Origin of the sequence: Ralstonia sp. A12, from assembly GCF_000801955.1 — a bacterium.
Classification (GTDB): domain Bacteria; phylum Pseudomonadota; class Gammaproteobacteria; order Burkholderiales; family Burkholderiaceae; genus Ralstonia.
Genome location: NZ_JSZO01000019.1, coordinates 56218 through 111786, shown reverse-complemented (window position 1 = coordinate 111786; position 55569 = coordinate 56218). Strand labels below are relative to the sequence as shown.

The window sequence follows — 55569 nt, the reverse complement described above, 5'->3', positions numbered from 1 at the left end:
GCCGAACAGACGGCGCAGGTGCGCGGTACGTTGCGCGTGGCCGCGCCGACGCTGTTTGGGCCGGCGTATGTGGTGCCGCTGCTGTCCGAGTTCCTCGTGCGCCATGCGCAGGTGCAGGCCGACCTGCTGCTCTCCGACGGGCACGCCGATCTGGCCGAAGGTCGCATCGATGTGGCGGTGCGCCTCGGCGCTCTGCCGGACTCAGGTTTGCGCACGCGGCCGCTTGGCGCGCTGCGGCGGGTGGTGGTCGGCGCGCCGCGCTACTTCACCACGCACGGCAAGCCGGTACAGCCGGACGACCTGACCGCGCATGCCTGCCTGGTGCGGGCCGAGACCGGCAGCGAGACCTGGGCCTTCGGCGCCGAAGCCAAACCGGTGACGGTGCACGGCCGTTTCCGCTCCCCAAGCGCCGACGCATGCAACCGGGCTGCGATCAACGGTTTGGGTATCGTGCGCGCGCTGCTGTGGCAGGTGCGCGCGGAGGTCGAATCGGGTGTGTTGGAGATCGTCCTGGCCGACCACGAACCGCCACCCGTACCGCTGCAACTCGTCTGGCCGGCCGGGCGCCAGCCGCAGCGCGTGCGCGCCTTCATCGACCATGTGGCCGCGCACATCGACCTGACGGGCATCTAGGCGTGCCGACGCCACGCGCGCCAGAACAGCACCAGCGCAAGCACCGTCGCCCCCACGTTGTAGAGCGTCGCCAGGGCGAAGGCGTGACCATAGCGAGCAAGGTGCCCGGCCGTGCCTGCCGCATCCACAGCGTCTGCTATGCCGCCGCCCTCCACGTGGCCTAGCAGCGAGAACAGCAGCACCCCCACCACCGTCACGCCCACCGCATTGCCCACGGCCTGCATGGTTGCTACCGCACCGGCGCCCATGCCGGCCTGCGAGGCCTGCACGCCGCTGAGGATCGTGTTGAGCGACAGCGGCAGCACCATGCCCTGCCCAAAACCGTTGAGTACCAGCGCCGCGATCAGCAGTGGCATCGGGCCACCCACCTGCGCCACCGTGGCCGACAGCGTAAGCCCCACCGCAAAAACCGCCACGCCCAGCAGCAGCGCGCGTTGTCCGATGCGCTCGGCCAGCCGCGGCCCGGATAGCGAGCCTGTGAAGAACGCAATGGCCGCCGGTGTGAACACGGTCCCTGCCGCCAAAGCGCTCATGCTGTGCCCGAACTGCAGCAGCATCGTCAGCGCCAGGAAGTACGAGCTGATGGCTGTGTAGATGAGGAAGATCGCCAGCACGCCCATCACGAAGCTGCGGTTGGCAAACAGCGCGATCTCGATGATGGGCACGCGGCCCGCCGCCGACAGCGCCTGCTCATACCGTACGAAATGCCGGAACACCAGCAACGAGGCCAGCGGCACCGCCCATGACCACCACGGCCAGCCAAACTCGCGGCCCTGCATGATGGGCACCAGCAGCATGCCCAGCGCCACCGCCCCGGCCATCGCCCCGTGCACATCCAGCCGCGCCGCCACCGGGGCACGGGACTCCGCAACGAACACCCGCGCCGCCAGCAGCGCCGCAATGCCGATCGGCACATTCACCAGAAACACCATGCGCCAGCCGCCGATATCCGCTGCCAGCGGATGCGCGATCAGCCAGCCGCCCGCCAGCTGCGACAACGACGCGGCCGCGCCCTGTACCGCGCCCATCACCCCGAATGCGCGGCGGCGCTCGTCGCCGTCAAACAGCACGCGCGCGGTGGCCATCACCTGCGGCATCAGAATGGCGGCGCCCAGGCCCTGCGCCACGCGCATGGCAATCAGCATCCACGCGCTTGTCGCCAGCCCGCACAGGGCAGACGCAAGCGTGAACAGCGCCATGCCCGCCAGGAACATGCGCTTGCGCCCGAACAGGTCGCCCAGGCGCGCGCCGTTGAGCAGAAACACCGCATACGCGGCGCTGTACCCCACCATCACGAGCTGAATTTCGGCAAAGCTGGCGTGCAGCCCGGCGCGGATGTCCGGAATCGCCACGTTGACGATGAACAGGTCGAGAATGGTGACAAAGTTGCCGGTTAGCAGCGCCGCCAGCGCGGGCCAGCGTCGCGCCGGCGGGGTTGACGTGGCAGCAAGGCCGCCCGCAAGGGATTCCGTTGACATGGGGTGATCTCGGTTATTAATATACGGTCGTACGTATACTAGAGAGCGATTCACTCGCGTCAAGGTCCAATTGCGTTGACCTTACTCACAGATAGGGCTTGGCGAACACAGAGGGCATCACCATGAACGAGACCGACGGCCGGCGTGCGCGCGGCGAACGCGCACGCGCCCAGGTGCTGGAGCACGCCACCGCCATTGCCTCCACCGATGGGCTGGAGGGTTTGACCATTGGCCGCGTTGCCACTGATGCGGGCGTGGGCAAGGGCAACATCCAGGTGTTGTTTGGCGACAAGGAAACGCTGCAGCTCGCCACGTTGGATGCGGGCGTCGTGCACTACCGGAACAGGGTGGTGGAGCCGGCGTTGGCACTGGAGAGCCCGCTGGCCCGCCTGCGCGCGTTGACCGAGGGCTGGTTTGACTACGTCGCGGGCGGGCAGTCGCCGGGCGGGTGCTTTGTCTGCGCAGTCAGCTACGAATACCGTGCCCGCCCCGGCACCATCCAGGATCGCGTGCGCGGCCATCGCGAGGCGGTGCGCACGCGTTTTCGCGAGGCGATCGTCGCTGGTCAGGCCGCGGGTGAATTGCGTGCGGATCTGGACGTCGAGCAACTGGTCTTCGAGATCGAGTCTTTCCGCTCCAATGCCAACGTCGCCTTCCTGATGGGCGACATGACGGTGTTCGAGCGCGCGCGGCACAGCACGCGGGCGCGCATTGACGCGGCGCTCGCGTAAGCGCGACTTCTGGTGTCCATCGCGGTTATCACTGACAATAAGACATTAAATTTGTGATCGTTTGTGTCGTCCTTAGGCATTAAGGACGCCGATGGTGTCAATCGAAGACCGACCAACGGCGCCTCTCATTTTGTGTCGCAACGTCAAATCTTGCGGCGCAGTAAAGTCAGCCCCCGCGTACCCGTCCCAAAACAAGTCGAATAGGAATTTGCCAACATGAACTGGACCGCGACCCGACCGATCCGCGTGGTCGTGCTGGATGACCATGCGGTCGTCCGCCACGGCCTGGCCGCGCGCCTGAAGCAAGAGGCCGACATCGAGGTCAGCGGCATGTTCGCGTCGGGCCGGGAGGTGGTGCAGGCGCTCAAGGACAACACCGTCGAGGTGGACGTCCTGTTGATGGACTACTCGCTCGGCCCCGCCGAGATCGATGGGTTGAACCTGATCCGCCTGATTCGCGTGCGCTACCCGGACCTGAAGATCCTGGTGGCGTCTGCGCACCACAACAAGGCGACGGTCGGGCTGGTCATGCATGCCGGTGCACGCGGGTTTGTGGGCAAGGAAGAAGAACTGTCGGAACTGGTGCGCGCCATCCGCACCGTGGCTGCGGGTGGCAAACGGCTGAACGCCACGCTGGCTGCCGAGATGGAGCGCGATGCCCTGGCCACCGATGCGCCGGCGCCGACGTCCGTGGCCGATGGCAACCAGCTTGCCGCGCTGGTCGAACGCCCCGAGTTGAGCCCGCGTGAGCGCGAAGTGCTGCGCTGCTGCCTGGACGGCATGTCCGTCTCCGACATTGCCGAGAAGTTCGCACGCAGCATCAAGACCATCAGCTCACAGAAGCAATCCGCCTATCGCAAGCTAGGCATCCGCACCGATACCGAACTCTTCAAGATCAAGCACGAGTTGGAGGGGCAGTGAACCTGCGGCAGCGTCTTGCACGCTGCCTCGTCATTGGCGTGCTGGCTGCTTCGGGTTTGCCGCTTTGGGCGGCCGTGCAGCAGGCGCCACAGTTCACCCCGGAAGAGCGCGCCTGGATCGCGCAGCATCCGGTCGTGCGCGTTGCGTACCGACAGAACTGGAAGCCCTTCGAGTACGCCGAGCAAGGCAAGCCGCGCGGGCTGGCGTCTGGCTATCTGGATGCGATCAGCCGTGTGAGCGGCCTGCGCTTCAAGCCGGTATTCATCGACAACTGGGGTGAAAGCCGCCAAGCCTTTTCCAAGGGCGAGGTCGACCTGCTGCCGAGTCTGTCCACGCTCGCCCCATCGGATGATTTGACGCAGCAGTTGCTGCCGACAGCCCCCTATTTCATGGGCGCCACGTTGGCCGTGGTCCGTGGCACGCAGCACCCGATCTTCCGCCTGAGCGAACTGGATGGCATGACGGTCGCGCTCATCGGTGGTGGCGCGACCGAGATCCTCATGCGCGAGAAGCTGCCTCACAGCCACCTGTTGCCGTTCGAGTCGACGGATGCGGCCCTGCAGGCGGTGGCCGATGGCTCGGCCGAAGTTGCAGCCGCCACCAACTACGCTGCCGAGCCGCTGCTGCGTCGCCGTTTTGTCGATGCGCTGCATATCTCGGGTGTCATCAGCGACCTGCCGGTGCCGCTCTACATGGGGGTGCATGCGGATCAGCCGCTGCTGCGCTCGATCCTGGACAAGTCATTGCATGCGCTCACGGCGGCGGAAACCGATGCCATCGAACGACATTGGCTTGAGGTGGTGGACTATGGCGCGCCTTCGTACGGATCGATCCTGCGCTACCGGGCGCGTGAGCTGGCGCTGATGGCCGCAGCGATCGTCGGCATCCTCTTCCTGGCATGGCGCGCGCGCGTGCAGCGCCAATGCGCCGAGCGCAGCGAGCGCGAGAAGGCCCGCTTCCTGGCTGTGATGAGCCACGAGATCCGCACGCCGATGAACGCCATCCTGTCGTCGGTTGAGCTGCTGCAGCGCACGCCGCTCGACGACAAACAGAAGCGCCTGACCGACATGGCGACCACCGCTGCGCAGACGCTGCTGGTGCTGCTGGACGATGTGCGCGACATCTCCGAGCTGGAGGCCAAGCGCGTCGAGCTTGAGCTGTTGCCGACACCGATCCTGCCGTGGATCAACGAAACGCTGGACGTGGTGCGCGGGCGTGCCGAGCGCAAGGGGCTGGCACTCACGTTCATGAGCGGCGTCGCTCCGTCGTTGTGCCTGCGCATTGATCCGACACGCACGCGGCAGGTCTTGCTGAACTTGTTGTCCAACGCCGTGAAGTTCACCGAACAGGGCGGGGTGACGGTACGCATGTCGTACGTGCCAGCGGTCCGGCAGGGTGCGGCCGGCACACTCACCATCGACGTGGCCGATACGGGTGTCGGCATTGCGCAGCAAGATCAGCACACCATTTTCAAGGCGTTCCAGCAGGCCGATTCCAGCACCACGCGGCGCTTTGGCGGTACGGGGCTGGGCTTGTCCATCGCACGTGAACTTGCGCGGTTGATGGGCGGCAGCATTGAGGTGCAGAGCACGCCGGGAGCGGGCACGGTCTTCACCGTCACCCTTCCGGCGGCGGTGGCGACGGTGGAGGAAGCGCAAGCCGTGGCGGTACGCCCCGTTGCTGAGCGCGCCATCACGATTGCGCCAGAGCCCGTCGGGTTGCCCGATGCCGTGCCGCAAATCGAGTCGCATCAGGTTGCATCTGCCCAAACCGGCAAGCCGCGCCTGCGCGTGCTCGTGGTGGATGATCAACCGACCAACCTGATGGTGATTGAAGACCAGTTGCATACGCTTGGCTGCGATGTCGATCTCGCCGCTGACGGGACGCAGGCTCTGGAGAAGGTTGCCGCCCACGCGTTCGATCTCATCCTGATGGATTGCTACCTGCCCGACATCGACGGCTATACGGTTACCGCACGCATTCGCGCATGCGAGGCAGACACGGGCACGCATACGCCCATCCTCGCCATCTCCGCCGCTGTTGACGAGGCGCACCAGCAGCGCGTGATGGAGACCGGCATGGACGGCATGCTGACCAAGCCGATCCGCCTGGATGCGCTGCGCGAGATGATCGAACTGTGGTGCGATGTCGGCGGCCATGACAACAGCGAGAGCACGCCGCGCGCAATCGCATCCGCCCTGGCCGGTGAAGGCCGCGACCTCTGGTCGATCTATCTGGATTCGCTTGATGACGACCTGGAAAGCTTGGCCCACGCGCTGGACGCGCGCGACCCGGCAGCGGCGCGCTATGTGGCGCACCGGATCAAAGGCGCAGCGCTGACGGTGGAGCAGGCGGCGATTGCCGAGCAGGCCCGCGCGCTCGAAGCCACGCTGGCGCAGGCCGGCGCGATTCCGGTGGATGCCCCTGCCGCGCTGACCGCACTGCGCCGCCAGCGCGACCAGCTGCGCGCCGACAGCACCGTCGGCTGACGGTCCTGCTGCTTGCCCTGCGCAGCGCCCTCAGGCGTTGTGCAGCACGCGCAGCAGCAGGTTTTCCAGTTGTTTGACCTCGGTTTGCGAGAACCCGCGCAGCAAGTGGTTCAGCACATCGATGATCAGCGGCCGGATCTCCGGATACAACGCGCGGCCTTGCTCCGTGAGCGTAACCACCACCGAGCGGCGGTCGGCGTCGCTCGGGGCACGCTTCACGATGTTCTTCTTCTCCAGCCGGTCGATCAGCCGCGTCATTGCACCCGGATCGTAGTGCAGCAGGCGCGAGAGTTCGGCCGGCGTGGTGGCCAGGTCTTCTGCCAGGTAGATGACCACCATCCACTGCGCGGCAGTCAGATCAATCGACGCCAGCGCGCTGTCGATGTGCGTTACCAGCGCATGCCGGACTCGATGCACGAGTCGGCCGACGTTGGTGTCGCGATCCATGGTGTCAACCTGGTAGGCGCCTTCGCCCATGCCACTGCCCACGGCGGTGGCCTCTGGTGGAGTTTGTACGTCGGTGTTCATGGTGATGCTCCCCGTTCTACCGGTGATCCGGCTTGTAAGGCTCGCCACGCGTTCCCGTAACGCCGAGCGTGCTTCATTGCACACTAATCGTCGCTTGCCCAGGCCGTCAAGCCGGGATCGATACCAAGGCCGATCGTCAAATCACATTGGATACCGCTGCAAAACGATTGCGGCTGCCAAGGGGTGGGGTGGTTCGTATCATGGTTGAAACGTCGGGGCCGCAGCGGGTGCAACCCAAGTGGCGCGGCGTGCCCGTCCTCCTCCATATTCCATTTTTTACCGCCATGAACCTCCACCTTCAGAACAAGCTTGCGCTCGTGACCGGCTCCACCAAGGGCATCGGTCATGCCATTGCTGTAGCACTGGCTGCGGAAGGCGCCCGCGTCATCGTCAACGGCCGTACCGAAGCCTCGGTGGCCGACGCCATCAACCGCCTGCGCGCCGAGGTGCCCGATGCCCAAGTCGAGGCGTTTGCCGGAGATTTGTCTGCGCCCGAACAGGTCGCGGCGCTGCTCGCGCGCTTTCCCAAGGTCGACGTGCTCGTCAACAACCTCGGCATCTTCGACCCGAAGCCGTTTGAAGAGATCGACGATGCCGAATGGCTGCGCTTCTTCAACGTGAACGTGATGAGCGGCGTGCGGCTCTCGCGTGCCTACTTGGGTGCGATGAAGACGCAGAACTGGGGCCGCATCATCTTCATCAGCAGCGAGAGTGGCGTGCAGATTCCGGCCGAGATGATCCACTACGGCGTGACCAAGACAGCGCTGCTGGGCCTCTCGCGCGGGCTGGCCGAAGTGACCGCGGGCACCGCCGTCACCGTGAACGCCGTGCTGCCCGGACCGACGCGCTCCGAAGGCGTGGACGAGTTCGTGGGCAAGCTCTCGGGCGGCCAGAGCTTTGAAGCGTTCGAGAAGACCTTCTTCGAGACCGCGCGCCCGACCTCACTCATCAAGCGCTTTGCCACCACGCAGGAAGTTGCGAACCTGGTTGCATACGTTGCCAGCCCGCTGTCGGCCGCCACCACGGGGGCGGCGCTGCGCGTGGATGGTGGGGTGGTGAAGTCGGCGTTCTAGGCTGTCAGCCCTGACGAACGCTCCATTCCGGCGCACCGGCCCGGCTTTTACGCTGGCCTACGACCAAGACACGACCACCGCGAAATACACCTCGAACGTGGCCACCGAGGATCAGCCGGAGGCGGCCTTCAAGAGGCAGTTTTCCGGCTACACCGTCGTCGGCTACGACTGAGGCGATGCATCGTCCCGCCGTGTGTTGCTAACGCACCGCGGCGGGTTACTGTTCCCGCAAGAAACATTGCAATCGGACGCCAGCCCGACACAATGGAAGTCGGATCGACTTTCGAGGATTGGGATGCAGGGCAGGCAGGCGGTGGGCAGCAATCGGCAATGGCGTTGGTCAGCGTGGCTGGGTGTCGTCACGTTGGCGTTCGGGGCCGTTGCGGCCCATGCACAGCCCGCTAGTCCCCCTGATCCGCAGATCGCCTTCTACTACGGCCGCGATGTGCCGGCTCCCGAACTGCAGGCCTTCGACTGGGTGGTGCTCGATCCGGCAACGGCCGGCACGTTCGACCCGAAGCAGCCATCACCTACGTTGTGGCTGGCGCGCGTCGACCTGACGCAGCAGACGGAGGCGATACGCGATAGCGCCTGGCCGGCCAACGTGATCGATCAGGTGTTTGCGCCATTGCTCACGCAGGGCTATCAGGGCTTCCTGCTTGATGGGCTCGATACGTTGGCCACCAGAACGCCGGACGCCGGCAACGCGGTGGCCGCACTGGTGCAGGCGCTGCACGCGCGTGCACCGCAGGCCAAGCTGCTTGCGGGCGGTACCGCGTGGCTCGATACGCTGGCGCCACAGTTGTCCGGCGTAGTCACGCCCGGCCTCGTGCGTGAGCGCACGGGCGGTGGCGAAGGCCTGCAAGACGTGAACGATGCCGACCGCACCGCGCGCATCGCCGCGCTGCGCAGCATCGGCACGCAATACCACTTGCCCGCCGTCGCGCTGGACTACTGCGCCAGCTACAGCCGCACCTGCCTACGCGAGACCATCAACGTGGCGCGCGCCGCCGGCGTCACCAGCTACGCCACCACGCCCGGCGCGGATTTCATCGGCATCGGCCGCCTGGAGGTCATGCCGCGCCGCGTGCTGCTGGTCGAGCCGCAGGAGCCCGGCACCAGCACCAACACGGCGCCGTCAGTGCTGTACCTGGCCATGCCGATCAACTACCTCGGGTATCGCGTTGAATTTGCCGACGCCTACAAGCCACTCCCCACTGTCACGCCCGATCGCTATGCGGGGGTCGTCACCTGGTTCGACGCCAACGCACCGCGCCCAGGTGCCTGGGCATCGTGGCTCCGGCGCACCGTGGGGGCGGGCGTACGTGTGGCGATGTTCAACCAGTTCGGCATGAGCATGGATGCATCGATGGCGCAGACGCTTGGCCTGAAGACCGTGCCGGGCACGCCATCGGGGCCGCTCTCCATCGTCTCGCGCGATCCGATGATCGGCTTCGAGCTGCAGCCACACCCTGATCGGCGTACTGCCGTGGGCGTGCAGGTCGACCCCAGCGTGGCCGGCACGCAATCGCTGCTGCGGCTCTCAGCAGGCAGCTACACCTATGATGCGGCCGCCATCACGCCATGGGGCGGCTATGTGCTGCAGCCGTTCGGTGTGTTCCGCATGCCCGACGTGGATCAGGCGCGCTGGGTGATCCAGCCGCTGGACTTCCTGCGCCGTGCGCTGGCATTGCCGGCCATGCCCGTGCCCGACACCACCACCGAGAACGGCCGCCGCCTGATGACCGTGCATATCGATGGCGATGGCTTCGCCTCGCGCACGGAGTTCCCACCGGGCGAGTTCTCGGGGCAAGCGTTGCTGCGCGACATCCTCGGGCGCTACAAGGTGCCGACCACCGTGTCGATCATCGAAGGCGAGGTCGCATCCGACGGCATGTACCCCAAGCTCACACCGCAGCTTGAACCGATCGCGCGCACCATCTTCGCGCAGCCGTACGTGGAGCTGGCAAGCCACACGTTCTCGCACCCGTTTAATTGGCTGCGCACCACCAAGCCGCCCGAGCCGCCCTATGACGCAGCCGAGGAAGGCGCCGATGCCTTCGCACTGAACATCCCCAACTACCGCTTCAACTTTGACCGCGAGATCGCCGGCTCCATCGACTACATCAACACGAAGCTGGCGCCTGCGGGCAAGCGTGTGAAGGTGCTGCTGTGGAGCGGCAACGGCCAGGTGCCGCCGATCGCCGTGCAGAAGACCAACGAGGCCGGCGTGCTCAACATGAACGGTGGCGACACCTACATCACGCGCTCCAACCCGAGCTGGACGGCCGTGGCGCCGCTGGGTGTGGACAAGGGCAATGGCCTGTTCCAGGTGTTTGCGCCCGACCAGAACGAGAACATCTACACCAACCTGTGGCACGGGCCGTACTACGGTTTCTCGCGCGCCATTGAAACGTTCGAGCTGACCGACAAGCCCTATCGCTTCAAGCCGATCGGCATCTACTACCACATGTATTCGGGCACCAAGCTCGCCTCGCTTACCGCGTTGCGGCAGGTGTATGACTGGGCGCTGGCGCAGCCGGTCATGCCGATCTACGCATCGGACTACATCCACAAGGTACTCGACTTCCGCGCCTACGCTGTGGCCCGTGATGGTAATGCCTGGGTCGTGCGTGGCAATGGGGATCTGCGCACCGTGCGCTGGACTGGACTCGGTGTGCCGCGGCTGGATCAGTCGCGCGATGTGGCGGGCTTCGCGCCGGGCAACGGTGGCATCTATATCCACCTGGCAAGCGGGTCAGCCCGCATCGTGCTGTCGGATCGGCCGGGGGCGGACCCATTCCCCTACGTGCGCGAGGCCAACGGCCGCATTTCCAACTGGCAGCGCAGCGCAGATGGCCGCTCGCTGTCCGTCGATGTGGCGGGCTATACGCGCCCGTTCATCCGCTTTGCCAACGCCGCACGTTGCCGCGCCACCGTGGACGGCCGCGAGGTGGCCGGCACGCACGGCGCCGACTGGCGCATTGATCTGGGCGCGGGCAACCCCGCCAAGCTGGTCCCGCAGCGCGTGGAGTTGAGCTGCGGCGGTTGATGCCAACCGCCCCTACGGCAGCGGCACGCCCCAGGCCTGCGTGACATTGCCGCCCAGTCGCCACTCGTGGAAGGCGCGCCGCGTGGCGATCAGCGGCGGCAGGCGCGTGTCGTGCTGGCTGGCGTAGTAGGGCTCCATCCACGACAGCTCGTCCAGAAACGTCCACGGAAACAGGTCTTGCTTGATGGGGCTCACGGCGCGGAAGCTGTTTGGGTCCTGCACCGCGCGTGTGACAAGGTCGGCCAGCCGGCCGATCGCGCGCTGGTTCTCGGCGTACAGGTCGATGTTGCGCGGCCTGACCAGCTCGGCCGTGAACACCAGCGGCAGCAGCGCGAACGTGTGGTAGTGCAAGGCGCGGTCCCCGCGCTTGAGTTCGCGCTGCAGCTCGCCATGCGGGCCAATGTCGCGGATGCCCTCCCGCACGCGGGCGACGCCGTCCTCCACCAGATCCCCCCGACGCGCCACCGTGCCGATGGCCACAAGGTTGAGCCCGGCCCAGTAGGTCAGGTTGTTGTGCAGGCTGTTGATCTCTTGCGCATCGCGGGTGGCCACGGCGATGCGTGTGAGCCAGTTGTCGATGGTGGCGGCGCGCGGCGCATCGAGGCGCCCAAGCTTTTGCGCACGCATGAACACCAGCGCGAAATCCGTCCCCGCCCACGAGCGCTCGTAGTAGCCCTGGTAGCCCTTGATTGGCCCCATCAATGCGTCGCCTTGTGCCCAACCTTCAAGCAGATCGATTGTGCAGGCCCAGTCGCCGGCCTCGGCGGCCTTGTTGAGCCGGTCGATGTAGGCCCGCATCGGTTTGACGGCCTGCTGGTAACCGGCCGGGTCGTCGTAGAAGCCGGGTGGGTCGATGGTGTGCTCGGCCGGCGGCACCACGCAGGCGGCCAGGGCAGTCGGCACCGCGCATAGCAAGGCTGCGGCAGTGAACGTGAGGGTAATGCTGTGGCGTAGCAGCCGGAGTGCGCGCATGTTGTGTCCTGGCTCGTGTTGGTCGGAGGCGTGGGCAGCCAGAGCATTCTAGGCAGGCGCCCGCCCGCTGTCCGGTGTGCCGGACATTGTCCGGTTTGTCGGACAATGGCGGCTGTTAAACGTTTGCGCTCAAGCTTTTCCCCGGTGATCCGTTGTTAACCCGACTGTCGATCACCAGGATAAAAAGCAATGCGAACGCCCCCTCGCCACTCCGCCCCTGAACGCACCACCAGCCTCGGCACGCGGCTGGCCGTCATCGGGTTGATTGCCTTGGTGCTGGTGTTCGGTGCTTTTGCACTGGCGAACTCGCACTCGAGCCTGCGTACGCTGGAGGCCAACGCGCAATCGGCCATGCGCGACCAGGAGGCCGCCATGCGCGACATGATTGCGCTCTTCGACGGCGCCATGCGCACCGAGGCCGACCGCTTCCTTACCGCCTTTGCCGATGCCGCCCCCGGCCCCTACAGCGTCGACCCGGCGCAGACCGTGGAAGTGGCCGGCAAGCCCACGCCCACCTTCAGGAGCGGCGACACCGTGCTGAACCTGAACTACACCGTGCCGGACAAGTTCTTCGCGCGCACTGGGGGCACCATCGCCACCGTGTTTGCCCGCACCGGTGACGACTTCGTGCGCGTGACGACCTCGCTCAAGAAGGAAAACGGTGAACGCGCCATCGGCACGTTGCTCGACCGCGCCCACCCGAGCTACAAGGCACTGATGGCCGGTGAGCCGTTCCGCGGCTTGGCGTGGCTGTTCGGCGTGCCCTACATGAGCAAGTACGAGCCGGTGCGTGATGCTTCCGGCAAGGTCGTCGGCGCGCTGTATGTGGGCGTGGATGTGCGCACCGAACTGGCGCTGCTCAAGGACAAGATCCGCGCGCACACCATCGGCAAGACCGGTGGCTACTTTGTCATTGACGGTAAGTCTGGCGCCGACCAAGGGAAGGTACTGATCGACCGCAACACGGCGCGCGAAGGCAAGAACCTGCTCGATGCCAAGGACACCGCCGGCCAGGCCTGGGTGCGCGAGATGATCGAGCAGAAGGACGGCATCCTGCGCCACACGCTGGCCGACACCGAAGGTGGTGCCACGCGCGAGCGCTTCACTGTCTTCTCGCAGTATCCGGACTGGAAGCTGGTGATTGCCGGTACGGCCTACGTGGATGAACTGGAAGCCGACCTGGTCGCTGCCCGCAACCGGTTCCTGCTGCTGGGTCTGGCGCTGGGCGCGCTGCTGGCCGCGGGCCTCTGGTGGATGCTGCGCCGTGCGGTGAGCGCGCCGCTGGCCGAAGTGGTGACCGTGGCCGAGCGTGTAGCCGCCGGTGATCTGACACACCGCCTGCCCGCCACCCGCCGTGATGAGATCGGCCAGCTGATGCGCGCCCTCAACGGTGTGGGCGACGGCCTCTCAGGCATCGTCGACAAGGTGCGCGCCAGCGCGTCCACCATCGCCTCGAGCACCGGCCAGATCGCCGCGGGCAACGCAGACCTTTCCGCGCGTACCGAGGCCCAGGCCGGTAGCCTGGAGCGCACCGCATCGAGCATCGAAGAACTGGCCGCCACCGTGCGCCAGAACGCCGACAGCGCACAGCACGCGCACGACATGGTGCAGTCCGCCAGCCAGGCGGCCAACGCCGGCGGGCAGACGGTCGAGCGCCTGGTCGGCACGATGTCGGGCATCCACACCACGGCGCAGAAGATTGCCGATATCACCGGCATCATCGACGGCATTGCTTTCCAGACCAATATTCTGGCGCTGAACGCCGCCGTGGAAGCCGCCCGCGCTGGCGAGCAGGGTCGTGGCTTTGCCGTGGTGGCCGGCGAGGTGCGCAGCCTCGCGCAACGCAGCGCTGCTGCGGCCAAGGAGATCAAGGTGCTCATCAACCGCTCGGTGGACGAAGTGCAGGCCGGCAACGAAGCCGCACGCGGTGCGGGTGACGCCATGCAGGACATCGTCACCCGCGTCGAGCGCATCGCCGGCTTCATGGGCGAGATCAGCCACGCCTCGCGCGAGCAGTCGCAGGGCATTGAAGAGGTCAACCAGGCCGTGACGTCGATGGACGAGGTGACGCAGCAGAACGCCGCGCTGGTGGAGGAGGCCGCCGCCGCGGCCGAGAGCCTGCGCCAACAGGCCCAGGAACTGCGCGGCGCGGTGGATGTGTTCCGGCTGGCGTGATCTCCGCACGGTAGCGGAAGGTTGAGGTGACGTTGCAGTCGGTAACCGACTGCGCGACAAATCTGGCAAACCTGTACGGCGCGGAACTTGGGCCGTGCCCGCAGACTCGCACCATGGAATCTGCCAGCCAATTTGCAACGCACGGTGACGGGATGCTCCCGGAGCTTGTGCGCCCCAGTCCATGTCCGCCGTAGGTCAAGCCTTTCATTCCGTGGTCGCAGTTGACGACCACCCCCTCGTTCTCGAGTCCATTCAAGCGCTGCTTGCCGGATCGCCGTATCTGCAGCTTGTCGCCACCGCGGCCGACGGGGCGGAGGGGCTGCAGCTGATCCGCTCGGCGCGCCCCAAGCTGGCAATCATCGACATCAACTTGCCCAGCCTGGATGGGCTTGAGCTGGTGCGGCGGGTCCGTGCACAACGCCAGGACATCGGCATCGTGACCATCTCGGCGGAAAGTGCAGACGACAATGCGAGGCTGGCTTTCCTGGCCGGCGCGAATGCCTACGTCGAGAAATCCGAAGCGACGTCCGTCCTGTCGGCGGCGCTGTTGCTGGCCGCGCGCGGATATCTCTCGTTTCCGCATGCGGCGATGGGCCCCGCAGAAGGCGCAGGCCTGGCCGCGCTCACCAAGCGGGAGCTGCGCGTGAACCAGCTGCTCACACAAGGCCACGGCAATACCGAGATCGCCAAGCGCCTTGGCATCTCGCCGAAAACGGTCTCAACCTTCAAGCACCGCATCTCCAAGAAGATCGGGCTCGCTGCCTGACCACCGACGTCCTCGCGACGTCGCGCTGGCAGACGCGCTTTCCTGCGGCTGCGCTATCGGCCGATCTCTTCAATACCCACCACGATGCGACGACACCCGTGCAGCCATTGCGCGCGTGGGGTACGGGCGTGGGCGAAAAAAAAAGACCGCTTTCTCAAGCGGTCTTTAAAGTCGATATGAAGCTGTGAAACTGTCACTCAAGCTTCGGAGCGCATCATAATCGAAAATCGATGAGCTTCAATACTTTAATTTTCGTCATTCATCGGATTATTTTATTGAATCTCTGGATGATGCCGCTTGGGATTGTGGATTCGATTTTTGTAAGCCTCGCCTACAGGACGCGAGATTTTTTATAGATCGTTGATTCGTATGGGTAATTTTATGGCTTCGGATTAGGTATCGTATTTACCACAGGGCAATTTCGTGCATTGGTGAGTGAATGTCAATGGAATACATAATCGCTGAATCGCAATTCCCCGCGATGATGTTTTTCAAGGACAACGATATGAAGATCAAGCTGTTTGCGGCGGCAGCCGCAGCCCTGGTTTCCGCAGGTGCCTCCGCGCAATCGAGCGTGACCCTGTACGGCGTGGCCGACGCTGGCATCGAGTGGGCCAACAAGGTCCCCGGTACCAACGGTGGCGGCAACTCGCGCGTGTCCATGCAGTCGGGCAACGGTATGACGGGTTCGCTGTGGGGCCTGCGCGGCGTTGAAGACCTGGGCGGCGGCCTGAAGGGCATCTTCAACCTGGAAAGCGGCTTCGACATCGGTCGCGGTACGAGCGAAGACGGTCGTCTGTTCGGCCGTAAGGCCTACGTTGGTCTGCAAGGCCAGTGGGGTCAACTGACCCTGGGGCGTCAGACGAACTTGCTGTACGACTTCACGACGCAGTACGACCCGATGGCGCTGGCCTCGCGTTACTCGATCCTGTCGCAAGACGCTGCCATGGGTGGCCGTGCTGACAACGCTGTGAAGTACGTGGGTACGTTCAACGGCCTGACGGCGTCGGCGCTGTATTCGTTCCGCAATGATGGCCAAGAAATCGCTGGCAACAGCAAGGTCGGCCGTGAGTGGAGCGCTGGTTTGAACTATGCCGCAGGCCCGTTCTCGGTGGGTGCGGTGTATGACCAAACGAACGGCAACTCCCCGCTGACGGCTGACATCAAGACGCAACGTGCGACTGTGGCCGGTACGTATGCCTTCGGTCCGGCCAAGCTGTTTGCAGGCTACCGTTGGGGCCACGTAACGGGTCTGCCGGTTGATGCCGAGACGCGTTCGAACCTGTACTGGCTGGGTGCTGGCTACCAAGCCACGCCGGCGCTGTCGCTGACGGGGGCTGCCTACTATCAGAACCACAAGTCTGATGTGGGCAACCCGTGGCTGTTCTCGGTGGGCGCCGACTACGCCCTGTCCAAGCGTACCGATGCGTACCTGAACCTGGCCTACGCCAAGAACAGCAGCAATGCACTGCTGCCGATTGGCGTGGCACAGGACACGACGCCTGCTGTGGTTGTGAACCCGGACGGCACGACCAGCAGCTCCAATCAAATGGGCGCGATGGTTGGTATCCGCCACAAGTTCTAATCGGCGCTTAGTCGGCTAGATAAAAAAACCCGGGCTTGCCCGGGTTTTTCTTTGGTCTGCGCGATGCGCGAAGGTCAGTGCAGCACCACGCGCCGCACCAGCGCCACCAGCGGCGGGCGGATCGAGCGCTCGATTACCGGCCGCAAACGCAGCGGCTTGAGCAGCATCTTGGCCGCCATGTCGATCGGCAGGTGCGAGCGCACCAGCGCGCTCACGCGCGAGTTGAGCGCGCGCACGTCGGCCTCGGGCACCTCTTCCTGATCGCGTTCGATGCGCAGCACGTTGCGCAGGGCGATCATCGAATCTTCGTTCTTGATTTCGCGCAGGCGTGAGGCGAGTGCCTTGAGCACACGCGCACGGCCGACGCCTTCGCGGGCATTGCACTCGTTGAAGAAGCGCAGGAAGTGCTTGTAGTGACGGACTTCATCCGCCGAGATGCGGCTGGCGAGGTCGCGCAGCACGGGCTCGTCGGCATCGGCGGCGGCCTGGGCGATGGCGCGGTAGAAGGTGGCGGTGCCCATCTCGACCACGCAGCGCGCCACCATTTCCAGTGCCTGCGTCGGCTCGAACTGGTCGATCGAGCAGGTGACGGAGTACTCGTCGAAAAAGCGGGCGTAGCCGCGCTCCCAGTCGAACTCGGGCCAGACGGTTTCAACGTAGCGGCGCAGGGCGCGGCCATGCTGCAGCTCTTCGCGCTCCCAGTGGGCGATCAGCCAGTGGGCGGTTTCGGGGCGATCGGCGTAGTACTGGGCGAGATTGCCTGCGTAAAGGTCGGAGCCGCTTTCGACAAACGAAGCGCTGACCACGAGATAGAACAGCGTGCGGTTCTCGCGCACGCGTGCAACGTCGATGCTGCCGTAAGCGATTTCGTGGACGGTCCACGGGAGTTGTTCGCTGACGGATCCTGCTTCCAGATGAACCTGTGACACGGTGCGTCCTCCGTTGGCGATGCCGCAAGAAGTCGGCTGCCTTAGCATGAGAATGAAACATCACGTCTCATGTTTCAAGACACTTTTGCGTCAATAAAGGTTCCTATAAGCAATCTTCTGCGTACAAAGTGGCGCTAAGGCTATGGCGATTGCGTCACTCTGGCGATTTACGCATCGGCTGGCGCCGGGCGTGCTGCAGCCCGTAGGTGAAGGCGCCGAGCGCGACCAGTGCCGACGCCACCATCGCCCACTCGACCGCCGCGTAACCGCCAGAGGCCTTCCACAGCAGCGCGCCCAGCCACGGCGCACTGGCCTGGGCCAGCAGCACGGGCGTCATCATCAGGCCGTTGAGCGTGGCGTACTGGCTGCGCGAGACCAGTTCCGGCATGGCGATCGCGCGCAGCATGGTGTTGATGCCGTTGGCCGCGCCGTAGACGAGTGCAAAGACGATCAACAGCGGCCCGCTGGAGAGCGCCAGCACGATCAGTGCCACCGCCATCGCGACATACGTTGCCGGGGCGATGCGTACCGGATGCTCCAGGCGAAAGCGCATCATCGCCAGCCGGCCAAGCACCTGAGCCGGGCCGATGAGCGCGGCGATCAGCAACTGGCGGCTGGTCGGCTCCCCTTTCTCGGACAGCAGCGGAATCAGGTGCGCACCGAGCACCGTGTTGGTCAGGCTGACCGCCACGAAGGCCAGCACCACCGCCCAGAACACCGGCATGCGCAACGCCATGCGCCATACCGAAGGCTGCGGCGGTGCCGCCACACCGGCTGCTTCTGCCGGCGCGTGCATCGGCGGCCGCACGCGCAACCGTGCATGGATGGGCAGGCAGATCAGCAGATGCGCCAGCGCGAAGCACTGCAGCGTGTGGCGCCAGCCGATGTGCTCCACGCCCCATTGGGCCAGCGGAATGCAGATCGTGCTGGCGAACCCGGCAATCAACGTGAGGCCGATGATGGGGCGCTGGTAGGCATCGCCAAACGCTTGGCGCAGCACGACGAACGCCGGGTCGTAGAGCGTGGTGGCCATCGCCACGCCCAGCGGCAGCCAGAGCAGCAGAAAGGCGGTTTCGCTGGAAACCTGTGACCAGGCCAGCAGGCTGCCTGCTGCCAGCACCGTACCCAGGCCCATGACGCGGCGCGCGGGCCAGCGGTCCAGTGCGTGCCCGACCCAGAACGAGCACAGCGCCCACACCAGCAGCCCCAGCGAGAACCCGCCCGCCAGGAACGGTCGCGCCCAGCCGAGCGTGTCGTGCATCGGCGCAAGGAAGACGGTGAAGGTGAAGTAGAGCGTACCCCACGACACCGTTTGCGCGAGGCCGAGCAGCAACACAAGGCGCCGGCCTTCGGGCGAGGCCAGCGAGAGCATGGGTGTCATGGAGACTGAAGCGGTGGGCGGCGGGTCACAGATGCGCCCGCGCGCGGCGTGTGGGCCATTCTAGCGGCGCAGGCCTGAGCGTGCGTGCCCCGGTCGAAGGGGGTGCTCAGCTAATGGTTGCCGGCGAGCGTGCGCAGCGCTGGCGCATCGACGATCTCCACCGCCCGGTAGTGGCAGCGGATCCACCCCGCACGCTGCCATGCCTGCAGGTACTTGGAGATGGTCTGCCGCGAGCGTGCCAGCATGCGGCCCAGTTCTTCGTTGCTGGCGGCCACTGTATGACCGTCGCCCGCTCGGGCAAGCTGCAGCAGGCGCTGCGCGAGGCGCGCATCGGCGGGCATTTCGCTGGCGTGTTCGAATTCGTCGAAGATCAGGCGGATGCGCTGGCAGAGCTGCTGCATCAGCGCCCACATGCCGGCAGGGTAGGCGGCCATCACGCGCGCAAACGCCGCGCTGCCGAGCAGGATGAGCGTGGTCGGCCCCTGGGCATGCGCGCTGTGTGTACGGCCGCCGCCGTCGATGAGGGCGATCTCGCCAAACCACTCGCCCGCGCGCAATACGGCGTAGACGAGTTCGCTGCCGCCATCGGTCGTGCGGCTGATGCGCACACGGCCACGCACGATCAGGAACATGCCTTGCGCCGGGCCGCCGTGGGGGTGGATGCACTCGCCGTCGGGGTAGGTGATGAGGCGCGCGGTGGGCGCGATCTCGGCCAGCAGGTCAGCGGGGGCATCACGCAGCCAGCCTTGTGCGAGTTGCACGGGGGTGGGAGCGGGAATCGTGTGGGAGGCTTCGGCAGGCATGTCGGCAGAATGCGGCGAAGGGGGCGCGGATCATTGTCAAACGCTTGACAGTCTGCGCGCAAGCCCCGGCAGAGAATGGCCCGAGTTATCCACAATGGTTATCCACAGCAGTTGTCCACAGTGGTTATCCACAACAAGCTGCGCACCCATGACGCGGCATCCGTGACCTATTCAGGCGACGAAGGAGACACCTCATGACGCACGACACCGCGCCGCGCGCGACGTTTTCCCACATGGAGCACGGCACCCGCGAGGACTGGGGCGCCATCTCGGCCGAGTTCATGCCTTTCGCCCGCGCGCTGCCCGATCGCGTGCTCGCGCATTTGAAACTGCTGGATGGCGACTGCGGCGGTTTCCCGATCGACCGCCTCGCGCACTCGCTGCAGACCGCCACGCTCGCCCACCGAGACGGCCGCGACGAGGAGTACGTGGTCTGCGCGCTGCTGCACGACATTGGCGACACGCTGGGCAGCTTCAACCACCCGGACATTGCCGCGGCCATCCTCAAGCCGTTCGTCAGCCCCGAGAACCTATGGATGGTCGAGAAGCACGGCATCTTCCAGGGCTACTACTTCTTCCATCACCTGGGTTTGGACCGCAACCTGCGCGAGCAGTACCGCAGCCAGCCCGAGCTGTTCGAGCGCACCGCCGAGTTCTGCGCCAAGTACGACGCCGCCGCCTTCATGCCCGACTACGACAACCTGCCGCTGTCGTTCTTCGAGCCGATGGTGCGCCGTGTGCTGGCCCAGCCGCGCAACTCCATCTACGTGAAGGAAGGCGAACGCGAGCTGTCTCAGCCGAAAGCTGAAGCCGCTTAAGCCTTCACCACGTTGACGGGTGCGCCGGCCGCCCAGGCCGCCACGTTGGCGAGCGTGGTGTCGGCGATGCCCGCCAGCGCCTCGCGCGTGAAGAACGCCTGGTGCGCGGTGACGATGACGTTGGGAAACGTCAGCAGCCGCGCGAACACATCGTCCTGCAGCACATCAGCGGAGCGGTCTTCGAAGAAGAGGTCCGCTTCTTCCTCGTAGACATCCAACCCCAGGTGGCCGAGCTGGCCGGTCTTGAGTGCGTCGATCAGGGCGGGGCTGTCGACCAGGCCGCCGCGGCTGGTGTTGATGAGCATGGCCCCCGTCTTCATGCTGGCCAGCGCCGTTGCGTCGATCAGGTGGTGCGTATCGGCATTGAGCGGGCAGTGCAGGCTGACGATGTCGGCCTGCGCCAGCAACTCCGGCAGCGCCACGTAGCGCACGCCCAGTGCCGCGAGCGCGGCCTGCGGAAACGGATCGAACGCCAGCAACTGGCAACCGAAGCCCGCCATGATGCGCGCGAACACCTGCCCGATCTGCCCGGTGCCGACCACGCCGACCGTCTTGCCCGCCAGATCGAAGCCCAGCAGCCCGTCCAATGAGAAATCCCCTTCGCGCGTGCGATTGCAGGCGCGGTGCAGCCGCCGGTTGAGCGTGAGGATCATGCCGACCGCGTGTTCGGCCACCGCATGCGGCGAGTACGCGGGCACGCGCACCACCGTCAGCCCCAGGCGCTGCGCGGCGGCCAGATCGACGTGGTTGAAACCCGCCGAGCGCAGCGCGATCAGTCGCGTGCCGCCGGCGGCCAGCGCGGCAAGCACGTCAGCGTTCAGGCTGTCATTGACGAACGGGCAGACCACCTCAAAGCCGGCCGCGAGCGGCGCGGTATGCACGTCGAGATGCGCGCGCTGGAAGACGAGGTCGAAGCCGTGGCCGCCGCGCGCCTGCGAGGCGCGGAAGCTGTCTTCGTCATAACGGTGGCTGCTGAAGAAGAGGATGCGCATGGCGGTGGTGCGGGCAGGTGTGATGTGGACAGCTTACCCGCACCGCCGCCGCGTGGCGCTCAAAGCGTCAGCACGATGCGTCCATCGACCTTGCCGGCTTTCAGGTCGGCAAACACTTGGTTGATGTTGTCGAGCTTGTCTTGGTGGATGTGAGCATGCACCAACCCTTCAGCCGCAAACTGCAGTGATTCCTGCAGGTCGCGCCGTGTGCCGACGATCGAACCGCGCACCGTGATGCCGTTGAGCACCGTGGAGAAGATCGGCAACGGAAAATCCCCCGGCGGCAGCCCATTGAGCGAGATGGTGCCGCCGCGCCGCACCATGCCCAGTGCTTGCGCAAACGCACTGCGTGACACAGCCGTGACCAGCACACCATGGACGCCGCCGATCTCTTTCTGGATGACGGCGGCTGGGTCCTGCTGGGCGGCATCGACCACCAGCTTGGCGCCCAACTCGCGCGCCAGCGCCAGCTTGTCGGGTGCCACATCCACGGCCACCACGTGCAGGCCCATGGCGATGGCGTATTGCACCGCCACATGGCCCAGCCCACCGATACCGGAGATGGCAATCCACTGGCCGGGCCGCGTGTCGGTCATGCGGATGCCCTTGTAGACCGTCACGCCGGCGCACAGGATGGGCGCAATCTCTTCAAAGCTGACTTGCGCGGGCAGGTGTCCGACGTAGTTCGGGTCGGCCAGCACGTATTCGGCATAGCCGCCGTTGACGGAGTAGCCGGTGTTCTGTTGCTCGTGGCAGAGGGTTTCCCAGCCGGAGAGGCAATGCTCGCAATGGCCGCAGGCGGTGTAGAGCCAGGGCACGCCCACGCGGTCCCCTTCCTTGACGGCGGTGACGCCTTCGCCCACGGCCGCCACAAAGCCGACGCCCTCGTGCCCGGGGATGAACGGCAGGCGTGGCTTGACGGGCCAGTCGCCGTCGGCGGCGTGCAAATCGGTGTGGCAGACACCCGAGGCTTTGATGTTGACGAGAATCTGTCCGCGCCCGGGTGTGGGAATCGGCACTTCCTCAATGCGCAGGGGTTCGCCAAACGCGTGGACAACGGCGGCTTTCATCGTCTGGGCCATGACTGGTCTCCGAGTTGGGGGAGGATCCAGTCTGGTCGACACGCCGCCCGGGCGGGTTGATGTGAGTCAACCGTGTGGAGGCGTTGGGCGGCAAGGCTGTTAGCATGCCGGCATCTTTTGGCTTTCCTGCGAGCAGCGTCCCTTGCCCGTCACTCCCACCTTCCTCTGGCACGACTACGAAACCTTCGGCGCCGTGCCGCGCCGCGATCGCCCCGCGCAGTTCGCAGGCATCCGCACCGATGCTGAACTCAACGAGATCGGCGAGCCGGTCGAGCTGTTCTGCCAGCCCTCCAACGACTGGTTGCCCGATCCGGTGTCGTGTCTCATCACCCGCATCACGCCGCAGCAGTGCGCCAAGCAGGGCGTGCCGGAATACCAATTCGCAAAGGCCATCGAGCGCGAATTGGGCACGCCCGGCACCATTGGCGTCGGCTACAACACCATCCGCTTTGACGATGAGATCACGCGCCACCTGTTCTGGCGCAACCTGATCGACCCGTACGCGCGCGAGTGGCAGAACGAATGCGGACGGTGGGACCTGCTCGACGTGGTGCGCACCACGTGGGCGCTGCGTCCCGAAGGCATCCAGTGGCCGAAACACGAGGACGGCAAGCCGAGCTTCAAGCTGGAGCATCTGTCCAAGGCCAACGGCCTGGTGCACGAGGCTGCGCACGATGCCGTGTCCGACGTGCGCGCGACGATTGCGCTGGCACGCCTGATCCGCAACGCGCAGCCGCGCCTGTTCGACTTCTGCCTGGCGCTGCGCAAGAAGGATCGTGTGCTGGCCGAGATTGGTGATGCACAGCGCCCGCTGTTGCACATCTCCGGCATGTATGGCGTTGAGCGCGGCTGCATGGCCGTGGTGTGGCCGCTGGGCTGGCACCCGACGAACAAAAACGAGCTGATTGTGTGGGACCTGGCGTTCGACCCGTCGGAGCTATTCCACATGGATGTCGCCACGATCCGCGAGCGCATGTTCACGCGCACCGCCGATCTGGCCGAAGGCACGACGCGCCTGCCCATCAAGTCGATCCACATCAACAAGTCGCCCATCGTCATCAGCAACATGAAGACGCTGCAGCCCGCGCAGGCCGCGCGCTGGGGCATCGATTTCACTGTGATCGAACAGCATGCGCACATCGCCCAGGGCGCGCCGGACATGCGCGAAACGTGGCGCAAGGTCTACGCCCGCGAGCTGGAGCCGATTGAAGATGTGGACCAGAACCTCTACGGCGGCTTCGTCAGCAATGACGACCGCCGCACGCTCAACGAACTGCGCACGCTCACCGGTGAACAGCTTGCGCAACTGCACCCGGATTTCGCCGATGAGCGTCTGCCCGAGCTGCTGTTCCACTACCGTGCGCGCAACTTCCCTGACACGTTGAGCGAAGAGGAATACGAGCAGTGGGAGCAGGTGCGTGCTGAGCGGTTGTTCGAGGGCAGCGGCGGCTATCTGACGTTCGAAGCCTTTGGCGAGCGGCTCCAGCAGTTGGGCGCAGAGGCCGCAGAAACCGGCGACAGCCGTGCGCAGACCATCCTGCAAGACCTGTACGACTACGCCCAGCAGATCGTGCCGGGCTAGTCGCTCAGTTACGCACAAAGAAAAACGGAGGCCAAAGCCTCCGTTTTTCTATGGTGATGCTTAAAGCCGATCAGGCCGCGCGCTGTGCCGCTGCCGGATCACGCCACTGCGTCAGCAGCTTGTTCCAGCGAATGCGTGCGGCTGCCAGGTTGGCGTCCTTCACGTGGCCGAAGCCGCGAATGTCTTCCGGCAGGCGCGCCAGTTCCACGGCCTGTGCCAGCTTCTGCGCATTCAGCCCCTTCACCAGTTCATCCACCAGCGTGCGGTATTCACCGATCAGCGCACGCTCGGTGCGACGCTCTTCGGTCTTGCCGAACACGTCGAACGCCGTGCCGCGCAGGCCCTTGAGCTTGGTGAGCAGCTTGAACAGGCGCATGGTGTTCGGGCCGAAGCGCTTCTTGACCAGGTGACCCTTCTCGTCGTGCTTAGCGGTCATCGGCGGTGCGAGCCAGAAGTTGAGCTGGTAGTCGCGGCCGGGCTCGCCTTCAAACTGCGCGCGCAGCTTGTCGAGGAAGGCCGGATCGGTGTACAGGCGGGCGACTTCGTATTCGTCCTTGTACGCCATCAGCTTCGACAGGTTGCGTGCCACGGCTTCCGTGAGCGCCAGCGTCTGGCCGGCGCCAACGACGGCGGTCTCGGCTGCGCGCACACGCTCGACCACTGCGCGGAACTCGGCAGCGTAGGCAGCGTTCTGGTACGCAGTCAGCAGATCGACGCGGCGGGCGATCAGCGTGTCCAGCGAGGGCAGGGCGATGACATCCGCCTTGGCACGCGGTGCATCGTCAGCCAGCTTCAGCACGGCATCACGATCCTGCGCGAGGTGGCGGCCCCATTCGAACGCGGTCTTGTTCTTCTCGACCGCCACGCCGTTGAGTTCGATCGCGCGGATGAGCGCGTCGTACGTCAGCGGAATCCAGCCCTTCTGCCACGCAAAGCCCAGCACCAGCGGGTTGGTGAAGATCGCGTCGCCCAGCAGGCGCACAGCCAGCGTGTTGGCGTCTTCAAACGCGCAGGCATCGCCGATGGCCGCGCGGATGTCCGCCTCGGCCGAGCTGCCCGGGAAGCGCCAGTTCGGGTTCTTGATGAAGTCGGCCGTGGGGGATGCCGTGCTGTTGATGATCGCGCGCGTCTGGCCGTGCTGCACCTTCGACAGCACTTCGTCCCCCGCCGAGACAATCGCATCGCAGCCGATCACGAGGTCCGCTTCGCCCATGGCGATGCGCGTGGCGTGGATGGAATCCGGACGCTCACCGATCTGCACGTGCGAGAGCACGGCGCCGCCTTTCTGCGCCAGGCCCGCCATGTCGAGCACGGTCACGCCCTTGCCCTCGATGTGCGCTGCCATGCCGAGCAGGCCGCCGATGGTCACCACGCCCGTGCCGCCCACGCCGGTCACCAGCACGCCATACGCGCGCTGGATGGCGGGCAGCTCAGGGTGCGGCAGCAGCGGCAGGCTGTCCATCGCAATGCCACGCGATTCGGGCTTGCGCACCTGTGCGCCTTCCGCCGTCACGAAGCTCGGGCAGAAGCCGTTCACGCACGAGAAATCCTTGTTGCACGACGACTGGTTGATCTTGCGCTTGGTGCCCAGCTCCGTTTCTAGCGGCTCGACCGACAGGCAGTTCGACTTGACCGAGCAATCGCCGCAGCCTTCGCACACCGCGTCATTGATGAACGCGCGGCGTGCGGGGTCGGCCATCGTGCCGCGCTTGCGGCGGCGGCGCTTTTCGGTGGCGCAGGTCTGGTCGTAGATCAGCACGCTGGTGCCTTGCACTTCGCGCAGCTCGCGCTGAATCGCATCGAGGCGATCGCGGTGGTGCACGGTCACGCCTTCGGGCAACTTGATTGCCGCGTTGTACTTCTCGGGTTCGTCCGTGACGATGACGATGCGCGACGTGCCTTCGGCATGCACCTGTGCAGCAATTTGCGGCACAGAGAGCGGGCCGTCCACCGGCTGGCCGCCGGTCATGGCCACGGCGTCGTTGTAGAGGATCTTGTAGGTGATGTTCACCTTGGCCGCGATGGAGGCGCGAACGGCCAGCAGGCCCGAGTGGTAGTACGTGCCGTCGCCCAGGTTGGCGAACACATGCTGGTCGCCCGAGAACGGCATCTGGCCGATCCACGCCACGCCTTCGCCGCCCATCTGGCTGAAGGTGTCGGTGCGGCGGTCCATCCACACGGTCATGTAGTGGCAGCCGATGCCGGCCAGCGCGCGCGAGCCTTCCGGCACGTTGGTCGACGTGTTGTGCGGGCAGCCCGAGCAGAACCACGGCTTGCGCTCGGCAGTGATGCGCGGCTTGGCGAGCGCCTTCTCTTTGGCGTCGATGATGGCCAGACGCGCTTCGATGCGCGAGCGCACATCCGACGGCAGCTCGAACTTCTCCAGGCGCGTGGCGATGGCGCGGGCGATCAGCGCAGGCGACAACTCGTAGTGTGCCGGCAGCAGCCAGTTGGCCATCGGCACCGACCATTCGCCGCCGGCATTGTCGCGCTCGTCAAACTTGCCGTACACGCGCGGGCGGACGTCGTCGCGGTAGTTGTACAGCTCTTCCTTGAGTTGGTATTCGAGGATCTGGCGCTTCTCTTCCACCACCAGAATCTCTTGCAGCCCTTCGGCAAAGGCGCGTGCGCCGTGCGCTTCGAGCGGCCACACGCAGCCGACCTTGTACAGGCGGATGCCGATGCGGCGGCAGGTTTCCTCGTCGAGGCCCAGGTCGACCAGCGCCTGGCGCACGTCCAAGTAGGCCTTGCCGGCGGTCATGATGCCGAAGCGCGCCTGCGGCGAATCGAGCACCACGCGGTCGAGCTTGTTGGCACGCACGTACGACAGGCCGGCGTACCACTTGTAATCGAGCAGGCGGGCTTCCTGCACCAGCGGCGGATCGGGCCAGCGGATGTTGAGGCCGCCCTGCGGCATGATGAAATCTTCGGGCAGGATGATCTCGGCGCGGTGCGGATCGACATCCACCGAGGCGGACGATTCCACCACGTCCGTCACGCACTTCATCGACACCCACAGGCCGGAGTAGCGGCTCATCGCCCAGCCGTGCAGGCCGTAGTCGAGGTATTCCTGCACGTTGGACGGATACAGCACCGGAATGCCGGCCGCCTTGAACACGTGCTCCGACTGGTGCGCCAGCGTGGACGACTTGGCGGCGTGGTCATCGCCCGCCAGCACCAGCACCCCGCCATGCGCGGACGAACCGGCCGAGTTCGCATGCTTGAACACGTCGATCGTGCGGTCCACACCCGGACCCTTGCCGTACCACATGCCGTACACGCCGCTGAACTTGGCGTTCGGATACAGATTGACCTGCTGCGAGCCCCAGACCGCCGTGGCGGCCAAGTCTTCATTGAGCCCCGCCTGGAAGACGATGTTGTGCCCGGCCAGATGCTTCTTGGCCTTCCACAAGGCCTGGTCCAGCGCCCCCAGCGGCGAGCCGCGGTAGCCGGAGATAAAGCCTGCCGTGTTCAGCCCAGCGGCGCGGTCGCGCTCCTGCTGCAGCATCGGCAGACGCACAAGGGCCTGCGTGCCGCTGATGTAGATGCGGCCACGCTCGAGCGTGTACTTGTCGTCCAGGGAAACGGTTTCGAGCGCGCGGCGTAGCGCGTCGTTCAGAGGGGCATTCATGCGTGCTCCGGGTGGGTGTGTCGGGATCACCGACAGCAGGTCTCTTTTGGTGCCGTCTGCGCCGCTTCTTGTGGAAACTGGCAGACAGCCGTGGGTCGGGGCATCGTAGCATCGCGTGACATTCCCAACACCGTGCAACGCAGCAAGAATGGGGGTGGGTTTTCCCGAGGTTGCGGCGTTTTCGGCACAGATGTGGCGCATCGGCCGAGCCGGCGACCCGGATGCTGCGGTGCGTGCAAAGTAGTAGCGGCGGGGTCGCAGAGCGCGATCCGAATCCGCAAACTTCAGTCAAGAAGCAAGGCATGCGTCACCTTGACTCTGGACTTTCCCCGGTGCCGCCGCCATCCTGCGCAGTTACGTCCTGAACACCCCATTCCAGACCATGTCCCGACCCCAACCCATTCGCGCTCAGCGCCGGCAAGCACTGCCGGCTGCCTGCACGCGCGTGCGTTGCGGCGCGGGGCATGACCTCCCGCCCGCGCACGCTGCCCTCCGGCACTTCCTGCTCGCCCGGCTTTCATAAGCCGTGCGGGGCAGCGCCCAAGCTGGCGTACCCGCTCCGCACGGCCTCCTCCGCTTTCGCTCCCTCTTCAACTCCGGTCCGGTGCTGATACGCGCCGGCACCGGCTCGCCTGCCATTGCCTGACACGACCCGGCGCGGCGGGCGAAGGACTTGCCATGGAACTCACCCAGAACTTCGTCAAGGCCAAGCGGCCTTGCGCGGATGGCTACCGCTGGTACATCCGCAACCGCCACAACGGCACCGATTACCAACACCTGCTCGACAGCCTCGTGCAGGAAGGCCGCATCACCGATGCCATCTGGCTGCTCGACAACTTCGGCCCCACCGACGCCGTGCTCGACGCCGACGACATCGAAGCCGATGCGCTGGTCTTCGCGGGCACGATCGTCGTGCGTGGCGGTATCTACGTCGACAGCGTGCTGCGCGCCGGGCAGGCCATCCGTGCGGGTGGCAGCGTGCGCGCGGGCGAGTCGATCACCACGGGCGGCGATCTTGAAGCCAAGGCTGGTCTGTACTGCGATGGCACGGTGCATGTGGGTGGCGACCTACGTGTCGGCTGGAGCCTGACCGCCACCGGCGCCGTGAATGTCGGTGGCGTTGCGCGCGTGCACCGTGACCTGCATTGCGATGCGGATATCGACGTGGTGGACGACCTGTTGATCGGCGAGGCGCTGGCTGCACGCGGCAACGTGCGTTGCGGCAAGGGCTTGCGCGCTGGCGGTGAGGCGATCGGCGAAGCGAGCATCTCTGCGGCAAACGGCATCCTCGCGGGCGCTGACTTGCGCGCGGGCACACACCTGGAGGCCGGCTGGGGCATCAAGGCCTGGGGCGACATCGAAGCCGGCGGCGCCATCCGCGCGGGCGAGGGCGTGGAGGCGGGCGGCACCATCCTTGCTGGGCCGGGCTACGGCATCCACGCCGGCCTGGCCGTACGTATGGACGACTGGCCCGCCAGTGCGCGCATCCTGGCAGCCGAGCCGCCGGCGCGGCTTATCAGTGGGTACTGGGCGGAGGCCGCATGAGCACCGTATTGACCCTGCCCATGCCGTCACCGGCCTTGCCGCCGTTGGCATCGATGGTGCAAGCGCTGCGCAAGTGGCTTGCGCCGCTCGGCCTGCGCACCGATGTCGACTTCAACAACGAAGACATCGAGCGCGAACTCGATGCGCTGTATGAGCGCATGCAAACGCCCGGCACGCCGCTGCATGGCATGACGTTGGACGACAGCACCTTGCCGGGCTTCCGCCTGCACACGCGCGAGGCCGATGGCGAGATCTATGTCTATGTCGAAGACGTGGCGGCGCGGCGCCTGGCCGGCTACACGGTCTTCAACCGCTTGATCGAGCTGGACAAACGTGCGGATCGCTTTCTGCGTTCACCGCACTCGAAGTACGCGTTGGCGTACCAGCGGCGCGGGTTGGCCTCGACCGTCTTCCGGCGCGCGCTCGACGGTGGGATGTGCCTGATGAGCGGCGCGCGTCAGTCCGTCGGGGTGCATGGGGTGTACGAGTCGCTCGCCAGGCACTACCCATCGGGGTATGTGGAGGTGCTCGACAAGCGCCTGCGCTACCTGGGCGAACAGGTGGACGATGTCGTCGTGCTGGAGGCCCTGCACACGCGGCGCGTGCTGCTGGGGGCGGGCTGGAGCTTGGCCGAATTGGCCGCCGCCACGAGGATGGTCGTCTGAAGGGTTGCCTGATGCGCGACAGATCCTATGCGGCGACCTCCGCAATCACGCGCTGCATTTGCAAGACCAACCCGTCCATCGCCTCGGCAGGTACGTTGCCGTAACCGAGGACGAGTCCGTTGTATTGCGCCGTCATCGTGCCGGGCAGGCAGAAGCGCGACAGCGGCCGCAGCACCATGCCCTGGGCACGTGCGGCGTGGCTGACCTCCACGTCCGACACGGGCGCGTCGAGCCGCGTTGACAGGTGCATGCCCCCAGCGCCGCCCGAAACCGTCACCACACCGTGCAGGTGCCGTTCAAGCGCGGCCTGCAAGGCATCGCGGCGCTCGCCATACAGGCGCCGCATGCGCCGCAGGTGCCGCGTGAAGTGTCCCGCTTCAATGAACTCCGCCAGCGCCAGCTGATCGGCCACGCGCCCGCGCAGCATCAGCGCGCCGGCCGCCGGCCGCAGCACGGTGGCCAATGCCGGCGGTACGACCATGTAGCCCAGGCGCAGCGCCGGGAACAGCATCTTGCTGAAGGTGCCCAGATAGACCACCGGCGCATCGGCGGTCAGCCCCTGCACGGCAGACAGCGGCGTACCGGTGTGGCGGAACTCGCTGTCGTAGTCGTCTTCGATAATCCACGCACCCGCCGCACGCGCATGCTGGATGAGGGCGAGGCGGCGTTCCAGACTCATCACCGAGCCCAGCGGGTATTGGTGCGACGGCGTGATGTAGATCAGCTTGGGTGGCGTGTCGTGCCAGTCTTCCGGGCGCGGGGCAAGGCCATCGGCATCCACGCCGATCGGCACCAGCCGCAGGTCGGCCGCCTGCAGTGATGCGCGCGCACCGTAGTAGCCGGGGTTCTCGATCCAGGCGGTGTCGCCCGCATCGGCCAGGGCGCGGGCGCAGAGGTCCAGGCTGTTCTGCGTGCCATCGGTGATGAACACCTGCGCCGCTTCGCAGCGCGCGCCGCGTGAGACGCGCAGGTATTCCGCCACCGCCTGGCGTAGCGCCACGTTGCCCTCCACCGGCCCGTAGCCGAGCTGCGCCGGGCGCACGCGGCGCCATGCCCGCTCGATGCAGCGCCGCCATTGTGCGAACGGAAACTCGTCCAGCGCGGGCGTGCCCGGAAGGAACGGCAGCGGATCGCTCATGCCGCCGCTCGGGCGCTCCAGGCCCGCGACACGGCGCGACAACACCGGCGGCGCTTCCGGGGCTTCCGCCGGCGCCTGCTGCAGACCCACCCGCGCAACCACCGTACCTTGCCGACGGCTGAGCACGAAGCCCTCCGCCGCCAGTTGTTCATAGGCATACAGCACCGAGTTGCGCGCCATGCCCAACTCCTCGGCCAGCGAGCGCGACGAGGCCAGCCGTGTGCCTTCTTCGATCTGGCCGCTCAGGATGGCTGTGCGCAGGCAGGCGTACAGCCGATGCTGCTGCGAGGGCCGTGCGCCGCCCTCCGCCTTGCCGCGTGCGGCGGTCCGTTCGTAGTTCGACAGCAAGACGCCGTAGTCCATCCTGGCTCCAAGGTTTTGCATTTCTGTGGGTCTACGCATGGTGCCACGGTTTTTTTATCGTCGGCAGATCGAAATCCCATCTGGAGCCTTGCCATGTCGACAACCGAAGCCACTCCGCCCACCGATCGCACGCGTGTGAACCGTGTCGCCCGTCGTGGTCACTACGATGCCGCCACGCTGCACGCCATCCTCGACGACGCCTATGTTTGCCACATTGCCTTTGCCGATGAACATGGCGTGCACTGCATCCCCACCGCGTGCTGGCGCGAAGGCGATCACCTGTACATCCACGGCTCCAACGGCAGCCGCATGCTCAAGCTGGCAGCCAGTGGCGCGCAGGTGTGCGTGACGGTCACGCATATCGACGGCCTGGTGCTGGCGCGCTCTGCGTTCAACCACTCGATGAACTATCGGTCGGTCGTCATCTACGGCGCGTTCGAGGTCGTGCCCGACGAGCAGAAGCCGGCCGTGCTCGATGCATTCATGGAGACCCTGGCCGTCGGGCGCTCGCAGGAGGTGCGCCCCGGCAACGCCAAGGAGTTGGCGGCCACTACCGTGCTGCGCATTCCGCTGGATGAGGCCGCGAGCAAGATCCGCACGGGCGGCCCGAAAGACGATGAAGAGGACCTCGCTTTGCCCGTGTGGGCGGGTGTGCTGCCCATGGCACTGTTGCCGCTCACGCCCGTGGTGGACGGCGCACCGACAGGCACGCCTGAGTACGTGCGCGAGTGGAAGGCGAATGCCCGTGTGGCCGATGCCGAGGTGGTGACGTCTTGAACACCGCCGTCGGTACTGCGGCTGTCGCAAGCCCGGCGCGCTCGGCCTGGTTGCTGCTTGGCGTGGTCGCCCTGGCGTGGGGGATCAACTGGCCGGTCGGCAAGGCCATGCTCGCCTACCTGCCGCCCATCTGGGTGGTGGCACTGCGCTCGGCTGTGGGCACGCTTGCACTGCTGGTGATCTGTCTGCTGCGTGGGCGGTTGGTGATTCCGAAGCGCGGCGACATCCCGGTCATCCTGAGTGTTGGCGTGCTGCACATGACGGCGTTCTCGGCGCTGGTGAGCCTTGGGCTGCAGTTCGTGCCGGCTGGGCGCTCGGTGGTGCTGGCGTACACCACGCCGTTGTGGGTGGTGCCGGGGGCGTGGCTGTTGCTGGGTGAGCCGCTGACCGGGCGGCGCCTGTTTGGTGTCGGGCTCGGGCTGCTGGGGTTGCTGCTGATCTTCAACCCGCTGACGTTTGACTGGCATGCGGGGCGTGCCGTGTTCGGCAATGGGCTGGTGATGCTGGCGGCGCTGTGCTGGGCGGTGAGCATCTTGTACGTGCGCTCGCACAAGTGGGTGACGCCGCCGTTTGAACTGGTGTTCTGGCAGGCGTTGCTGGCGACTGTGCTGTTGGTGCCGTTGGCATTGGTGCATGACGGCGTGCCGTCGATTGACTGGCGGCCGTCGTTGATTGGGCTGCTGCTTTACGGTGGCGTGTTCGGGATTGCGCTGGCGTATTGGGCGGTCACCACGGTCAATCGGATGTTGCCGGCTACGACCACGTCGCTGGGGTTGCTGGGGGTGCCAGTGTTTGGGATTGCTTGCTCTGCTTTGGCGCTGGGGGAGACGGTCAGCGCCACGCTGCTGGGGGCGATGGGGTTGATTCTTGGGGGGATATTGGTGGGGACTTTGGGGCGTGGAAAGTAGGGTTGTTTTTGGCCCTGGTGGTCCATCCCTGTTTCGTGCCCGGCAGGGGATGAAACAAGGGATGGACCACCAACAAAAAACAGTCAGTGCACCAGCTGATTGATCTCAATGATCGGCATCAGCACAGCCAGCACGATGAGCAACACAACAACGCCCATCGTCAAAATCAAAGCAGGCTCAAGCAACCCAGTCAGGAACAAAGTCCGTCGCTCCAATTCCTGGGCCTCACCCTGTGCCGCGCGCTCCAGCATCGCAGGCAAATTCCCCGTCGCCTCGCCAGAGCGAATCAAGTGCACCAGCACCGGCGGAAACTGATTCTGCGCCGCCAACGCCCGCGCCAGCGATGTCCCCTCCCGCACACGCGTGGACGCATCCTCCACGTTGGTCTTGAGCGCCACGTTGTTCAGCGTTTCCCCCGCCGCCTGCAGCCCCCGCAGAATCGGTACACCCGCACTGGTCAGAATCGCCAGCGTGCTGGCAAAGCGCGCGGTGTTGTACCCGCGCACGAGCTTGCCGAACAGCGGCGCCGTTAGCAGCCACTTGTGCCACGACAGTTGCAGCGCCGGCTGCTTGAGCAGATTGCGGATCAGCACCCCGATCGCCGCTAGCACGATCGCCGCCAGCCACCCCCAGTTGCGCACGAAGTCTGAGAGCCACAGCATCACGATGGTCAGCGTCGGCAGCTTCTGCTTGGTGTTGGCAAACACGCTCACCACCTGCGGCACCACGTACGACAGCAGGAAGATCACGATCGCAAACGCCACCACCGTGACGATGGCCGGGTACGTGAACGCCAGCTTGATCTTCGAGGTGAGTGCGTTGCGGCTCTCGATGTAGTCGGCCAGGCGCGTGAGCACGAGGCCGAGGTTGCCCGAGTGCTCCCCCGCCGAAACGAGTGCACGGTAGATGTCCGGAAAATCCTTCGGATGCTGCGCCAGCGCCACCGACAGCGAACTGCCGCCCACCACTTCCGCGCGAATGGCGGCAAGCAGTTCGCCCACGTAGGCGCGTTCAGCCTGATCGGCCAGCGCGGCCAGCGCTTCGTCCAGCGGCAAGCCTGCCACCAGCAGGCTGGCGAGCTGGCGCGTGATCAGTGCGTTCTCTTGTGCGGAGAGCCGCTTGCCGAAGCTCGACCCGCTGCGTTTGGTGGCCTGTGCGCCCAGCGCGTCGACCAGCAGTGGTGTGAGGCCGCGGGCGCGCAGCAGAGTGCGCGCCTGGCGCGCGCTGTCGGCTTCGATGACACCCTTGTCGGTTTTGCCGGCGGCGTCGGCGGCTTCGTAGCGGAAGGCTGGCATGGCAAATCGTGTTCGGTCAGGGCTTCTTGTTGGTGGCGCAATCGGCGGCGCGGTCGGGGATGACCATCCAGCGCTCCTGGCCGATGAGCAAGTCGTTCCACAGCGGCTTGGCGGCCGTGGCCGTTGCGGCGTCTGCGTCGGTGGTGTCGTGGCGGCAGCCGCGCAAGGAGATTTCCAGGTAGCCGATTGTCTGCCAACCGGCAGACGTGCGCGCGTAGATCTGCGGACGGTACTGCGGCACGGCGGGCAGGATCTCGGGCTGGCCGTCGCCGTCGAGGTCCAGCACGATCAGGCCGCAGGTGGCGGCGTCGCCCCGCTGGCACGCGAGCGAGATGAAGTTTTCGTGGTGTGCGCGGGCGTAGTCGATGAAGTCGGCGGGCAGGGTGGCGCCCGTCGGGTAGATCTTGGTGCTGGCGAGCACGGCATCGAAGTCAACGCTCTTGGCGCCGTTGCCCCAGCGCTGCGTCTTGGCCAGCGCCAGCGTGGCGCGCCGGTTGATCTCGGTATGGTTGGCAAGCGTGTTGTCGGCGGCGAGCTTGGCTAGCGCGGCCCGGCCCGGGCGGCCCATGTCGAAGCGCAGGGCATCGTAGTCGAACTGCTCGGCGGTGACCTTGCCGGCGGTCAAGCGCGCGAGCTGGCTGTTCAGCGCCAGACGGTGTTGCTCCAGCACGGGACTGACGAGCAGGGCAATCGCCACCAGCAGGCCGATCGCCACCGCCACGTTCACGCGGCCGATGCCGCTGAGCCATGCGCCACCGCGCAAGGCGGCCAGCGCGTAGCCCAGCGCATAGACGCAGCCGGTAAGCGCGACCAGCACGCCCCAGATGCGCTCGATCGTCAGGCCGTGCTGCTGGATGCGCAGCCACAAGGCGGTGAGCGCCAGCCCGGCGAGCACCGGCAGCGCCAGCGTGAACAGGCGCAGCAGGGCGGCCAGCCAGCGCGGGTAGCCTGGCGCCTCGCTGCCGTCACCGTACGCGGCGTTGATGAAGAGCACAGACACCGCCAGCAGCCACAGCAGCAGTGCGGCCGCATAGCGGGTGGCCCAGAGCGCCTTCAGGCCCGTGAAGGGCAGCGCCAGCACAAAGCCCGCGCCAATCAACAGCGTGAGCGGCAGCAGCCACTTGCATGCCGACAGCGCGTGCCGCTGGATCGACTCCACCATCACCGCATGGCGTCGGCAGAGCTGCACGGCATAGGCAAAGCACACCGTGGTGGCCGGCCAGGCAAAGGCAGACTTCCGGATCAGCTCACTGAAGAAGCGCAGCCCGATGACGTCGAACAACTGCGCACCCAGAAACAGCACCGCCCAGAAGATGCCGGTGAAGACTGCGGCGTCGATGACGAGGATGGCGTCGCGCCAGCTGGCGCGGAAGAGGGCGGGGTAGTTGGTCAGCGCATGGCCATCGGCGCGCAGTTGGATGAGCGGCAGCGCCAACACCCACAGCACAAGCGACACCAGCTGCACGCGGCCAAGGCTGGTGAAGCGCTCCGACGTCGTGCCCGTTTGCCCCATCCACTGGCTGTAACCGGCCAATGCGGCGATCAGCACCGCTGCGATGGCCAGCAGCACAACCTGGCGGCGCGGCGCGCTCGTGCGATCACACAGGTAATACGCGGTGGGGCCGAAGGCCAGGAGCGTGAAGGCGGTGGCCAGCACGGCCTGTTGCGTGTCGGCCATGGGCGCGCTGGACAACCGTCCGCACAGGTACAGACCCACGCCCTGCACCAGGGCAATCAGCATCAACCGCAACGACGGCATCTATGAGGGCTCCAGGGGCCAACAGGCCCTAGCAGCGCAGCCGGGCCGGGTCTATGAATGGCGCGCCGGGCCGTGGCGCGCCAGCCGTGCACGAGTCGCGCCTTAATCGCGCGTCACGCGCAGCACTTCTTCCAGCGAGGTCGCGCCTGTGTCGATCCAGCGCTGTGCGTCCATACGCATGGTCTGCATGCCCTGGCCGATGGCGAAGGCCTTGATCTCGGACTCCGCGGCCTGGCGGTGGATCATGGTCTGGATCTCGGGCGTGACGGTCAGCAGTTCGTACACACCGGTCCGGCCCTGGTAGCCAGAGTTGCCGCAGCGCTCGCAGCCGACGTGGTGCCACACCGATTTGTGCGCGGGCGTGGCCGGCGCCACACCATCCGCAACCGGCGTACCGGCCACGGCTTCCACTTCGGCGGGCGTGAGTTCGAGCACTTCTTCACGGCGGCACTGCACGCACAGGCGGCGTACCAGCCGCTGCGCCAGCACGCCCAGCAATGACGACGACAGCAGGAACGGCTCGATCCCCATGTCGATCAGGCGCGTCACAGCGGAGGCGGAATCGTTCGTGTGCAGCGTCGCCAGCACCAAGTGACCGGTCAGCGAAGCCTGCACCGCAATCTGCGCGGTTTCCAGATCGCGGATTTCCCCGATCATCACCACGTCCGGGTCCTGGCGCAGGATGGCGCGCAGGGCCTTGGCGAAGGTCATGTCGATCTTGGGGTTGACCTGGGTCTGGCCGATGCCGTCCAGGTCGTATTCGATCGGGTCTTCCACCGTCATGATGTTGGTGGACGCCGCATCGAGCCGCGACAGCGCAGCGTACAGCGTGGTCGTTTTACCGGAGCCCGTCGGGCCGGTCACGAGCACGATGCCGTGCGGCTGGTTGATCAGGTGGTCGAAGCGCGCCAGCGTGCCGGCGCCCATGCCGAGCTTGCCGAGGTCGAGCCGGCCGGCTTCCTTGTCGAGCAGACGCAGCACCGCGCGCTCGCCGTGGCCGGTGGGCAGGGTGCTCACACGCACATCCACCGGGCGCCCGCCCACACGCAGCGTGATGCGGCCGTCTTGCGGCAGGCGTTTCTCGGCGATGTCGAGCTGCGCCATGATCTTGATGCGCGAGATCAGCGCGCCGTGCAGCGCTTTCTTCGGGCGCACCACGTCGCGCAGCGTGCCGTCCACGCGGAAGCGCACCACCGAGGCGTTCTCGAACGGCTCAATGTGGATGTCCGATGCACCTTCGCGCGCCGCCTGCGTGAGCAGCGCGTTGATCATGCGGATGATGGGCGCGTCGTCTTCGGATTCGAGCAGGTCTTCCACGGCGGGAATGTCCTGCATCAGGCGCGAGAGATCGACCTCGCCTTCCACCTCGCCGACCACCTGGGCGGCGCTGCCGTCCTGGGCGTTGTAGGCCGTTTGCGTGGCGGTGGAGAGCGCGGCGGTATCCAGCGTCACCAGGTGCAGCGCGCCGAACACGCGGGCCAGCTCGGCCAGTGCGGTGCGCGAGGTTTCCGGGCAGACCCAGACTTCCAGCGTGTCGACATCCTGCCGTGCGACGAGCAACTTGGCGTCACGTGCGAACGCGTACGGCACCAGCCGCACTGCCGATTGCGAAGGCGGCTCCAGCGTCTGGACGTCGGTGGTCAGGGCTTGCGTCGTTGCCATGATGTGTTGTCCTCGGCTGCTTTAGCCGCCGTTCCTTGGCGCGTTGCCGTCGTAGCCGCCCGAGGTGGGCGCCGCGAAGTTCTGCAGGCGCGGCTCGCTGCGCGTGGTGCCTTGTGGCATCGGCAGCGGTGCACCTGGCGGCACCTGCGTGCCGACCGGGCCCTTCGGCACGATCGATACGTCGCCGTAGTTGTCGGCCGGGCGCATGGCCTCGGGCGCGGGCAGTACCGGCGTGTCCTTGTCGGAGGTCGTCGGCAGCATGTTCGGCGAGACAAAGCCTTGCTGCGTGCCACGCATGTAGTTATAGCGGTTGTCCGACAGCGCGCCCGTCGCTTCGGCCGTACGCAGGATGATCGGGCGCAGGAACACCAGCAGATTGGTCTTCACGCGCGTCTTGCTCTCCGAGCGGAACAGCGCACCCAGGATGGGGATGTCGCCCAGGCCCGGCACCTTTTGCTCGCCGTCCTGGTAGTTGTCTTCCAGCAGGCCACCCAGCACGACCACCTGGCCATCGTTGGCCAGCACGTTGGTCTCGATGGAGCGCACGTTGGTGGTCGGGCCTTGCAAGGCGTTCTGCGTGCCGTTCACCACCGACGACGACTCCTGGAAGATCTGCATCTTCACCAGCCCACCGTCCGTGATCTGCGGCTTCACGCGCAGCGTGATACCCACGTCCTTGCGATCGAAGGTCTGGAACGGCTGCGATGCCGTGCCTGATTGCTGCGTGTACGAGCCGGTGGTAATCGGCACGTTCTGGCCGATCAGGATCTTGGCTTCTTCGTTGTCCAGCGTGATCAGGTTGGGGGTAGACAGCACGTTGACCGAGCCATCCGAACCCAGTGCGCTGAGGAGCGCGCCCAGGCCGCTGCCCCGGTTGAACACCCCCACGTTGCCACCGTTGAGCTGACCGACGTTCAGGGCACCCAGCGCAGTTTGCGCCGCCGTACTGCCGATGCCGCCCGAGCTGATGGCGGCAATCGTGCCGGCCAGATTGAGCACGTTGCTCGAACCGGTGCCGAAGTTGGTGCCGCCCCCCACAAACGTGCCGGGGCCGCCCCCGCCCGCCAGCCATTGGATGCCCAATTGCGAAGCCTTGGTGGCCGTCACTTCCACGATCATCGATTCGATATAGACCTGAGCGCGGCGTGCGTCCAGGTCGTCAATCACGGCGCGCAGGTTGCGGTAGACCGGCTCGCTGGCGGTGATGATGAGGGCGTTGGTGGCGGCGTCCGCCTGGATGATGCCGCCGGTGGCCGGGATGTTGTTCTGTCCGAACGAGGCACGGAACGACGAATTGCCGCTGCCCGCACCGCTGCCCGAGCCGGAGCCACTGCCGTAGTTGGTGTTTTGCGTGTTCTGCGTGGTCGTGGTGCCGCCGGTCGGTTGCGAGGTCGCACCCTGCGCGGCGCTCTGGCCACCCGGGCCCGTGGATGCCGAGGCCGACAGCGTGGAGTCGGCAGCCACGATGGCGCGCAGTGTCGTCGCCAGTTGCACGGCGTTGGCGTTCTTGAGCGGCACCACCCAGATGTTGCCAGGGCGTGCATTGGGCACATCCAGCTTGGCGATCAGTTGCTTGGCCTGCGCCAGACGCGCGGCGCTGGAGGCACGCACCATCACGCTGTTCGAGCGCGGTTCGGCCACCACCGAGGTACGCAGGCTCGGGTCCGACAGCGATGCACCGGCACCGGCTGCACCGCCGCCGCCGGCAGACGGATCCAGCAGCTTCTGCAGCGTGGCGGCCACGTCGATGGCCACGGCGTTGCGCAGCGGAATCAGTTCGGTCTCACCGGCGGCCGGCGTGTCGATCGACGCGATGATGCGGCCGATGCGGCGCAGGTTGTCTGCGTAATCGGTGATGACCAGCGTGTTGTTGGCCGGGTACGCGGTGATCGTGTTGTTGGGCGCGATCATCGGCCGCAGCACCGGCACCAGGTTGTTGGCCGATTCATGCTGCAGGCGGAACACCTGCGTGACGACCTGCTCGCCGCCGCGCGCACCTGCTGCACCCACGCTGGTAGGCGAGCCCTGCAGCTTGGCATCGGCTTCCGGCACCACCTTGGTAAAGCCGTTGCCCTCGACAATCGCGTAGCCCTGCATGCGCAGGATCGAGCCGAGCGATTCCAACGCCTGCGAGCGTGTCACCGGCTTCTCGGTGACGAGGTTGACCGTACCCTTCACGCGCGGGTCAACGATGAAGTTCTTGCCGGTAGCCTGGCCCACGGCCTTCACCACCGATTCCAGATCGGCGTTGACGAAGTTCAGCGAGACCTCATCACCGGGATTACCGGTGTTGCCATTTTGAGAGGCCGCCGCGCTGGAGGGCGGCGCCGCAAAGACGGGCATCGAGCCGGCCACCATCGTTGCGCAGCACGCCAGGACGATGGCGCGGACGGTGAGTCGGGAAGAGGCGTTGTGCATGGTCTCGTTCATGGTTGTCGGTGCGCTGCGGCACACCGGCTTAAGAATCAAAAGCGTAGTCGATAGTGCGAGCCGTCACGCGGGCCCAGCAGGCTCAACAAGCCGATCAATTGCGGTTCCGACTCCGGCGTGGCACTGGCCACACCGTCAAAATGCGCGCCCTGTCCGAGCGTTCCTTGGCCCTGCAGCGACAGCGGTCCGGCCAGCGTCGACAGGGCCAGTTGCATGGGCCCGCCGCCCGCGCCGCCAAACGACAGCACGGCCTGATAACTGCCCAGCGGCCGTACCCGGCTGAGGCTGGATGATACCTGCTCAACCGTGACGGTTAGGGCGCCCTGGACCGTGTCCGGCTGGCCCTTTCCACGGCCAAATTGCCCCGACAGCGGCGTCCACTGCGCACGCAGCCGGCCATCCAGCTTGAGCGTGTTGAACGGTGCACCGATGCCCTCCAGCAGCGACGCCGGCAGCTTGATCGCACCGGCCTCGGCCTGCCAGTTGCTGGGCGTTACCGTCAGCGCTACCGGCTGCTCCAGCGCGCGGTCGTGCGCCACATGCGCCCGCAGCGTGCCGGTCAGCAGCGGCAGCATGTCGACCGACCAGGACAGCCGCCCGGGCAGCACGGTTGCATCGGCGCCGCCGTTGCCGGCCGTGAGCGCCAGCGTCGCACTGCCATGCCAGATACTGCCTTGTGGATCGGCCAGCAGCACACGCTGCCCCGTGGCCGACGCCACCCGTTCAGCGGCCCATGCCGCCGGGTACTGCGATATGACCGTCACGCCCACTGCCAGCAGTGCAACACCGCACCACAGCAGGCGCCGGCCCAGGCTCGTACGTTCAGACGCATCGCGGCGGCGCAAGCGCAGCGGCGGTAGTGATTCGATCGCCATCGGTACAGCGTCAGCGGCTCGTGGCGGCGGGGCCTTGCAGCGTTGCCGTCACGTTGACCAGGGCGGTGGCGCCCACGTATTTGATGTTCGCGTCGATCACCTTCATGCGCTGCGCCTGCCGCACTTCCTGCAGCCATTCAGCGACCGCGCCGAAGGGCACCTTGTCCAGTTGCACCTGCACGCTCTCGCCCGACAGCGCCATCCGCGTGGCCTTCAGGCCGTGGTTGGTGAGGCTGGTGTTGAGTGCCTGCTGCAGTTCTGCACCACGCGGCACGGGCGCGGCGGCAATGGCCGACAGCCCGCGGGCTTCCTGGCCGAGCGTTTCCATTTCGGCCAGTTGGCTGCGCATTTGCGGCAGGGCTTTTTCGATGCGGCGCTGGCCTTCAAAGGCCGGGTCCCACAGCGCCAGATAGATGATGACCAGCACGAGGATCGCACCACCGCCCGCCAGGATGCGGCGCTCGCGCGGCTCGCGCTGCATCCAGAAGGTCGTGACGGCGTCGCGCACCGAGTCCGGCACGCCAATGCGTGGCAGGCGGCGCGCAGAGGAGGAAGGAGAGGAAGTCGCCATGGAGGAATCGTTATTGGGCGATGGAGACCGTCCAGCGCGAGCCCGGTACGGTGGCCTCGGCGCCGCGCGGGGCCTCGGCGGTATCCATGTTCAGGCCGATGTTGCGGGCAGCGGTGCGCAGCGCGTTGGTGTCGGTGCCGTCCTTGAGCGTGACTGTCAGCGCGCGGCCGTGATAGTCCAGCGCAAGCAGCGCATCGGGCGCGAGGCTCGTGGCTGCCTGGGCAAAGCGATCGGCCAGCGGCAGGAAGTCTTCCGGCGCGGATTTGCCGGCGGCCAGGCGCAGTTGCTCGACCTGACGGCGCATCTGCGCGGGCGGGTCGAGGATCACCGGCGTATTCGGGAAGGCCGTCTGCAGTTGCGTACGCATGGCGGTATCGAGACGCTTCTGTTCGGCGCGCAGCGTGAGCCAGCGTGCGTTCATGCCAACGAGCTGCACCACCACCAGCAGCACGGCCAGCGCGATCGGCAGGCGCCACATGGACCAGTCCACGCCGGCCATGCCGCCGTTGGCGAAATCGAACTGGCAGAGGTCGGCTTCGCCCGAGGCGAGCGCGTTGCGCGCGCCAGCCGCCCATGCCGCCCAATCGAGGGTAGCGGCGGCCGGGTCCGCAGACAGGCCGGGCGCCAGCTCGCGCAGGGCGGGCGACACCATCAGCCTGGCCGGGGTGGGCGCAATGGCCAGCCAGTTGGCGACGTTGGCCGGCAGCAACCGCAGGCCGTAGCCCTCGGCGGCGCCAGTACGTACGGTGATGTCGACGGCAGCGGGCGCGTCCGGATCGGACGGCGGCGCGGCATCGAGCGCGATGGTGGCCGGGGCGATGATCGTCGTGGCAGCTTCCGCAGCCGCTGGTTCAGCCGGCGCGGGCGTTTCGAGCGACGGCTCGGCGCGCTCGGCATCGTTGGCGGCGTCTGCCGACGGCGCAGCAGCCGCAGGTGTTTCAAACGGCAGGCAAAGCTGTGCGGGCAGCAGGTGACACGTGCGGTGCTTGTGCGCGCCGAAGTTGTCGAGGATGAAGCGGACCCACGCGCGGTCCGTAATCATCAGCGTGCGCGACTGCGGCTCACGCGGGGCACGCCAGCCACGCACAGGGGCGGCGCTCAGGCGCGGGCCCAGGGCGATGTGGCATTGCTGCGCGTCTTGCACCAGGCGGTCTTCCACCAGGTTGGGCAGGGCCAGGCGCAGTTTGGGCAGGGCCAGCGGCGGCACGCTGGCAGGCACCAGCAAGACATCGGCGGCCGGCAGCAGCAGGATCAGGCGGTCGGCCGCAGGCAGCTCGTCCGTGCGCGAGGTGCCTTCACGCAGGATGCGCTGCGCACCCTGTGCGCCTTCCTCGCGCACCAGCGCAAACGGCACGGACGCGAGCGCACCCGCTTGCCAGCGTTCGGGCGATTGAATGGGCCGGTGCGGCAGGCGCACGTACAGGGAGGTCGTCAAACCGCTCCTCTATTGAGAGTGTTGATGCGAGCTACCGGAATCGCCGGGAAAACCGCCGGATTGCGCAAGACCCGCGATGCTGAACGATGCGGATGACAATACGGCGAAGGCTAGGGTCTGTCTACTTACGGAATGTCCGCAGTTAGTGGGGTGTTGCAGCGCCGTCATGACGGAATTCCGTCGATGCGGCGAACCCAGACAATACGTGTCGCGTTATTGTTGACCGGATCGCCACGTGAAACAAGCGCCACTTGGCCCAGCTGTGCGCGCTCGTGGCGGGCCATGCCGTAGACCAGGAAATAGTGCGTCTGCACGTCGAGCAGGTTGGCCGCGGCTGAGGTGTCCACGCCGGGCGCGAGGCCGCGCAACTGGTTGGTGACGTCGCCGATGTTGCGGAAGTAGGCGCGGTCGCGCGCCTGCACCAGCGCCCGCGCGCGGTCCAGGCTCAGGCCGGGGATGACGGCGGCCAGCACTTCGGCGCTGGCCGTGTTGGCATTGATCTGCGTGCGCGTGGGCAGCACGATCACGTAGGGGCGCAGCTTGCGCACGGCGTCCGCCGTGTAGCCGGGGATGGACAGCAGGCTATCGACGTCGTCGAGCGGGCGCGGGCCGTTGCCGCCGCTGGTGCCGCTGTCGTCGCCGCCTTGCTGGCCGCCGGTACTGCCCTCGACCGACTGGATGCCGCCCAGCGTCTGCGCCAGGGTCGTCGCCGTGAGATCGGCCAGGCCTGGGTCGAGGCTCAGCGATTGCAACAGCTGGCCGTAAGCTTTGATGCCGTCCTTGTCGCGGCCGGTCACGATGGTGCGCGTGCCCAGCGTCTGCATCTTCAGCAGGTTCATCAGGTTGAAGCGCGCCTGGGCATCGAAGATGCGGCCCGAGAGGTACGACTCTTCACCTGCCGTATCCGTGCGCAGCGAGCTGCCGAGGAAGTCCGACAGCTTGGTCTCCTGAATGGGCACGGCCCAGATCTCGCCCAGGTGGTCGACGGCGCCGGTACGGCGCAGGTCGTCACGCAGGATCAGGCGGGCCCAGTCGATGCCTGCCCGCGCGATCCACGTGGCCTGGGCCTTCAGGCGCTGGTTTTCCACCGCGCGAATCTCCACCTGCTGGCGCCACAGCATGCCCGAGACGATCACCACGGCCAGCGTGACCACCAGCAGCGCGGTGACAATGGCCGCGCCGCGCTGGCGCGCACCACGGTGCAGGGGCTTGGACGAGCATCGCGCCATGTCAGAGCCCCGTCATACAGATGCGCGTGAAGCGCTGCGGCGCGCCCTGCGGTGTCATGCGCACGAGCAGCGCCAGCTCCACCGCACGCACCGAGGCCGCCGGCACCACCACGCCGTTGTTGGCGGACGGTGCCGATGCGCTGGGCGTGGATGCCGACGGCAAGCCCGTCAGCGTGGTTGTATTGCTGCCGCCCGGAAACAGCGCCGCCGATAGTGCGCCGGTACTGTCGAGCCAGCCGCCGGGTTCGATCCAGGCGCGGGCACTGATGCTGTCGATATTGGTGGCGAGCTGGTAGCGCGCTGCGTTGCCACCGCCCTGGCGCAGGTTGTCGAGCGCGCTGCGCAGGTCGCTGCGGTTGGTGATGGGTTGGCTTTGCAGGCGTTCTAGCCGGCTGTCGACGATGCGATAGAGCACCACCTGCCACGCGGGCGGCTGGCCATCGTCGCGGCGGTCGCGCACCAGCAGCACACGGTTGGCGTCCACCTCGATCGGCGAGCGCGACAGCGTGTTCGGATCGGCCAGTTGCGTGCAGTCGGCGTCGAACTGGGCGTAGGCGGTCTTGAGGGCTTCGATGCGCTCATCGCGCTGGGCCAGTGCCTCGTGCGTGCGCGTCATGCTGTCCAGCCCGCGCCAGGCCAGCACGGCCAGGATGGCCAGCAGCGTGATCGCCACCAGCAGCTCGAGCAGGGTGAAGCCGCGTGCGCCGAGGCGCGTCCGACGATCAGAAGACATTGCGCGCATCGTTGGGCAGCAGGGTGACGAGCCAGGCCAGACGCACGGACTTGGCGGCGTCGGCATACACCGACACTTCCACGCGGCGGAACACCGGGTTGGGCGTGGTGGCGACGGTCTCTTCGCACCACAGTTCGGTATCGCCCTGCGGGCAAGAGAAACCGCGCGAGCCCGGGTCGGGGAAGGCGCGTGCCAGACGGAGGTTGGCGAGATCGTTCTCGGCGCTCCAGGTGGCGATCATGCGCGTCTGCAAGGATTCGCTGGCCGACGTCATGCTGCCCATGGCGCGCATGGTGGCGGTGAGCGCCACGGCCACAATGGTCAGCGCCACCAGCACTTCCAGCAGGGTGAAGCCGCGCGTGCGGGCGCGGCCGATGCGGCGCGAGGGTTTCACTGCGGGCGTCATGGTGTTTCGGTCAGTACGCGCGGGCCGCCGTCGGAGACGATATCCACACGTGCGCCCTGGGAGGTTAGTGCTACGCGCCACGGCAGGCCGATCGCCTCGCGGCCGAACACCAGCCGCTGCGGTGCGCCGGCCACCGTGGTGGCACCGGCGACGATCTGTACGCTGTCCATGCCTTGCCGCCAGTGGCCCGGCGCCAGCACATCGCGCGTGAGCAGGCGCCAGCCGTTGGGCGTCGATTCATAGAAGCGCCAGCCTTGCGCATCGCCTTCCCACGCTACGGGGCGCGAGGTCAGTTGCGCCTCTTCCTGGCCAAGTTCGATCAGGCGGGCCATCTTCTGCGCATCGTCGTTCAGTTGCGAGCGCGGGTTGGGCGTAGCGTTCACAGCTACCACGCCCAGCACGATGCCGATGATGACCACCACCACCAGCAGCTCCAGCAGCGTAAAGCCGCGAGCGTGCCGCGGGGCCTGCCGGTAAGGCAGCGGGTGGCCGGTCATGATGATGGGCGCGATGCTTAGGCTGGGGGATCAGTTGTCCCAGTTGCCGATGTCGGCGTCGTTGCCCGTGCCGCCCGGTTGGCCGTCGGCGCCAAAGCTGAAGATATCCACTTCACCGCGCACGCCTGGGTTCAGGTACTGATACGGGTGGCCCCACGGGTCTTTCGGCAGACGCTCCAGATAACCGCCAGACTTCCAGTTGTTGGGGATGGGCTCGGTGGTCGGCTTGGCGACCAGCGCACCAATCCCCTGCTCGGTGGTCGGGTAGCGGCCGTTGTCCAGGCGATAGAGCTTGAGCGCCTGCGAGATGGAAGCGATGTCCTGCTTGGCGGCAATGATGCGCGCCTCGTCCGGGCGGCTCATGATCTTCGGGACCACCAGCGCGGCAAGAATGCCGAGGATCACCACCACCACCATGATTTCGATCAGGGTGAAGCCACGCGCCGCCTGACGGGCAAGTGCGCGTTGGCGGAAAGAGGAGCGGAGTTGGCCTTGCATCATGGCGAGAGAGTTGGCAATAAGAGTGGGAACACAGTATATCCGTGAGATATGACCATAGATTGTGCGGCGGGGTCGTGCCGCGCCTACGTTTAGAACGGGCCCTCCAAGCTGTTCATCGAACCGGCATGAAGGGCGGATAGAATCAGCAAATTCTCACGGTGCATCACCACGGTTCATGAACGCTCAACAGTCGTCCCGCCTGCTCAGTCTTGTACTGTTTGCTGCCCTGTGTGCGCTGTTGACGCACTGGGTTCTGACACTGTCGTCGCTGCGCGCGCTCTCCGTACCGCGCGAGGCCCGCGTGGCGCAGACCGATGCGCTGGAGACCGGCGCCTCGGTCACGCTCTTCGGCGGCGGCCCGCAGACCGGCCCGCGCGACGTGCAGGTGGCCGGCGTGGTGGCCGATCTGGCTGACGGCACTGGCGCGGCCATCGTCTCGGTCGATGGCGGCCCGCCGCAGGCCGTGCGTGCCGGCAAGTCGTTGTCCTCCAACCTGAAACTGGTGGAAATCAAGGCGCGCTCCGTGGTGATCGAGCGCAACGGCGCACGCCAGGAAATTCCGCTGCCGGCCAGCGCCGTGGTGGCCGGGGTCTCTCCGGTCAACCGCAATGCACCGTCGGGGCTGCCGCTGCCGCCGTCGGGCGCCGCAGCACCGCTGGCAACGCCTGCCGCACCGCCGGCACCGGCCGTGCCCAACAACCCGGCCAATACCACCATGCCGGGCGCCATGCTGCCCATCGCCCCAGCACAGATGAACACGGGCGATGAGGCTCCCAACCCGGGCGGCATCACGGGCCCGCGCCATCGCGCCGCCGCTGCAGCACGCAAGGGCGATACCCCCCAACCCGGCGCTGACCAGTAAACCTGCAGCCCCGCCAAAACAGCGCCCGGCGTGACCGGGCGCGCATATTACAGCGCGTGTCATCGGGGTAACAGCGTGTAAAACCCGGCAACGTGATGCCATTGTCGGGTTCTAATCCGCTACACAGTCCATGTGAAAAGGAGCTGACCATGACCAACAAACGTGCTGTCCACGCCTTCCTCGCAACCTCGGCCCTGTTCCTGGCCATGTCGGGCATGAACGCCCGCGCCCAGGACGCCAGCGCTCCGGCCGCTCAAGCGCCCGCAGCCGCCCAGGCGCCAAGCACCACTGCCCGCGCCGCCAAGCCGGGTCATCACGGTGGCTTCAAGGCGCTCGACACCAACGGCGACGGCCAGATCTCACGCGACGAGGCCAAGGGTCACGCCTGGCTGGAAAAGAACTTCGACCAGATCGACACCAACCACGACGGCCAACTCAGCAAGGAAGAACTGGCCGCCTGGCGCAAGGCCCACAAGGGCGAGATGCACGAGAAGATGGCGCAGCGCTTCGACGCCAAGTTCAAGGCCGCTGACAAGAACGGCGACGGCGCCCTGACCCGCGACGAAATGCAGGCCGGCATGCCGCGCCTGGCCAAGAACTTTGACCAGATCGACGCCAACCACGACGGCAAGGTCACCGAAGACGAGATCCGCGCGTACATGAAGGCCCGTCACGAAGCCCACAAGGCGCAGAAGGCCGCATCGGCAACGGCTCCGGCCACCACGCAAACGCAGTAAGACGCCGCTTGCCCGCATTCAGGGCAACGCACGCAGCCAATGGCGCCTTCGGGCGCCGTTTTTGTTGCCCACGCCACCTCTACAACCGATCCACATCATCAGCTCGGCGGGATACCGGAATGCGTCGGTTTGGCTACAGTGGAATGTCACTGAACCATGCAACGTAGGAACCGACCATGAAAACCAGCGCACGCAATCACTTCTCGGGCGACATCACCGCCATCCACTCGGGTGCGGTCAATGATGAAGTGACCCTCAAGGTCGGCAACGCGTCGGTCGTGGCCGTGATTACGCAGGAGAGCAGCAAGTCGCTCGGCCTGGTTGTGGGCGGCAAGGCTTCGGCGCTCATCAAGGCGTCTTCGGTGATCGTGATGGTGGATGCTGACCCGGCCAAGGTGTCGGCGCGCAACGTGTTCGTGGGCACGGTGTCGAGCGTCAAGGCCGGCGCCGTCAATTCGGACGTGACCATCTCGGCCGGTGGGCTGGAGATTGCCGCCATCATCACCAACGACAGCGTGGCACGCCTGGGTCTGGCGGCCGGCAAGCCGGCAGCAGCTGTCATCAAGGCATCGAGCGTGATTCTGGCGGTGGACTGATCTGATCGATGCCCATGCCGCAACTCGCTGCGTTGAACCGACTGCTTGCCGGGGCGCGTGATCCGCACGCGCCGGATACGGGGCTCTTCGCCCGCCTGATTGCGGCGCGGCTTGAGGCGGGTGACCTGACGGCGCTCGGCCTCGGCCACGCAGATTTTGCGGCGCTGATGGTGCGGCATTTTCCGAGCGCCACCGTCGACCATGCGCTGCCAGAGCAACCACTGGCCGACGCTCCGCCGTTTGCGGATGCGCTGATTGCGCTGCTGCTGCAGTTTGACCACCCCGTGACACCGGCGGATGCCGCCGACGCACAGTGTCTCGCCATCATCCTGGCCGCCGCATGCCTGCGGCCGGACCATCTGTGGCGCGACCTCGGCCTCTCCAGCCGCGACGATGTGGCCGACCTGCTCACGCGCCACTACCCCGCACTCGTCGCACACAACACAGCCAATCTGCGCTGGAAGGCGTTCCTCGCTCAAGAGGTGGCGCTGGCACAGGGCCGTCTGCCGGGGCCTGCACCCGGTTGCCCCGGCTGCGAAGATTTCGGCCACTGCTTCCCCGCGCTCGCCGCACAGCGCGCATGAAAAAACACCCCGGTGGCGAACCAGCGGGGTGTGGAGGAAGCAAACCTGAAGTGAGGGTCGTCAGGCTGGCTGATCGTCGGCCTTGAGCACGCCGCGGCGCATCTGGTCGAGCTCAATCGACTCGAACAGCGCCTTGAAGTTGCCCTCGCCAAAACCTTGGTTGCCCTTGCGCTGGATGAACTCGAAGAAGATTGGGCCAAGCTGGTTTTCCGAGAAGATCTGCAGCAGCAGGTCGCCCGGGGCACCGTCGATCAGGATCTTGCGCTTCTTCAGTTCCGCCACGTCTTCGCCATGGCCGGGGATACGCTTGTCGACCAGCTCGTAATACGTGTCGATGGTGTCCAGCAGCTTGATGCCGTTGCCGCGCAGCGCATCCACCGTGGCGGACAGGTTGGTCGAACCCAGCGCGATGTGTTGGATGCCTTCACCGTGGTACATGTCCAGGTACTCCTGGATCTGACCGGCCTTCTCCGTCCCTTCTTCGTTGATGGGGATGCGGATGTTGCCGCACGGGCTCGTCATCGCCTTGCTCTTCACGCCCGTGACCTGGCCTTCGATGTCGAAGTAGCGCACTTCACGGAAGTTGAAGAAGCGTTCGTAAAACTCGGCCCATTCCTTCATCCGGCCACGGTAGACGTTGTGCGTCAGGTGGTCGATGTAGGTCAGGCCGTGCCCGGTGGGGTTCGGGTTGGCGCCCGCGATGGGCACGAAATCGACGTCATAGATGCTGATGTTGCCGATGTCGCCAGGCTGCGCGCCGTTCTTGCCGCTCCAGCGGTCCACCAGGTAGATCAGCGAATCGCCGATGCCCTTGATGGCCGGGATGTTCAGTTCCATCGGGCCGCTCTGGTTGTCGAAGCCCCAGGCGCCCAGTTCCAGTGCGCGCTTATAGGCGAACGCGGCGTCTTGCACGCGGAACGCGATCGCGCAGATCGACGGACCGTGCAGGCGCGCAAAGCGCTGCGCGAACGAATCCGGCTCGGCGTTGATGATGAAGTTGATGTCGCCCTGGCGATACAGCGTCACGTTCTTGTGGCGGTGTTTCGCAATGGCGGTGAAGCCCATGTTCTCGAACAGCTTGCCCATGGCAACGGGGTCCGGCGCGGCGTATTCGATGAACTCGAAACCGGCGGTGCCCATCGGGTTTTCCCAAGGCGTGAATTGCATGGCGATGTCTCCTGCAGGGGCGGCGCCTTCACTCCAGCGAGGAGGGCGCTCAGGGCTTTGACGATCCTCGCAGTGTAGAAGTGTCCTTCTACGCAAAAATTGCGAAGTTGTGCCCGGCTTGCTAAATTTGCGCAAGAAAATTGCCGAATAAATTGGTGCGGAGCAACAAAATGAGTAAGGTAGAACTCGACAAGATCGATCGCAAGATCCTGGAAGTCCTGCAGAACAACGGCCGCCTCACCAACCTGGAAGTCGCCGAGCGGGTGAACCTGTCCCCCAGCCCGTGCTTGCGACGCATCCGCCGTCTTGAGGAGAGCGGCGTCATCCGCCAGTACGCGGCGCTGCTCGACCCCGGCAAGATCGGCCTGGGTTTGTCGGCGTACATCAACGTGCGGCTGGAGAAGCAGGGCGGTGCGCCCAAGGGCAAGGCGCCGGGCGACATCTTTCGCGCCGCCGTCGCCACCTGGCCCGAGGTGGTCACGTGCTACGCCATGACCGGCGAGATGGATTACCTGCTCAAGGTCTTCGTGGAAGACATGGACCACTTTGCGCGGTTCATCCGCGACCAACTGCTCGCGCACCCGGCGGTGATCGACGTGAAGAGCAGTTTTGCGCTGGAGCGGATTAAGGATACGACGGCGTTGCCGGTGGTGGTTTGAGGCTGACGTCGTTGTCTTTCGTGAAATTCCGGGAAAGCCTTCAGGCGGCAGCGGGTTGAAACACGCGGATGCGCGGCGCAATGCTGTCCTGCAACTCGCGTTCTGCCATCCGCATGTCGTACTCGGCTTGCAGGTTCATCCAGAAGCGCGGCTCCATGTTGAAGTAAAGCCCGAGCCGCAGCGCTGTGTCTGCGGTGATCGGCCGTGCGCCATTCACGATCTCACTGATGCGGCTGGGTGATACGTCAATGTCAGCAGCCAGCTTGCGCGCGCTGATACCCATTGGCTTCATGAACTCTTCCAGCAAGATTTCGCCGGGATGGATTTCGTCAAGCAGCTTGACCATGGTGTTGATTCCTAGTGGTAGTCCACGATTTCGACATCGTGGGCGCCATCTACGCGCCAGACAAAGCAGACGCGCCACTGATCGTTGATTCGGATGCTGTGCTGGTGTTTGCGACTGCCCTTGAGCGCTTCTAACTGATTGCCCGGAGGGATACGCAGGCTTTCCAGATCGGTTGCCGCATGGAGCTGCAGCAACTTCCTTCGAGCGACACGTTCGATGTTCTTGAACCGCCGCACGTTCCGGCTTTGGAAGAGCGCTTCAGTGTCCGCACATGCAAAGGAATGGATCATATCGGATGGTGTTCCGTGACACGGAACATGTCAAGCGGGTTGGCAACTCGTAGCATCTCCTACGAAGTGGCGCAGCGCTATCAGACTGAGCACATTTCGCCCCCGGACAGCGCTCGTTATAATTTGCCGGCTGTCGCGCAAGCGATGGCACGGGTTTGGCGACCCATCAGCTAGGACGGCGAACGCATCAAGCGTTCGCCGCGCTCGCGCACGTCGTGTCTCATACGGCGGGCCGGGTGGGGAGACCTTCGGGTCTGCCGGGTCCTAGCTCCGGTTCGCCAACCCCGCCGTCTGGCCCGCCACCCCCGTTTGGCGACGAGGAAGGCGGCCGGTTCTTCAACCGTCGCTAGGAGACACCATGTTGTTCGCACCCAGCGGGCACCGCCCCGCGTCTTTCCCATCCCCACCTAGCACCCCTGCGCACACCGCTCACGGAGGTGCCCGATGACCCATCGCAAACGCCACTACCTGAGCGGCGCACTGGCCGCGCGGGAATTCCTGCGTCGCACGCAAGCCGATTTGCGCGTGCACCGGCAATTCCGGCCGAGCGCTCTGCGCTGGGAGTTTGCGTCAGCAATCGGGATGCATCCGCCCGAATATCGCGCCGGATTTCTCGATGCGATCGGGGTGTATCTGCTGACCACGCTGGAGGGCGTGTTGGTCGATCCGTACCGGTGGGAAGTGCTGGACCTACTTGAGCGGGAAGAGAACTAAAACAGCAGGAAGGCTTCCCCGTGACGGGCGGGGATGTCGAAGTGCGGGGTGCTCTATCCAAGATCGGATGGAGATTGCACGGCAGCGAACTTGCTCAATCCTTCGCTGAATGTCAGGTACTCGAACCCCTCTGCTTCCAGCAACGCTCTTAGCGTTGGACTCGCGAAGTAGTGCTGGTTGTTCATCACGAGCAGTCTCGGTCCAACTAGATCAAGGTCTTGAATGTGATCGGGGGCAAAGAGTTGCCCAACGGTTAGTAAGACATGTGTTTGCAGTTCCGTGCCGGTGACGCTGTCAAACAGCACTGCGGGTGAATACTTGATCCGCTCGACACCAACGCGCTGCAGAAATGCAGCAAAGCGTTCTTCAACCAGAAAATACGCATACCCAGCGAGGAACGGCCCGATCGGATGGTTCGTCAGCAGTTGGAAGCGACCGTCGCTCAATGCAAACAGGGAGGGTTGGGACGTTGTGCATCCGATGTGAAATGGGAGGGGCATGGGGGCTACCTGCGCTGGTGCTGTTGGGAGTGCAAGCTCATCACGCCGATGCCGCATGCTCAACCCAAACTGATTCGCCAGGATGGTGCTCCGCGATCGTATCGACCGCGTCCTGCAGCGTTTTGGCAGAGGCGTCGTGCAGCGGATAGGCGAACCGCGAGACATTGCGGCCAGCGAGCTTGCTGTAGTCAGCATCGGACACCGCATCCGATCCGCACCAGATTGGCAAACCGGCAGAGCCTGCAAGTTCTAGCGCGCGCTGCAAACCTTCCGAGGTAGTGGCTAAGAAGACCATGGTTATGCCGCAGCCTCAGCCATCACCAAATTCGCATCCCGCACCAACCGCCACATCCCATCCGCCTCTTTCCGCAGAATCGTCAACGTCTGCCCCGAGCGCCGCACCACCTTCCCATCCGGCATGGTGATGACGATGCGCAGTGCGTTGCGCAGGTAAGCGATGTCGCCAAACACCTGCACCTCCTGAATATCGCTCGTACCGTCAACCTTCACATCCTTCATGCCGTTGGACATGGCCGCGAAGGCCTCCTTGCCGAAGGGCGGCTGACCGGGCGTGAGGAAGAGCACGTCGTCGGTCATCAGGTTGAGCACGGTGGGCAGGTCGCCTGCCCTGCTGGCAGCAAGCCAGGTATCCACTACGTTGCGGATGGCGCGTTCGTCTTCGGTCATGGTGGGGGCGGGTGTCGGTGAAAGGGCGGCCTTTCACTCTACACCGCGGGCTCGGCTGCTGGTGCTGCGCGGCGCTTGATGAAGACCGCCGGCGACAACACCGGAATGTGCCGCGCCCGCAGCGTGACCAGCCAATCACCGACAACGCCTTCGCAGGTGAGCCGGAAGTGATGCGTGTCGATCCACTCGACTTCGTCCAGCCAGAACGTGTAGTACGCCGCGCCAATGGTGCTGGTGCAGATCACGCGTGAGAGGTCGGGGGCGACCAACGTGATGGAGACGGCTTCTTCAAATGGGCAGTCGTACTCGGTGATGAGCACGAAGCCGAGCGTGGTTTCGTACTGCCGCAGCAAGTCATAGCCGGGAATGGCGAGGGTGGCGTGCAGTACGCCATCGACGATCACGCGCGTGCGCGCCGGCCACTTCTCATATGGGCCGCTGTGTTTCTCCAGAGCGAAGCGTTGGAGCGGCTGCATGGCGGCGGCGCGGTGCGTGCGCTATTCCTTGCGCATGCCGCAGTTGGCGATCTGTCGGCCGGGCTCGGTGGAATCTTTCCAGCCGGGCTCATCGCGCTTCTGATACGCCTCGAGCGATGGATAGCCGTTCACGCTCCAGAAGGTGTCGTTGTAGCGCGAGACCTCGATGACGGCGAGGCCGCAGCGCTTGTGGCGGTCTTCAATCTTGTAGGCGGCGCGCGGTTTGTCGCTGGTCAGGTCTTGCGCGATCACCTTGTAGCGCGTGGGGCCGCATTTGAAGAAGCTGGCGTTCCACTCGATGGTCTTTGGGCGCACGAAGAGCGCGCCGAAGCAGGCACGGCCGTCGCCACGGTAGGTGCCGGTGAGCGCGTCGGCAGCCATGGCCGAATGCGCAACCAGCAGCGACAGGGCGACGAGCAGACGGCTTACTTGCATGCGGCAGCCTTTCCGTTGTGGATGAGGGTGAGCGCGTAGTCCAGCTTGCGGGCGTACGTCGGGTCTCCAACGTTATACAGGACGGCCACGTTCTGCGTGGTGGCTGGCCGCCAGCCGGTAATCACCTGCTGCATCGCGGCCTTGCGGTACTTGATCACCTGGCCGGGTTTGAGAGCGCTGGCACCGGGGTTGAGTGCGCGCAGTTCGGTGAGCGTCGAACCCTGTGCGCGGGCGATCTTGTCCAGGCTGTCGCCGGCTTTCACGGTCACGTCGTAGACCTTGTTGTCGGCATCCGGCACGCTCTGGATGCTGAACTTGGCCATGCGGGTGAGCAGGTAGCCGATGCCCGCGCGGATGTTCCATGCCGGCACGGTGGCAACAGAAGCGGCGTTGAGCTTGGTGCGGATGGCCGGCGGCACGATCAGGTCGCTGCCCTCCTTGCCGCGCAGCAGGGTGTTCAAGCCTGGGTCGCCAGGGTTGCCGATCTGGATCGGGTTGCTGCCCCACTTGGGCGAATCGGCGCCGGTTTCGACCCACACCATCGCCTTGATGATCTGCCAGTCCAGCGGCTGGTAGCCGGCGGTACCCATCAGGAAGCGGTTGTATTCAATGACGGCCGATTGGATATCGCAGTCGTAGCCGTTCCATTGGTCTGGGTGTTGCGCCGAGGTGTTGACGTAGTCCTGCCAACGCTCGAAATCCGTCTTGGGTTTGGCCGCTGGCCTGGCCTGCGGGTGAGTTTGAGCCTTGGTGACCATGCGCCCCTCCGTGGTTGCTTGGCGTGTGGAGGAGCATGGTAGCCAGCGTGGGACGGCTGCGTGTTAAGGGGTGTTTATGTAGCTTGCCCTGCGCTGGCGGTGGCGGTAATGCCTGCACGGTCCGTACTAGGTGGACTCAGTTTCCGGATAGACGCGGATCTCCAACCCGTGCCCATCAGGGTCGTCAAAGTAGATGGCTTCAGCGATCCCGCGCGCGCCATAGCTATGGCCGACCATGCCGTTGCGCCGGTCGAATGGCGATCCGCCATAAGGGATGCTGCGCTCCACCAAGCGCGCGTGGATGGCGTCGAACGATGCGCGGTCCAGGCTGAAGGCGAGGTGTTCGCC

General features: G+C 65.8%; 53 protein-coding genes (2 of these 53 cut by a window edge). 21 read left to right on the top strand and 32 right to left on the bottom strand.

Translation table 11 applies throughout. From position 1 onward, the window contains the following. Positions 1-633, top strand: the 3' portion of a protein-coding gene (locus PI87_RS20380; RefSeq protein ID WP_039599543.1) for a LysR family transcriptional regulator. The gene continues 249 nt to the left of window position 1, outside the view; 633 of the gene's 882 nt are visible here — the last part of the coding sequence; its start codon lies beyond the left edge, outside the window; the stop codon is at positions 631-633. Here PI87_RS20380 and PI87_RS20375 read toward each other — a convergent pair. After that, a complete protein-coding gene (locus PI87_RS20375; protein ID WP_039599542.1) occupies positions 630-2111 on the bottom strand; it encodes an MFS transporter in 1482 nt (493 codons plus the stop codon). The genes PI87_RS20380 and PI87_RS20375 overlap by 4 nt on opposite strands. A gap of 122 nt (positions 2112-2233) precedes the next feature. Between PI87_RS20375 and PI87_RS20370 the strand changes: the two genes are divergently transcribed. The 3 genes from PI87_RS20370 to PI87_RS20360 all read left to right on the top strand — a co-directional run bounded on the left by PI87_RS20370 (position 2234) and on the right by PI87_RS20360 (position 6252). Beyond that, positions 2234-2842, top strand: a complete 609-nt coding sequence (locus PI87_RS20370) for a TetR/AcrR family transcriptional regulator (RefSeq protein ID WP_039599541.1) — start codon at positions 2234-2236, stop codon at positions 2840-2842. Positions 2843-3058: 216 nt separating this feature from the next. Then, on the top strand, positions 3059-3763 hold the full coding sequence (locus PI87_RS20365) for a response regulator transcription factor (protein WP_039599540.1): 705 nt from the start codon (positions 3059-3061) through the stop codon (positions 3761-3763). Further along, positions 3760-6252, top strand: a complete 2493-nt coding sequence (locus PI87_RS20360; protein WP_052321650.1) for an ATP-binding protein — start codon at positions 3760-3762, stop codon at positions 6250-6252. The genes PI87_RS20365 and PI87_RS20360 overlap by 4 nt, the downstream gene beginning before the upstream one ends. 30 nt (positions 6253-6282) lie before the next feature. Here the strand turns inward: PI87_RS20360 and PI87_RS20355 are convergent, their stop codons facing one another. Then, the gene (locus PI87_RS20355) at positions 6283-6780 is read right to left on the bottom strand and encodes a MarR family winged helix-turn-helix transcriptional regulator (RefSeq protein ID WP_039599539.1); all 498 of its coding nucleotides are present in this window, start codon (positions 6778-6780) and stop codon (positions 6283-6285) included. 284 nt (positions 6781-7064) lie between these two features. Between PI87_RS20355 and PI87_RS20350 the strand changes: the two genes are divergently transcribed. After that, positions 7065-7853: an SDR family NAD(P)-dependent oxidoreductase gene (locus PI87_RS20350; RefSeq protein ID WP_039599616.1), complete on the top strand. Its 789-nt coding sequence runs from the start codon at positions 7065-7067 to the stop codon at positions 7851-7853. A 295-nt stretch (positions 7854-8148) separates the two neighbouring features. Next, positions 8149-10905: a polysaccharide deacetylase family protein gene (locus PI87_RS20345; protein ID WP_039599538.1), complete on the top strand. Its 2757-nt coding sequence runs from the start codon at positions 8149-8151 to the stop codon at positions 10903-10905. Between the two features lie 12 nt (positions 10906-10917). On the opposite strand, the gene PI87_RS20340 is transcribed toward PI87_RS20345, so the two are convergent. After that, complete coding sequence (locus tag PI87_RS20340; protein ID WP_052321649.1) at positions 10918-11877, bottom strand: alginate lyase family protein; 960 nt, start codon at positions 11875-11877, stop codon at positions 10918-10920. Positions 11878-12066: 189 nt separating this feature from the next. Here PI87_RS20340 and PI87_RS20335 point away from each other — a divergent pair, with 189 nt between their 5' ends. The 3 genes from PI87_RS20335 (at position 12067) to PI87_RS20325 (ending at position 16403) form a co-directional block, all read left to right on the top strand. Beyond that, positions 12067-14052, top strand: coding sequence for a methyl-accepting chemotaxis protein (locus PI87_RS20335; RefSeq protein WP_039599537.1), 1986 nt, complete (start codon positions 12067-12069; stop codon positions 14050-14052). A gap of 181 nt (positions 14053-14233) precedes the next feature. Beyond that, positions 14234-14818 (top strand): response regulator, encoded by a 585-nt coding sequence (locus PI87_RS20330; protein ID WP_039599536.1) that lies wholly within the window; start codon positions 14234-14236, stop codon positions 14816-14818. Between the two features lie 505 nt (positions 14819-15323). Further along, a complete protein-coding gene (locus PI87_RS20325) occupies positions 15324-16403 on the top strand; it encodes a porin (RefSeq protein ID WP_039599614.1) in 1080 nt (359 codons plus the stop codon). A 74-nt stretch (positions 16404-16477) separates the two neighbouring features. On the opposite strand, the gene PI87_RS20320 is transcribed toward PI87_RS20325, so the two are convergent. The 3 genes from PI87_RS20320 to PI87_RS20310 form a co-directional block, all read right to left on the bottom strand. Next, the gene (locus PI87_RS20320) at positions 16478-17380 is read right to left on the bottom strand and encodes a ferritin-like domain-containing protein (RefSeq protein ID WP_232314044.1); all 903 of its coding nucleotides are present in this window, start codon (positions 17378-17380) and stop codon (positions 16478-16480) included. A 106-nt stretch (positions 17381-17486) separates the two neighbouring features. After that, positions 17487-18713, bottom strand: a complete 1227-nt coding sequence (locus PI87_RS20315) for an MFS transporter (protein WP_157003182.1) — start codon at positions 18711-18713, stop codon at positions 17487-17489. 110 nt (positions 18714-18823) lie between these two features. Then, positions 18824-19516: a Crp/Fnr family transcriptional regulator gene (locus tag PI87_RS20310; protein WP_039599535.1), complete on the bottom strand. Its 693-nt coding sequence runs from the start codon at positions 19514-19516 to the stop codon at positions 18824-18826. 194 nt (positions 19517-19710) lie between these two features. Between PI87_RS20310 and PI87_RS20305 the strand changes: the two genes are divergently transcribed. Then, positions 19711-20334, top strand: coding sequence for an HD domain-containing protein (locus PI87_RS20305; RefSeq protein WP_039599534.1), 624 nt, complete (start codon positions 19711-19713; stop codon positions 20332-20334). Here PI87_RS20305 and PI87_RS20300 read toward each other — a convergent pair. Both PI87_RS20300 and adhP read right to left on the bottom strand, forming a co-directional pair. Continuing rightward, positions 20331-21326 carry a 2-hydroxyacid dehydrogenase gene (locus PI87_RS20300; RefSeq protein ID WP_039599533.1) on the bottom strand — a complete coding sequence of 332 codons (996 nt, stop codon included), beginning with the start codon at positions 21324-21326 and terminating at the stop codon, positions 20331-20333. The two genes, PI87_RS20305 and PI87_RS20300, sit on opposite strands and share 4 nt — an antisense overlap. Positions 21327-21385: 59 nt before the next feature. Beyond that, positions 21386-22408, bottom strand: a complete 1023-nt coding sequence (gene adhP / locus PI87_RS20295) for an alcohol dehydrogenase AdhP (protein ID WP_039599532.1) — start codon at positions 22406-22408, stop codon at positions 21386-21388. A 142-nt stretch (positions 22409-22550) separates the two neighbouring features. On the opposite strand from adhP, the gene sbcB reads away from it, so the two are divergent. Next, on the top strand, positions 22551-23990 hold the full coding sequence (sbcB, locus tag PI87_RS20290) for an exodeoxyribonuclease I (RefSeq protein WP_039599531.1): 1440 nt from the start codon (positions 22551-22553) through the stop codon (positions 23988-23990). 70 nt (positions 23991-24060) lie between these two features. Here sbcB and PI87_RS20285 read toward each other — a convergent pair whose 3' ends face one another. Then, complete coding sequence (locus PI87_RS20285; protein ID WP_039599530.1) at positions 24061-27621, bottom strand: indolepyruvate ferredoxin oxidoreductase family protein; 3561 nt, start codon at positions 27619-27621, stop codon at positions 24061-24063. Between the two features lie 678 nt (positions 27622-28299). Here PI87_RS20285 and PI87_RS20280 point away from each other — a divergent pair. Together PI87_RS20280 and PI87_RS20275 are read left to right on the top strand one after the other, a co-directional pair. Continuing rightward, the gene (locus tag PI87_RS20280; RefSeq protein ID WP_039599529.1) at positions 28300-29166 is read left to right on the top strand and encodes a hypothetical protein; all 867 of its coding nucleotides are present in this window, start codon (positions 28300-28302) and stop codon (positions 29164-29166) included. Beyond that, entirely contained in the window at positions 29163-29831 is a 669-nt protein-coding gene (locus PI87_RS20275) for a hypothetical protein (protein ID WP_084210031.1), read from the top strand. Before PI87_RS20280 ends, PI87_RS20275 begins: the two co-directional genes overlap by 4 nt. Before the next feature lie 25 nt (positions 29832-29856). On the opposite strand, the gene pdxR is transcribed toward PI87_RS20275, so the two are convergent. Further along, on the bottom strand, positions 29857-31332 hold the full coding sequence (gene pdxR, locus PI87_RS20270) for a MocR-like pyridoxine biosynthesis transcription factor PdxR (protein WP_039599528.1): 1476 nt from the start codon (positions 31330-31332) through the stop codon (positions 29857-29859). Positions 31333-31425: 93 nt separating this feature from the next. On the opposite strand from pdxR, the gene PI87_RS20265 reads away from it, so the two are divergent. Then, positions 31426-32109, top strand: a complete 684-nt coding sequence (locus PI87_RS20265) for a pyridoxamine 5'-phosphate oxidase family protein (RefSeq protein ID WP_039599527.1) — start codon at positions 31426-31428, stop codon at positions 32107-32109. Further along, positions 32106-33017: a DMT family transporter gene (locus PI87_RS20260; protein ID WP_052321647.1), complete on the top strand. Its 912-nt coding sequence runs from the start codon at positions 32106-32108 to the stop codon at positions 33015-33017. Before PI87_RS20265 ends, PI87_RS20260 begins: the two co-directional genes overlap by 4 nt. Before the next feature lie 83 nt (positions 33018-33100). On the opposite strand, the gene gspF is transcribed toward PI87_RS20260, so the two are convergent. The 12 genes from gspF to gspG all read right to left on the bottom strand — a co-directional run bounded on the left by gspF (position 33101) and on the right by gspG (position 46410). After that, positions 33101-34312, bottom strand: coding sequence for a type II secretion system inner membrane protein GspF (gspF, locus tag PI87_RS20255; protein WP_039599526.1), 1212 nt, complete (start codon positions 34310-34312; stop codon positions 33101-33103). 16 nt (positions 34313-34328) lie between these two features. After that, complete coding sequence (locus tag PI87_RS20250) at positions 34329-36071, bottom strand: DUF4153 domain-containing protein (RefSeq protein WP_039599525.1); 1743 nt, start codon at positions 36069-36071, stop codon at positions 34329-34331. Positions 36072-36173: 102 nt separating this feature from the next. After that, positions 36174-37733, bottom strand: a complete 1560-nt coding sequence (gene gspE / locus PI87_RS20245; protein WP_039599524.1) for a type II secretion system ATPase GspE — start codon at positions 37731-37733, stop codon at positions 36174-36176. Positions 37734-37754: 21 nt separating this feature from the next. After that, on the bottom strand, positions 37755-40163 hold the full coding sequence (gspD, locus tag PI87_RS20240) for a type II secretion system secretin GspD (protein ID WP_039599523.1): 2409 nt from the start codon (positions 40161-40163) through the stop codon (positions 37755-37757). Between the two features lie 35 nt (positions 40164-40198). Next, complete coding sequence (locus PI87_RS20235) at positions 40199-41038, bottom strand: type II secretion system protein N (protein WP_039599522.1); 840 nt, start codon at positions 41036-41038, stop codon at positions 40199-40201. 10 nt (positions 41039-41048) lie between these two features. Then, positions 41049-41609, bottom strand: coding sequence for a type II secretion system protein GspM (gspM, locus tag PI87_RS20230; protein ID WP_039599521.1), 561 nt, complete (start codon positions 41607-41609; stop codon positions 41049-41051). A 10-nt stretch (positions 41610-41619) separates the two neighbouring features. Further along, positions 41620-43044, bottom strand: a complete 1425-nt coding sequence (gene gspL / locus PI87_RS20225; protein WP_039599520.1) for a type II secretion system protein GspL — start codon at positions 43042-43044, stop codon at positions 41620-41622. Between the two features lie 164 nt (positions 43045-43208). Further along, positions 43209-44273, bottom strand: coding sequence for a type II secretion system minor pseudopilin GspK (gene gspK, locus PI87_RS20220; RefSeq protein WP_039599519.1), 1065 nt, complete (start codon positions 44271-44273; stop codon positions 43209-43211). A 1-nt stretch (position 44274) separates the two neighbouring features. Further along, positions 44275-45015 (bottom strand): PulJ/GspJ family protein, encoded by a 741-nt coding sequence (locus PI87_RS20215; protein WP_039599518.1) that lies wholly within the window; start codon positions 45013-45015, stop codon positions 44275-44277. Then, on the bottom strand, positions 44996-45412 hold the full coding sequence (gspI, locus tag PI87_RS20210; protein WP_039599517.1) for a type II secretion system minor pseudopilin GspI: 417 nt from the start codon (positions 45410-45412) through the stop codon (positions 44996-44998). The genes PI87_RS20215 and gspI overlap by 20 nt, the downstream gene beginning before the upstream one ends. Next, positions 45409-45909 (bottom strand): GspH/FimT family pseudopilin, encoded by a 501-nt coding sequence (locus tag PI87_RS20205; protein ID WP_039599516.1) that lies wholly within the window; start codon positions 45907-45909, stop codon positions 45409-45411. Before PI87_RS20205 ends, gspI begins: the two co-directional genes overlap by 4 nt. A gap of 30 nt (positions 45910-45939) precedes the next feature. Beyond that, positions 45940-46410, bottom strand: coding sequence for a type II secretion system major pseudopilin GspG (gene gspG, locus PI87_RS20200; RefSeq protein WP_039599515.1), 471 nt, complete (start codon positions 46408-46410; stop codon positions 45940-45942). Positions 46411-46585: 175 nt separating this feature from the next. Here gspG and PI87_RS20195 point away from each other — a divergent pair, with 175 nt between their 5' ends. From PI87_RS20195 to PI87_RS20180, 4 genes are all read left to right on the top strand, one after another. After that, the gene (locus tag PI87_RS20195) at positions 46586-47272 is read left to right on the top strand and encodes a type II secretion system protein N (RefSeq protein ID WP_039599514.1); all 687 of its coding nucleotides are present in this window, start codon (positions 46586-46588) and stop codon (positions 47270-47272) included. 149 nt (positions 47273-47421) lie between these two features. Next, positions 47422-48009: an EF-hand domain-containing protein gene (locus PI87_RS20190; protein WP_039599513.1), complete on the top strand. Its 588-nt coding sequence runs from the start codon at positions 47422-47424 to the stop codon at positions 48007-48009. Positions 48010-48185: 176 nt separating this feature from the next. Beyond that, positions 48186-48605, top strand: coding sequence for a TOBE domain-containing protein (locus PI87_RS20185; protein WP_039599512.1), 420 nt, complete (start codon positions 48186-48188; stop codon positions 48603-48605). 14 nt (positions 48606-48619) lie between these two features. Continuing rightward, positions 48620-49189, top strand: coding sequence for a nitrogen fixation protein NifQ (locus tag PI87_RS20180; protein ID WP_232314043.1), 570 nt, complete (start codon positions 48620-48622; stop codon positions 49187-49189). Positions 49190-49249: 60 nt separating this feature from the next. Here PI87_RS20180 and hppD read toward each other — a convergent pair whose 3' ends face one another. Continuing rightward, positions 49250-50356 (bottom strand): 4-hydroxyphenylpyruvate dioxygenase, encoded by a 1107-nt coding sequence (gene hppD, locus PI87_RS20175; RefSeq protein WP_039599510.1) that lies wholly within the window; start codon positions 50354-50356, stop codon positions 49250-49252. 170 nt (positions 50357-50526) lie between these two features. Between hppD and PI87_RS20170 the strand changes: the two genes are divergently transcribed. After that, complete coding sequence (locus PI87_RS20170; protein WP_021197282.1) at positions 50527-51015, top strand: Lrp/AsnC family transcriptional regulator; 489 nt, start codon at positions 50527-50529, stop codon at positions 51013-51015. 40 nt (positions 51016-51055) lie between these two features. Here PI87_RS20170 and PI87_RS20165 read toward each other — a convergent pair whose 3' ends face one another. Then, on the bottom strand, positions 51056-51361 hold the full coding sequence (locus PI87_RS20165) for a HigA family addiction module antitoxin (protein ID WP_039599509.1): 306 nt from the start codon (positions 51359-51361) through the stop codon (positions 51056-51058). A gap of 11 nt (positions 51362-51372) precedes the next feature. Then, positions 51373-51651 carry a type II toxin-antitoxin system RelE/ParE family toxin gene (locus tag PI87_RS28680; RefSeq protein ID WP_084210030.1) on the bottom strand — a complete coding sequence of 93 codons (279 nt, stop codon included), beginning with the start codon at positions 51649-51651 and terminating at the stop codon, positions 51373-51375. 444 nt (positions 51652-52095) lie between these two features. Here PI87_RS28680 and PI87_RS20160 point away from each other — a divergent pair, with 444 nt between their 5' ends. Beyond that, complete coding sequence (locus tag PI87_RS20160) at positions 52096-52365, top strand: hypothetical protein (RefSeq protein WP_039599508.1); 270 nt, start codon at positions 52096-52098, stop codon at positions 52363-52365. Positions 52366-52418: 53 nt separating this feature from the next. Here PI87_RS20160 and PI87_RS20155 read toward each other — a convergent pair whose 3' ends face one another. The 7 genes from PI87_RS20155 to PI87_RS20125 form a co-directional block, all read right to left on the bottom strand. Then, entirely contained in the window at positions 52419-52865 is a 447-nt protein-coding gene (locus PI87_RS20155) for a hypothetical protein (RefSeq protein ID WP_039599507.1), read from the bottom strand. A 40-nt stretch (positions 52866-52905) separates the two neighbouring features. Then, positions 52906-53160 (bottom strand): hypothetical protein, encoded by a 255-nt coding sequence (locus tag PI87_RS20150; RefSeq protein ID WP_039599506.1) that lies wholly within the window; start codon positions 53158-53160, stop codon positions 52906-52908. A gap of 2 nt (positions 53161-53162) precedes the next feature. Continuing rightward, the gene (locus tag PI87_RS20145) at positions 53163-53552 is read right to left on the bottom strand and encodes an SgcJ/EcaC family oxidoreductase (protein ID WP_039599505.1); all 390 of its coding nucleotides are present in this window, start codon (positions 53550-53552) and stop codon (positions 53163-53165) included. Between the two features lie 38 nt (positions 53553-53590). Next, positions 53591-54028, bottom strand: a complete 438-nt coding sequence (locus PI87_RS20140; protein WP_039599504.1) for a hypothetical protein — start codon at positions 54026-54028, stop codon at positions 53591-53593. A gap of 21 nt (positions 54029-54049) precedes the next feature. Next, entirely contained in the window at positions 54050-54463 is a 414-nt protein-coding gene (locus tag PI87_RS20135) for a hypothetical protein (protein ID WP_039599503.1), read from the bottom strand. Continuing rightward, positions 54454-55221, bottom strand: coding sequence for a LysM peptidoglycan-binding domain-containing protein (locus PI87_RS20130; RefSeq protein WP_039599502.1), 768 nt, complete (start codon positions 55219-55221; stop codon positions 54454-54456). Before PI87_RS20130 ends, PI87_RS20135 begins: the two co-directional genes overlap by 10 nt. A 126-nt stretch (positions 55222-55347) precedes the next feature. Next, positions 55348-55569, bottom strand: partial view of a VOC family protein gene (locus PI87_RS20125; protein ID WP_039599501.1) — the 3' portion only. Its footprint extends 168 nt past the window's final position; the window shows 222 of its 390 coding nt (coding positions 169-390); its start codon lies beyond the right edge, outside the window — the gene reads right to left on this strand; it ends in the stop codon at positions 55348-55350.

What these genes read in the sequence shown, in the direction of transcription:
- PI87_RS20325 (WP_039599614.1), top strand. Translation starts at nt 15,324, where the DNA reads ATGAAGATCAAGCTGTTTGCGGCGGCAGCCGCAGCCCTGGTTTCCGCA.
- hppD (WP_039599510.1), bottom strand. Translation starts at nt 50,356, where the DNA reads ATGCAATTCACGCCTTGGGAAAACCCGATGGGCACCGCCGGTTTCGAG.
- PI87_RS20315 (WP_157003182.1), bottom strand. Translation starts at nt 18,713, where the DNA reads ATGACACCCATGCTCTCGCTGGCCTCGCCCGAAGGCCGGCGCCTTGTG.
- PI87_RS20195 (WP_039599514.1), top strand. Translation starts at nt 46,586, where the DNA reads ATGAACGCTCAACAGTCGTCCCGCCTGCTCAGTCTTGTACTGTTTGCT.
- PI87_RS20305 (WP_039599534.1), top strand. Translation starts at nt 19,711, where the DNA reads ATGACGCACGACACCGCGCCGCGCGCGACGTTTTCCCACATGGAGCAC.
- gspI (WP_039599517.1), bottom strand. Translation starts at nt 45,412, where the DNA reads ATGACGCCCGCAGTGAAACCCTCGCGCCGCATCGGCCGCGCCCGCACG.
- pdxR (WP_039599528.1), bottom strand. Translation starts at nt 31,332, where the DNA reads ATGGACTACGGCGTCTTGCTGTCGAACTACGAACGGACCGCCGCACGC.
- PI87_RS20180 (WP_232314043.1), top strand. Translation starts at nt 48,620, where the DNA reads ATGCCGCAACTCGCTGCGTTGAACCGACTGCTTGCCGGGGCGCGTGAT.
- PI87_RS20250 (WP_039599525.1), bottom strand. Translation starts at nt 36,071, where the DNA reads ATGCCGTCGTTGCGGTTGATGCTGATTGCCCTGGTGCAGGGCGTGGGT.
- PI87_RS20150 (WP_039599506.1), bottom strand. Translation starts at nt 53,160, where the DNA reads ATGGTCTTCTTAGCCACTACCTCGGAAGGTTTGCAGCGCGCGCTAGAA.
- PI87_RS20130 (WP_039599502.1), bottom strand. Translation starts at nt 55,221, where the DNA reads ATGGTCACCAAGGCTCAAACTCACCCGCAGGCCAGGCCAGCGGCCAAA.
- PI87_RS20300 (WP_039599533.1), bottom strand. Translation starts at nt 21,326, where the DNA reads ATGCGCATCCTCTTCTTCAGCAGCCACCGTTATGACGAAGACAGCTTC.
- PI87_RS20170 (WP_021197282.1), top strand. Translation starts at nt 50,527, where the DNA reads ATGAGTAAGGTAGAACTCGACAAGATCGATCGCAAGATCCTGGAAGTC.
- PI87_RS20365 (WP_039599540.1), top strand. Translation starts at nt 3,059, where the DNA reads ATGAACTGGACCGCGACCCGACCGATCCGCGTGGTCGTGCTGGATGAC.
- gspD (WP_039599523.1), bottom strand. Translation starts at nt 40,163, where the DNA reads ATGAACGAGACCATGCACAACGCCTCTTCCCGACTCACCGTCCGCGCC.
- PI87_RS20165 (WP_039599509.1), bottom strand. Translation starts at nt 51,361, where the DNA reads ATGGTCAAGCTGCTTGACGAAATCCATCCCGGCGAAATCTTGCTGGAA.
- PI87_RS20330 (WP_039599536.1), top strand. Translation starts at nt 14,234, where the DNA reads ATGTCCGCCGTAGGTCAAGCCTTTCATTCCGTGGTCGCAGTTGACGAC.
- PI87_RS28680 (WP_084210030.1), bottom strand. Translation starts at nt 51,651, where the DNA reads ATGATCCATTCCTTTGCATGTGCGGACACTGAAGCGCTCTTCCAAAGC.
- PI87_RS20350 (WP_039599616.1), top strand. Translation starts at nt 7,065, where the DNA reads ATGAACCTCCACCTTCAGAACAAGCTTGCGCTCGTGACCGGCTCCACC.
- PI87_RS20135 (WP_039599503.1), bottom strand. Translation starts at nt 54,463, where the DNA reads ATGCAAGTAAGCCGTCTGCTCGTCGCCCTGTCGCTGCTGGTTGCGCAT.
- PI87_RS20345 (WP_039599538.1), top strand. Translation starts at nt 8,149, where the DNA reads ATGCAGGGCAGGCAGGCGGTGGGCAGCAATCGGCAATGGCGTTGGTCA.
- PI87_RS20235 (WP_039599522.1), bottom strand. Translation starts at nt 41,038, where the DNA reads ATGGCGATCGAATCACTACCGCCGCTGCGCTTGCGCCGCCGCGATGCG.
- PI87_RS20265 (WP_039599527.1), top strand. Translation starts at nt 31,426, where the DNA reads ATGTCGACAACCGAAGCCACTCCGCCCACCGATCGCACGCGTGTGAAC.
- PI87_RS20140 (WP_039599504.1), bottom strand. Translation starts at nt 54,028, where the DNA reads ATGCAGCCGCTCCAACGCTTCGCTCTGGAGAAACACAGCGGCCCATAT.
- PI87_RS20155 (WP_039599507.1), bottom strand. Translation starts at nt 52,865, where the DNA reads ATGCCCCTCCCATTTCACATCGGATGCACAACGTCCCAACCCTCCCTG.
- gspK (WP_039599519.1), bottom strand. Translation starts at nt 44,273, where the DNA reads ATGGCGCGATGCTCGTCCAAGCCCCTGCACCGTGGTGCGCGCCAGCGC.
- PI87_RS20205 (WP_039599516.1), bottom strand. Translation starts at nt 45,909, where the DNA reads ATGACCGGCCACCCGCTGCCTTACCGGCAGGCCCCGCGGCACGCTCGC.
- PI87_RS20190 (WP_039599513.1), top strand. Translation starts at nt 47,422, where the DNA reads ATGACCAACAAACGTGCTGTCCACGCCTTCCTCGCAACCTCGGCCCTG.
- gspE (WP_039599524.1), bottom strand. Translation starts at nt 37,733, where the DNA reads ATGGCAACGACGCAAGCCCTGACCACCGACGTCCAGACGCTGGAGCCG.
- adhP (WP_039599532.1), bottom strand. Translation starts at nt 22,408, where the DNA reads ATGGCCCAGACGATGAAAGCCGCCGTTGTCCACGCGTTTGGCGAACCC.
- PI87_RS20215 (WP_039599518.1), bottom strand. Translation starts at nt 45,015, where the DNA reads ATGCGCGCAATGTCTTCTGATCGTCGGACGCGCCTCGGCGCACGCGGC.
- PI87_RS20160 (WP_039599508.1), top strand. Translation starts at nt 52,096, where the DNA reads ATGACCCATCGCAAACGCCACTACCTGAGCGGCGCACTGGCCGCGCGG.
- PI87_RS20355 (WP_039599539.1), bottom strand. Translation starts at nt 6,780, where the DNA reads ATGAACACCGACGTACAAACTCCACCAGAGGCCACCGCCGTGGGCAGT.
- PI87_RS20340 (WP_052321649.1), bottom strand. Translation starts at nt 11,877, where the DNA reads ATGCGCGCACTCCGGCTGCTACGCCACAGCATTACCCTCACGTTCACT.
- gspG (WP_039599515.1), bottom strand. Translation starts at nt 46,410, where the DNA reads ATGATGCAAGGCCAACTCCGCTCCTCTTTCCGCCAACGCGCACTTGCC.
- PI87_RS20280 (WP_039599529.1), top strand. Translation starts at nt 28,300, where the DNA reads ATGGAACTCACCCAGAACTTCGTCAAGGCCAAGCGGCCTTGCGCGGAT.
- gspM (WP_039599521.1), bottom strand. Translation starts at nt 41,609, where the DNA reads ATGGCGACTTCCTCTCCTTCCTCCTCTGCGCGCCGCCTGCCACGCATT.
- gspF (WP_039599526.1), bottom strand. Translation starts at nt 34,312, where the DNA reads ATGCCAGCCTTCCGCTACGAAGCCGCCGACGCCGCCGGCAAAACCGAC.
- PI87_RS20335 (WP_039599537.1), top strand. Translation starts at nt 12,067, where the DNA reads ATGCGAACGCCCCCTCGCCACTCCGCCCCTGAACGCACCACCAGCCTC.
- PI87_RS20370 (WP_039599541.1), top strand. Translation starts at nt 2,234, where the DNA reads ATGAACGAGACCGACGGCCGGCGTGCGCGCGGCGAACGCGCACGCGCC.
- PI87_RS20285 (WP_039599530.1), bottom strand. Translation starts at nt 27,621, where the DNA reads ATGAATGCCCCTCTGAACGACGCGCTACGCCGCGCGCTCGAAACCGTT.
- PI87_RS20185 (WP_039599512.1), top strand. Translation starts at nt 48,186, where the DNA reads ATGAAAACCAGCGCACGCAATCACTTCTCGGGCGACATCACCGCCATC.
- PI87_RS20320 (WP_232314044.1), bottom strand. Translation starts at nt 17,380, where the DNA reads ATGCTAAGGCAGCCGACTTCTTGCGGCATCGCCAACGGAGGACGCACC.
- PI87_RS20375 (WP_039599542.1), bottom strand. Translation starts at nt 2,111, where the DNA reads ATGTCAACGGAATCCCTTGCGGGCGGCCTTGCTGCCACGTCAACCCCG.
- PI87_RS20275 (WP_084210031.1), top strand. Translation starts at nt 29,163, where the DNA reads ATGAGCACCGTATTGACCCTGCCCATGCCGTCACCGGCCTTGCCGCCG.
- PI87_RS20310 (WP_039599535.1), bottom strand. Translation starts at nt 19,516, where the DNA reads ATGCCTGCCGAAGCCTCCCACACGATTCCCGCTCCCACCCCCGTGCAA.
- PI87_RS20145 (WP_039599505.1), bottom strand. Translation starts at nt 53,552, where the DNA reads ATGACCGAAGACGAACGCGCCATCCGCAACGTAGTGGATACCTGGCTT.